The following is a 49,885-nucleotide window of genomic DNA, read 5'->3' as shown; positions in this document are numbered from 1 at the left end:
CGGTGTGGCGACCCCCGTCCACGCGCTGGCGCAGGGCGACCGAGGCTCAGCCCTGCTGGCCCTGTCCCTGCTGGCCCTGTCCGGGCTGTCCGCCGCCCGGGACGCCACAGCCTCCGCCGGGGCCGCCGGGGGGCATACCCGAGGGAGCACCGCTCGGCATGCCCGACGGCGGGGCGCCGGTCGGCATCCCGGAGGGCATGTCGGTGGGGGCGCCGCTGGGAACCGCGGTCGGCATCCCCGAAGGCATACCGGACGGCATCCCCGACGGCGGCTGACAGCTCTGGTTGCTCTGGTTGCCCGAGGCACCACTGCCCGGGGACGACGACGAGGTGCCGCTCTTCGTGGACGAGGAGTCGTCCGAGCCGCAGGCGGTCAGCACCAGCGGGGACAGCGCCAGCAGGGCGACGGCGGGTACGAGACGTGCACGCTTCATGAGACACAGCTCCACAAGTCGAAGAGGACCCTGACACGGGCACTCCACCAACCCCACTTAGGCCGTTCTTAGGCCTGCTCTGTGCGCGGCCTGTCAATGGGGTAAAGCACAGCCCAAGCGACCCCTCCGACCTGCGGTTTCCGCTGCCGCCCCCGACGGCGGCCTGGTACAGAGCCGTGACAGACGCGAGTGGCACACGTCGCCGCGTCGGTGCGGACGGATCACCACTGCTTGCGCTCCGCCGGATGCCGGTCGGCTTGTCCATGCTCCCCAACACGCGAACCACACCCGGCATGACACACCCAACACGTTCAAGGGCTGTCCCGTAGCCATGGCTGCGGCCAGCGTCAGCCTCGTCAGGTGCGCGGGTTCCTCCACAGATGCCGCTCGCCCAAGGTCCCGAACCGCAGCAGTTCGACACGCTGATCACCGCATGCGCGAGGGGGCCGACCGGGTCCCATGGGCAGGCCTGGCGGGCTCCTACTGGAGGACCGAGTCCCATTGGTCGCCGCCTGCTGGCGCACAAACCTGACCCTGCGGCATTTCACTCACTGCTCGACATCTCAAGGTGCGCGGCCGACCGCAATATCGACCATTTCAGGCGGATCTAGGCCTGGCCTGCACCAGCCACTGGAAGTCAATTGGCGCCGGCCGAGGCCTCGGACTCCTCTTCGTCATATTGCCCGCCGCCCGCTGGTACGAGATCCAGGCACTTCACCTCTGAGCTGCATCCTTTGCGGCCATACGTGATCGCGATCACTTGACGTATCGCGAGTGCCTGCTCATATTTGAGCGTTCGATGTAAAGCATTTGTAAGACCTGGGGTGGGTTTTTGTGAGGGGCGGGGGGTGGCGTCGTGTGCGCCACAGAACATGCGGGTTGATCGCCGTGGCGGTTGCCGCGGGACTGTTGCAGCCGTGACCGATCCGGCCGAGCAGATCGGGTACGCCTCGACGACTGAGCCACCCATCAACACCAAGGACTCTTTCACCGTCTCTGGCTGGGTACTTCTCAAGGACGGATCGAAGACCCGGGTGGTGGCCTCTGCGCCGGGCAGCGCTTCCTCGGCCGCGTTCAACCTGTTCTACTCGGCTTCGGCGAAGAAGTGGGTGTTCAACAAGGCTGTCGCTGACTCGACCGCCCCTGCCTACGTCAGCGCGCTCGCAGAGGCTTCCGCTCCGCCACTGAACGTGTGGACACACCTGACCGGTGTTTTCGACACCAAGAGCGACACTGACAAGAGCAACGACACCATCCAGCTCTTCGTCAACGGCCGACCGCAAGGCACACCGGTGACGCTGGCAGTGGCAAACCCCTCCTACACGCCGTGGACATCCTCGGCGGGCATGACCGTAGGCGCGTCCAAGGCGGGCGAGTACTTTCTCGGCGGTATCGATGAGCTCGCGGTGTGGCAGCGAGCACTGACCCGGGACGACATCCGCACCGAGCACCAGCTTCAGGACGACGCCGGAAACCCGGCAACCGAACTGGTCGCCTACTGGGACGCCGCAGCTGCCGCGGGAGGCAAGATCGCCGATCCCACCCCGTATGCGCCTGACATGACACTTTCGGGCAGCGGCACGGTGTCGGACACGCAGCTGGGAGAGCTGCGGTTCGACGGGGAGACCGGCTACGCGTCGGCCACCGGACCGGTCATCGACGAGACGGGCTCCTTCACGGTGACGGCCAGCGTCAGACTGGACGGCGCGAAGTTCTCGGCCTTGCCGATCGGTGCCAAGGCGCACGTCTTCGGGCAGGCCACACCGGATGGCAAGGAATCGTCGTGGGCCCTGTGGGCGGAGAAAGTCTCCGCGGACGGCTACCTCTGGCGCTTCGGCCGCACCGCAACGGACTCCACCGGCGCGGTGCTCGCCACCAGTTCGGTTCCCTCGAAAGAGCCAGCCAGCACCGACACGTGGGTGCAGGTCACCGGCGTCTTTGACGCCACCGCAGAAACGGATTCGGGCTTCGGCAGGACCAGTCTGTTCGTTGGCGCGGTCAAGCAACCTCCTGGGACCGATGCGGCCTTCACCACGGCGCAGCAAGGCAAGGGGGAGATCGCCGCTGGTCGTGGCCCGGCCGGTGGGCGTCAGGGCAACCACCTACCGGGCGCCGTTCAGGAGATGCGGGTGTGGGCCGGAGCGATGACCTGGGACCAGGTCAGCTCCAAGGTCAACGGCGAGCCCGGACCCGAATAGCACGTACGCCCGGCGGCCAGCGCCGCCGGGCGGCACTCCCTTTCACAAACGTCCGATCAAGGTGCCGGCGTCGGCGCCTCAGCGTATGGCGCCCCATGGGCGGCTCAGCGAAAGCGAAAGAGACAATGAACCGGTTCCGACCGGCGGCCGGCGCGCACCGCCGCCGCAGATGGCCCGCGGCCTCAATCAGCACGGTCGCTGCCCTGTCCATGATCCCCGGTCTACTGGCTCCTGTGGCGTTCGCCGCCACGGTCGATCCGCTCGGCAAGCCGGAGATCACCAAGCCGCAGTCCGCCGATGTGTCCCCTTTCACCGCCGAGGTGAACAAGAAGGCCAAGGCAGTCAGGGCCGAGACGGCAGCCGCCCGTCGTGCGGATACCGCACGTGCCGAGACCGACCAGAACCGCAAGGTCACCTGGCCCACCACGGGTACCGCGACCCTCACACTCCCCGCCGCCGGTACGACGCAGGCAGCCCCGGGAGCACTTCCGATCACCATCACCGGGCCCAAGCCCGACAAGGGCAAGAAGACGCCCCAGCGGGCCGATTCGGTCACGGTGAACGTCCTCGATCAGAAACGTGCGGCCGAGCTCGGGGTCAAGGGCGTCGTTCTGACCGTCACCGGCCCTCGTGCCGGCGGACAGGCGGACCTGGGAATCGACTACGGTGCCTTCGCCTCCGCCTACGGCGGCGACTGGGCAGGCCGCCTGCAGGTGCTGCGCCTGCCCGACTGCGCCCTGACCTCTGCCGCCTCAGCGAAATGCCGCACCCGCAGCCCTCTCGAGCACACCAACAACCGCAAGAAGCAGAGCCTCAACACCAAGCTGACATTCACCACCTCCGCAGGCGCCACGGCACGCTTCGCCGCGCCCCGGCCCAGCGGACAGACCATGGTCCTGGCACTCGCTGCCGGCACCAAGTCGGGCGGCGGTGACTACAAGGCAACCCCGCTCGCCTCGTCCTCCACCTGGGAGGCCGGCGGATCGTCCGGCACCTTCACCTGGTCCTACCCGCTGCGCGTACCCCCGTCCGCCGCAGGGCCGAAACCTGACCTGAAGATCGCCTACGACTCCGGGAGCGTGGACGGCCGCACCGCGTCCACGAACAACCAGACGACGGTGATCGGCGAAGGCTTCGACATCACCTCCTCCTACGTCGAGCGCAAGTACGGCTCGTGCGACGACGACGGCCAAGCCGACAAGCACGACCTGTGCTGGAAGTACGACAACGCCTCCCTCGTCCTCAACGGCAAAGCCTCCGAGCTCGTCAAGGACGACAGCACGGGCAAATGGCGTCTGGCGAACGACGACGCATCCACCGTGACCGTCGCGACCGGAGCCGACAACGGGGACGACAACGGCGAGCACTGGACCGTCACCACCGGCGACGGCACCAAGTACGTCTTCGGACTGAACAAGCTCGAAGGAGCCAGCGCATCACAACGCACCAACTCCGTGTGGACCACACCGGTCTACGGCGATGATGCCGGCGAGCCCGGTTACGCGGACGGCTCCACCCTCGCCGGCCGGAACAAGAAGCAGGCATGGCGCTGGAACCTCGACTACGTCGAGGACACCCACGCCAATGCCATGTCGTACTGGTACACCGCCGAGACCAACCACTACGACATGCTCGGCGACGACAACAACGGCACCGCCTACACCCGCGGCGGCTACCTCAACGAAATCCGCTACGGCCAGCGGGCCGGCGCTCTCTTCTCCGCCACCCCCGCCGCATCGAACAAGGTCGTCTTCGGTTACGCCGAACGATGCATCACCGGCGACTGTGGCTCCCTCACCGACACCACCCGCGACAACTGGCCCGACGTCCCCTTCGACGCCGAATGCAAGGCGGACCAGAAGTGCACCGGCAACGTCGGCCCCACCTTCTACACCCGCAAGCGCATGACCGGCATCTCCACCCAGGCCTGGAACGCCGCCGCGGCACCCCCCGGCTACGAGTCCGTCGACTCCTGGGCCCTCAAGCAGGTCTATCTCGACCCCGGCGACACCGGTGACTCCACCGACCAGTCCCTGTGGCTCTCCGAAATACTCCACACGGGCAAGCGCGGCACCGACCTCACCCTTGACCCCGTCAAGTTCAGCCACGAGTTCCGGCCCAACAGGGTCGACGGCGCCACCGACGACATCCTCTCCCTCGAGAGGCCACGCCTGCGCACCATCACATCGGAAACCGGCGCGGAGACCATCGTCACCTACATGGCAGCCGACTGTCTCGCCGGTCAGACCATGCCCAAGCCCGACACCAACACCCGTCGCTGCTACCCGGTGTACTGGTCCCCGAACGGTGAAAAGGACCCGAGCCTCGACTGGTTCCACAAGTACCCCGTCATGAAGGTGGCCACCCACGACCCTGAGGGTGGATCCGAGGCGGTCGAGCACACCTACACCTACGCGGGCCCGGCGTGGCACTACAACGACGATCCGCTGGTCAAGGAGAAGGAGCGCACCTGGTCCGGCTGGCGCGGCTTCGGCAAGGTCACCCACCTCACCGGATTCGCCGACAGGACGCAGTCCAAGACCGTCACCGTCTACATGCAGGGCATGAACGGCGACCGCGTCCTGGGCAGCGACGGCAAGACCCCGGACAAGGACGCGCGCAAGGCGGAAACGGTCACGGGTATCAAGGCTCCCGCGATCACGGACGCCGACCAGTACGCCGGCTTCACCCGCGAGACCGTGACCTACAACGGCTCCCAGGAAGTCGGGGGCACCGTCAACGACCCCTGGTCCAAGCGCACCGCCACCCAGCACAAGTCGTACGCCGACACCGAGTCCTACTACGTCCGCACCGGCGCCAGCCACACCCGCACCAACATCACCACCAGCGGCACCTCGGTCGACCGGGTCCGCTCCGCCGTCACCACCTACGACGAACGCGGCATGGCCGCCACCGTCGAGGACACGGGCGACAACGCCGTCACTGGCGACGAGACCTGTACCCGAATCTGGTACGCCCGCAACGACGCACTCGGCATCAACAACCTCGTCTCCCGCACCCGGGTGACCGCAAAGCCCTGTGCCGTCAGCGATGACGCGCTCGATCTGCCCGCCGACTCCACACGCCCGGGCGACATCGTCTCCGACACCGCGACCGCCTTCGATTCCACGGTCTGGTCCTCAACGCAGACCCCGACCAAGGGCGAGGCGCAGTGGACGGGTCGAGTGAAGAGTTACACCTCCGCGAACAACCCGGTCTGGCAAAAGCTCGCCACCACCACCTATGACATCCTCGGTCGCCCGCTGACCGTCAAGGACACCAACGACACCCTCACATCGAAGACGACCTACGTCCCCGAAGCGAGCGGTCCGCTCACCGGCACCACCGTCGAGAACGCCAAGCAGCACATCACCACCACATCACTGGACTTCGCCACCGGCGCAGTGACCAAGGTGAAGGATCCCAACAACAAGATCAGCCAGAGCGAATACGACAGCCTCGGCCGCGTCACCAAGGTCTGGCTGCCCAACCGCTCCAAGGATCTGCGACAAGACCCGAACTACGTCTACGCCTACAGCGTCACCGCTGCCGCGCCCTCCTGGGTCTCCACCAGCTCCATCAAGGGTGACGCCAGCGGCTACAACACCACCTACGAGATCTACGACTCTCTGCTGCGCCCGCGACAGGTCCAGACACCCTCGCCGATCGGCGGGCGGCTGATCGGCGAAACCCTCTACGACGAGCGCGGACTCGCCGTTTCCGCCCAGTCCGATGTCTGGGACCAGCAGAGCGGCCCGACCGGCGCCCTCGTCGCGACCAACGGCGCTCAAGCCCCGATGCAGGTCGACACCACCTACGACGGCGCCGCCCGCGCCATCAAGGCGGAAACCAAGATCAAGGGCGTCCTCCAGTGGACCGTTGACACCACCTACACCGGCGACACGGTGACCACCACCGCACCGGCCGGCGGCCAGGCCACGGCCCAGGTCACCAACGCGCGCGGTCAGGTGACCCAGCGCCGCGAGTACGGCAGCACCGAACCGACCGGCAGCTACACGGCCACCGACTACACATACACGCCGGCCGCCCAGCAGAAGTCCGTCGAAGGCCCGGACGAGGCCAAGTGGTCCTACACGTACGACCTGTTCGGTCGTGCGGTCAGCTCCGACGATCCCGACAAGGGCACGTCCACGACGACGTACAACGAGCTCGACCAGGTCATCAGCGGCACGGATGCCCGCGGCAAGACACTCCTCTCCGAGTACGACGTCCTCGGCCGCAAGACGGGTTTGTGGGACGGCACCAAGACCGATGCCACCAAGCTCGCAGGGTGGACCTTCGACGCCCTGGCCAAGGGGCAGCAGGACACCGCCGTCCGCTATGAGAACGGCGTCGGCCAGACAACCAGCAAGGCCTATACCCAGAAGGTCACGAGCTACGACGCGCTTTACCAGCCAACCGGAAGCCAGCTGATCCTGCCCGCGAGCGACACCCTCGTCGCCGCCGGGGTCCCGCAGACGCTCTCCTTCTCCACTGACTACAACCTCAACGGCACCATCGGTCAGACGAGCAACCCAGCCGTGGCCGGGCTGCCTGCCGAGACCGTCGGAAACACCTACAACGCGACCGGCCAGCAGCTCAAGTCGCAGGGCAAGGCCCTCTACCTCCAGGGGGCTGTCTACTCCGAGCTCGGTGATCTGCGCCAGCTCACTACCGGCCAGGGCTCCAACAACCAGGCGTTCCTCAGCTTCGACTACGAACAGGGAACCCGGCGGCTCACCCGCTCCTACGTCACCGACAGCCTCCACAGCTACACGCTGCAAGATCTCAAGATCAACCAGGACGATGCCGGCAACGTCACCTCGATCTTCGACACCGCCACCCTGGGCGACACCACGAAGCCCGACTACCAGTGCTTCCGGTACGACGGCCACCGCCGCCTGACCGAGGCTTGGACCCCCAAGCTCCGCAACTGCGGTGCGGACGGCCGCACCACGGCCAACCTCTCCGGGGCGGCGCCCTACTGGAGCAGCTACACGTACACGGACTCGGGGCAGCGCAAGACCGAGACGGTGCACGCGTCATCGGGCGACAAGACCACCACGTACACCTACGGCACCACCGACGGCCAGCCCCACCCGCTGGCCTCGACCTCGGGCGCGAGGGCGGCGGCCTACTCCTACGACAGTTCCGGCAACACCACCAAGCGCCCCGGCGCCCAGGCGACGCAGACACTGACCTGGAACAGCGAGGGCGACCTCACCTCCACTAAGGAACCCGCAGCGGGCAGCAAGCCGGCCACCGGCACCAGCTACCTCTACGACGCGAGTGGCGAGCTCCTCATCCGCCGCAACACGACGGGCGACGGCGACACGGTCCTCTACCTCCCCGGAGGCAACGAGGTCCGCCTCACCACGAAGGGCACGACCAAGACCCTCACCGGTACCCGCTACTACACGGCGGCGGGCCAGACCATAGCCCTGCGCACCGGCACCAAGGGCAACACCGACACCCAATTGACCCTCCTCGCCGGCGACCACCACGGCACCTCCAGCCTCGCTATCGATGCCACCACCTTCGCGGTGACCAAGCGCTACACCACCCCGTTCGGCTCCCCCCGGGGCACCACCCCGAAGTCCTGGCCGGACGACAAGGCCTTCCTCGGCAAACCGGCCGACGCGACCACGGGCCTCACCCACATCGGCGCCCGCGAATACGACCCGTCCATCGGCCAGTTCATCAGCGTCGACCCGGTCCTGGCCCTCGACCAGCACCAGTCCCTGAACGGCTACGCCTACGCAAACAACACCCCTGTCACGTCCAGCGACCCCACTGGTACGTGGTGCGACGACTGCAATCCCGGATTCAGGTACGTAGACGGCGGCCGCCCACCGCAGCCCAAGCCCGACGGCGGCGATAGCGCGAGAGGCACCCACAACGGCGACGATGAGCCGACCCCTTCACCCAGCCCCGGGGCGCCTCCCTCGCCGGGTCCCTTCAATACTCAAATAGACGATCCTGCCCTGAACTTCCTGCGCTTCCTGCGCGGTCTGCTGCCACCCAAGCCCGACGGTCCGCTCGTCTCCGCTCTGAGTGGGGATTGGGACGAGACGTGGGCCAAACTGCGAAATGGCTGTCATCCAAGCCCGTCGAGTTCGTGCACGTTGACAGGTGCGGTCAGTGTCGGACCTGGTGGCGCACTAGGGTGGGCTGGAAAGGGGAAGTTTGCTAAGACACCCCCCCTTGCGGGCGCTCAAGCGATCAGAGGGAAGGTGGCCTATGGCTCCACTGACCTGAGCATGTCGGTTCAACTCCAGAGATTGATCGACAAGAAGCGTGGGGGCAACTATGGAGCCGCGCTCCTCGACGATGGGGAGATCGTCATAGGAAGATCTAGCGCCGCAATGCACGCCGAGGAGGAGCTCATACAGAAGGCTGGTAATAGAAAAATTACCCGCCTGTATACCGAACGTGAACCTTGCGCCAATAAGTGCATGGGGCTCACCGAGGATATGAATGTCACATGGAGCTACAAGTGGAACGGAGCAGACCGTGCATCGACGGACGCCATCCGAGCCAAAAGCAACAAGGATCTGGCAGCAGCGATACGCGACCTATTCAACTCTCCCTGACCCCTTGACTCGTTCCTTTAACCTATATGGCGCACCAGCTCTCGGCAGGGCGTAAGATGTCTAATACTCTACCCCTGACATCACTATGGGACTACCGATGAACGATTCCACAACCGACAATCAACCTCATTTTCATCTCACGCACTTGAGCTTCGAAGATGACGCATCAGGGATATCGCTCGAAGTTCCAGTACAAACGGTTGGGGGGGGCTATCGCGCCAGCAACTACTTGCAGCGCGTCACGATCGCGGGGCACGGGGAATGCATTCGTTTTGGATCGGTAGGGGCGTTCGGTAGTATACTTCTTGACCCCGTCGATGGTCGCATTGTGGAATCCGGAAGCGGATTGAGCGAAGTGACGCTAGTGAACTCTTCCCTGGATTGCTTTACGACTTCAGTCAAGGCGCTTATCAACCGCTTCCCGTTCTACTCAGTGGATTCTGACCCCGACGACTGGGAACGGGCGGCCCGCGATATCGAAGATTCCCTGAGGCGTATCGATTCAGATGCATATACCGAGGGGAGCTTTTGGTATGAGCTGAGGTGGTCTATCTCAATTGGGGACTTTGCGACTGAGGACTTGACGCACTGAGCTCATCGCCCACAGATCGTCCCCGACAACGATTTCGACCTCAACGTCGGTTGGGGCCTGGGCACAGGCCAAGTGCGGGTACTCGCCATGCAGAAGCGGGTCGTGACTCAACACGCAAACAAATCAGGCGGTTGGCGTCGGCGGCGTACCTGTCAGAATTGACAGGAACCCAGACCTTGAGGAACGGGCATCTCGACGGCCCACCAGCACCTGCGTGCCCGAACAGCAAATACCCTTAGCGGGTTCACGAAGGTGGAATAGATTAATCGACCACCTCTAGACGGGTGGCCTGGCTCTGCCCAGGTTCGGTCGCACTGGGCATAGCCCGGAACGGTGTAATACTCAGCCACCAGGCGCACAGTCTGGCTGACTAATTCTTCCAGAGGCCCCACGAGCCTCCTCAAGGCTCGTGGGGCCTGCCCCGGCCCGTATGCCACGGGGCAAGTACGGTGCAGGAAATGCCGTGTGCCTCATGACGAGGTGTGGCACCACCAACGCCCGCTGTTACCCCCACTTTTCAACGTCAGCGGACGAGGGCGGCGCGGAGTGGCGGTTCGCCGCCGTTGGCCGTCTCAGTGATCGCCGGACCGTTCAGCGCGGTGCCGAGGGCGTCGATGGCGTCTCGCTGAAGGCGGTGACGGATGTGAGCGTAGACGGTGGCGGTGACGCCGACGTGGGCGTGGTCCAGGAGTTCCTTGATCACGACAAGGTCGACGCCCTGCTCCAGGAACAGGTCAGCCGTCGAATGGCGCAGGTCGTGAAGCCAGATGCGGCGGAGCGTGGCGCGGATGAGGAGGTCGCGGAAGCGACTGGTGAGATTGGTGGGGTCGACAAGCGGTCCCGCCAGTTGGCGTGCTGAAGACGAGGCCGTTGCCCATCCAGCCCACTCCGGCGACCTGCTGCCCCGGCGGCATCTCGATCGCGCCTCTACCTGTGGTTTTCGGGAGGTACCTTCACGGTGGTACGCGTGCGTCGGACGGGAGATGCCACGGCGGTAGCCACATACGAGCTCCGCATGCTGCACGAGCCGGTACGTGGCGGCAGAGGCACTTCCCAGGTGAAGACAGCTGCGGGTCGTGTGCGCGTTGGTGGCGGTCGTGGGGCGGTCATCAACTGCTCGGCAGTGTGGCGTTGTTCGGCCGGAAGCTACGGACGGGCTTCCCGGTGTGATCGGTCAAGACAGGATCTCGACGTACCCCTCGGTTCCGTGCACGCGGATCCGCTGCCCGTCCCGGATCAACCGGGTGGCCCGCTCCACGCCCACAACGGCAGGCAGGCCGTACTCCCGGGCGATCACTGCGCCATGGGTCATCAGGCCGCCCACCTCCGTGACCAGGCCCGCGATTCCGACGAACAGCGGCGACCAGCTGGGGTCCGTGAAGGGCGTGACCAGGATGTCGCCCGCTTCGAGGTCGGCATCCGCCATGTCCAGGATGACGCGGGCCCTTCCCTCGACGGTCCCGGCGGATACCGCCAGCCCGGTCAGGGCGCCGGCCGGTACGTCGTCGCGCCGGTACGCCCCGGTGACGGCCTCACCGTCCGAGGTGAGCACCCGGGGCGGTGTGAGCGCGTGGTACGACCGGAACGCGTCCTTGCGCTGCTGGATGAGCTGGCCATCCACCTGGGTCGAGCGCACGACGTCGTGGAGTTCCTGGAACGTGAGGTAGAAGGCGTCCTCCTTCTCAGAAAGCACGCCGGCCTGCACGAGGCGCTCGGCCTCCTCCAGCAGGGCCTGCTTGTAGACGAAGTAGCGGCTGACGATGCCGTACTTGGGGTACTCCCGGTACCCGATGAAGGTTCTGACCCGGTCGATCATCCGCTTGGCCTCGTCGGCCTTCTGGTCCCCGTCCGGCAGGGCCCGCAGGCGTGACAGCACGTCCTGTTCCTTCTTCTGCGCCTTCCGCCGGCCTTGCTCGAAACGCCGTCCGGCGGCGCCCGGCTCGAAGTTCCTGACGTTGTCGAGGATCACCGGAACAAGCGTGGTGGGACGCTCGCGCCAACGTGGCCTCGTGATGTCGATCTCGCCGACGCAGCGCATGCCGTACCGGTCGAGATAGGCCTCTATGGCATCGCGCGCTTCGGTCCCGCCCGCGAGCTTCGCCAGCTCGTCCAGGAAGCCGTCGTCCTCGACACCCTGGAGGAACGCCACCACCTCCGGCTGCGCGCGGATCACGTCCGCGACGTCGAGCAGCGCCAGCCCCATCTCCGAGGTGACGTTGTCGGGGGCGGACAGCGTCAGCGTGTCAGCCGCGTTCTTCTCGCCCAGCCACTCCTGGAGCTTGTCGTTGAGCCACCACGTGGCCTCCATCCCCGCCATGATCGCCTGAAGGCTCAGCGGATCGCCGAGGACGCGCTTGTGTTCCTCGAAGGCCTCCAGCAGGAAGTCGAAGAGCGCCGGTCCGGTCTTCGTCCGGATGTCGCGCTCCAGGGCGGCGATGGACACCTGGCTGCGCCCGATCAGCTCGGTGACGAGGGCCGGATCGGTCTCGATCGGGGCGGGCGCACCACCGGCCGACAGCCCGCCGGTACCTGCGTCCGGGAGCGACGGGACGAATTCGTCGCGGTCGAGGACGGTCTCCAGAGCGTCCCTGATCAGCGGATCGCCTCTCCCTATGGCGTCCAGGAGGCCGGCGCGGCTCGCGGGCGAGGCCAGGCGGCGGGTGACGTCGACGAACAGCCTCCCCCCGGCCTCGTGCATCGGCACCATGGCCGTCAGCTGCCACATGGAAAGCCCCAGGGGCTTCATGGGGTCGGTCATCATCTGCCCGTGGCCGACGGAGACGTAGACGTGATTCTCCTGGTCGCCGGTCTCGGGGACGGGGAACAGTGTTGTGATCGGCCGGCTCTGAACGATCTGGAAGCCATCGTCGACCAGGCACCATTCGATGTCCTGCGGGCGGCCGAAGTGCGTTTCGATCCGCCGCCCGAGCTGCACGAGCCGCACGGCCTGCCTATCCGTCAGCGCCGGCTGCTCCTGCTGCTGCGAGTCGAGCGCCACTTCCTGCGTACCGCCGGCCGGCAGGGCGTGAACGGCACGCTGTTTGGCGGCGACCGCCTTCGCGACGACTTCGCCGTGCCGCACCTTGAAGACGTCCGGGTTCACCAGGCCGGAGACCAGGGCCTCACCGAGGCCGAAGCCGGCGTCCACGGTGGCGACCTTCCGGTTGCCCGTGACGGGGTCGGCCGTGAACAGGATGCCGGCCGCATCCGGGAAGACCATCTGCTGCACGACCACGGCCATGTGGACCGTACGGTGGTCGATGCCGTTCCGCTGGCGGTAGGTCACGGCCCGCTCGGTGAACAGCGAGGCCCAGCACCGGCTGACGTGCCGGAGGATCGCCGTCGGCCCCACGACGTTCAGGTACGTGTCCTGCTGGCCGGCGAAGGAGGCCGTCGGCAGGTCCTCCGCCGTCGCGCTGGAGCGGACGGCGTAGGCGGCCTGCTCGCCGTGCCGGGCGAGCGCGCGCGTGATCGCCGCCGCCAGATCGCCCGGGACGGCAATCCCTTCGACGGTCCGGCGGATCTCCGCGCTGAGCGTGCGGATCGCCTCGCGGTCGTCCGGGTTCACACGCGACAACTGATCGAGCCGATCGTCGATCGACGGCGCTTGCGCCAGGATCCGCCGGAAGGCGTCCGTCGTCACGCAGAAGCCACCCGGCACGCGGATGCCTTCGATCCGCGACAGCCCGCCCAGGTGCGCGCCCTTGCCGCCGACGACCGCGACCTGCGTCTCGTCGGCTTCTTGAAGATCCCACACGTACTGCTCGCTCACTGCGACACCTCCGAGGCGGCCGTGTTCCCTCGCACTGCGGTGGCCGATCGGATCACCGGCGCCTCCCACTCTGTACAGCCTCCTGTCGCACACATCCTCATCGCTGGTCGCCGCCCTCTGACGAGTCGACCCGCCGCGCCGCCCGGTCGGTCGGCGCGCACCCCCCGCACCTCCGCGCCGAGCACCCGCAACGGCAACCCCCACCCCTGACACGACGTCACCGCGCCCCCGTACATCGACAACAACACCCTCACGCCGTGCCCCCATCTCCGCTGCTTGCGGCATCGGCCGACGATTCTGCGCCGTGACCCGGGCCTTGCGGCAAGCCCCCCAGCGCGCTATAAGTTGAGAGTGGCAAGGAGAGAGCTCTCCTTGCCTTTGCCTTTTGCCGCCCAATGGAACGGACATCCCGCGAAGCGGTGGCGCGCCGCATACGGGTAGGCGGCGTCGGCCAGGCGGATCTCCCACCGGCCTACGGATGCAACCGCGGCACCAGAAGTTCTTCTCTTGTCGGCCGCCCCGACCACGGCCACGATCAACGGTCACCGCCGCGGCCCCAAGCAGCAAGAACCGCTCTGCCACACCCACGCCTCCACGAGGCGGTGTGTCCAAAGCCCGCCCGCCAGGAGACGGCGCGGTCGGTGCCCCATCCGCGATGTACGCCGCCCCATGGCCGGCCCGGCGAGCCACCGCCCTGTAGGACACGGCCGGGTCCAAAGGTCCGCACCTGAGCCCTCGGCAGCCGACACACCCACTTTAGGCCTATTTTCCTATTTATCCCCTTCTTCGTGGTTCGATGCCCACACTTTCGCCCCCCCTGCCAGGGGGCGTGACGGCTTGTCACACAGAAGGAGAGCACCGTCGATGTCTGGACTCCAGGGCACGAGCACGGACTGCGGGTCCCGTGCGAAGACCGCGGCGCTGAGCCGTCACTGGAAGGTCGCCGTTCTCGCCGCGGCCGGTTTCGCCACGATGGTGGGCGGTGGTGGTACGGCCGTAGCCGCGTACACGGACTCCGCGGAGGCGAAACCGGCCGCCGCGGCCAAGGACGACGAGCAGTCGGATTCCCGGAGCACCGGGTCGCTCGGAGGCAAGGGGCGGGGCTCCGGGGCCAAGGGTGACGAGGACAAGGGCAGGGACTCCGACGGCCATGACCGGGCGAAGTGGGACGGCCACGACGACGACCACGGCCATGGTTCGCGCGAGGGGAATCACGAGAAGACCAGGTCCGTGGAGTGCGACCCGGACGATCTGATCCTGGCGATCACGGAGGCGGACGACGCCACGGGCCCCGGTCGTCTGGAGTTGGCGAAGAAGTGCACCTATACGCTCACCGCCCATCTGGACGGCAACGGCCTGCCCGCGATCACTCAGCCGATCACGATCATCGGCAACGGCGCGACCATCACGCGCGCCGCGAATGCCGACGATTTCCGGATCTTCGAGGTCGAAGCCGGCGGCGACCTTCGACTCCGCAACCTCACAGTCACTCGCGGCAAGGCCGACGAGGACGACGGTGGTGCAGTCAACGTAAGACCCGCGGGACGGCTCGACCTCGAGAACGTCACACTGGAGAACAACACCGTCAGCGATGTCAGCAGCTACGAGGGCGGCGGTGTCTACAACGAGGGCATCACCGCCATCCGCGACAGCACTCTCGACACGAACTTCGGCACCGAGGGTGCGGCCGTCTCCAGCTACTACGGCAAGGCTGACATCAGCAGAACCAAGATCACCGGCAACGTCTCCGACGGTTATGCGGCCATCGTCAACGAGTACGGCACGACGAGGATCAGTGAGAGCTACCTCTCCTACAACTACGGTTTCTACGGCGGCGCCTTGGACAACTACGGCGGTGTGACCGAGGTGGAGAAGAGCGCCCTCACCTACAACGTCGGCTACTACGGCGGCGGCATCTACAACCAGTACGGCTCGCTCTACCTGCGCCAGAGCACCGTCAAGGCCAACACCGCCACCGACGGGGGCGGTGGTGGCCTCAACCTCACAACATCGGCTGTGATCGAGGACAGCAAGATCGTCGACAACACGGCCACCAACAGCAACGGCGGCGGTCTCTCCATCGAATTGGACGACGACGAGCTGGGGGTGGCAATCCGCGACTCGAAGATCACCGGCAACCAGGCTCCCGGCAACGACGCCAACGGCGGCGGCATCTTCGTCGACGTCAACAGCCTCGTCACCCTCACCGACTCGAAGGTGACGGGCAACATCTCCGACGAACCCGCGGGCGGCGTCCACAACGACGGCACGGTCGTCGCGAACGGCAAGGTCAAGATCATCGACAACGTACCCACCAACTGCGACGGCAGCACCAACCCCGTCCCGAACTGCTTCGGCTGACCCAGGCAACCCCAGCGCCCGCCCCCGCCACCTGCTCGGGGGCGGGCGCCTATGCACACAGGGGACCCGAACTCCGCAGGCGGGCCCGACATCGACACCCCGCGCCTACATGTGGCGAAGACGTATCCCCACGGTGCCGACGAAGCATCCCGCCGAACTCCGGAGGCCCTCAGCGAAGTTACGGCCGTCTACCGCTCGGAGGTCCGTAGTTGGCGGTCAGGGCTGCGGCGTACGTGTCCGGAACAGGCCGCCCGCCGAAAGCCATCGGAAGATACGACTCCAACGCGCCTGGCACGTCCAGGAAGGGCCCAAACCGAGCACGCCATTCACTGCGCGCGGCCGCGTCGGGGAACCCCTGGAATACCGCCACCTCGGGAATGCTGTAATCAGCTTATGATCCCGAACGACAACTCTAATGTTGTACTGCGGGTCACCAGCCGCGGTCGTACCAATCGCAGACGGGAATCGGTCTCGCCATCAGGCAGACGCGTCCGACGAGGACCAGGTGATCGCGATGGTCGCGCGGATGGTGGAGGAGTTCGGCACCATCGACATCATGGTGGCCAACGCCGGCTTCAGCGGGAGGCGTCCGTGCCGGAGATGACGCTCACCCAATGGCAGAAGGTCATCGACGTCAACCTGACCGGCCAGTTCCTCTGCGCGCGAGGCCGCCAAGGAGTTCGTGCGGCGCGGTGTGGTGGCGCCCGGCAGCCGATACGCCTCCTGACGAGTGAGCAACGGAGCTCCGCTCCGGAAGTCGTCCAGATCAGGCGCCGACAGGACGTCCATACGGGTCTCGGCAGCCGTGCGACTGCTCGTCCGGGGTGTGCGGGTGCTGGTTGTCAGACGAGGACGTTGACGGCTCGCGCGATCACTAGTCCGAGGATGAGCAGGGAGACGAGGGACTGTATTGCCATGGCGATCTTCGCCCAGGGAGCCAGCGGCATGACGTCGGTGGGGCTGAAGGCGGTGGAGTTGGTGAGCCCGAGATAGAGGTAGTCGACATAGCGGGGGCGCCAGTGCGCGGCGTTCAGGTCACGGTTGAGCTGCTGGGGAAAGGCGAGTTCGGGGGTGCCGGGCATGCGGTGTGCCCGGGCGGCCGCTCCGCCGCCGTCGAGTTCGAAGTACAGCAGGGAGAAGGCGAGGACGGTGGAGGCCCAGACACTGCCGCCCGCCTGCAGTAGGCCGGCGGCGGAGTTGGTCTCGGTCCCACCGTGGATGAGGTCGTCGATCAACCGGACGGTCGACCACATGGCGCTGACGGCCAGCACCCCGACCAGGGCGATCGACACGGCGCGAAGGACGACCGAGCGGCGGTTGATCCGGCCCGGGTCGCCCGCGATCAGCGTCACCAGGAGTAGTCCTTCGACAAATGGAAGCAGCCAGCGCGGCCCCAGACGCAGGTCGTCGGGTAGCAGCAAGGTCAGCAGCATGGCGGCGACGACAGCTCCCGCCATCGGCCAGCGGGCCTCACCGAACGCCGCCTCCTGCGGCTCCGGCTCCTGCGGACCGCTCGGACCGTTGGTATCGATGGAGCGGTGTCCGGTCATGTCCGGCTGCTGTGCGGGATCGGGGCGCGGGTGCTCGCCTGTGGCTCGGGCCACAGGCCGTAAAGCGCCGTCGCTGCGGAGGCGGCGTACCGGTCCGCCGGGACCACACGCCCCGCGCCGGGCCCCGTGGCGGGAGCGACGAATGCCGCGACCGCCCACCCGGTGTCGCCGTCAGCTCTGCGGGTCAGGGCCTCGCGCGGCATGCCATCACCCCAGTCTCCTCAGGGGGCCGGGCGGCATCGCCGCCTTCTTCGTCACCGAACGTACCTCGAAGCCGCGCGAGGACACCTCCTGCAGGAAGCGCGTGTCCGTGTTCGGAGCTGCGCGAAGCCGGGGCCTCCGAATCCGATGGACCGGTTCGACGGACGCATTGCTGAACAGGCTGATCTGGGCCCCGGACGTCGTCGGATGCGTGCAGTTCCTGATCTCCGGTCACCTTGCACTCGTCAAGGTCTGCCATGGCCGGCCGCCACGCGTCCTCGCCGTCAACCTGCCTTACGCCTCCGGCATCCCCGACTACTGCGGGCCGAACGGCTTGTGGCGGCACGACCCGGAAGCCGAGAAACCGGTCACGCACGGCTACTGCACGGCCGACACGGAGATCCGCCGCCGGTCTTGGCGCATGAGGCGCGACATTGCAGCCTGGCGTGCCGAGCCCAATGCCACGCACCGAGCGGTCGCCGAGCTCGACCAACAGTCGGCGTCGCGGTCCGAGCCGTCGTGGTGGCGCAGCTCGGCGCTGCGCTCGGTCCGTGCTCGGGTCAGGGCGGGGTGGTGTCGTGGACGGCGTTGGCGTAGCGGGTGGCGAGGTCCGTTCCAGGTCACATGCCCGGCGATCACCGCCGGCCCCTGGGAGCCGGGCGTGGGGCCGGGTTCGTACCAGCCCACCACACCGGACTGGAGCCGGCCCCATTTGCCGCTGTCCGGAGTCAGAGGAATCCACCGGTCGCCCGGCAGCACCTTCCTTGGCGTGCCGTCCAAGCGCACCTGTGCCCTGTAGAAGGTGATCGGAGGAAGTCCGTAGTTGCCGCGAACGGTGTTGACCTGACCCGTGGTTGTACACGTCGCGGTCGCAGCCACCCCGAGACGCAGCAGCAGCGCCGAAAACCCCGCAGCCCTCGCGCCCTGCCCGGCGCCTACTGCCCGGCGCCGAAGAAGCCGGATCCCAGGTCCTGAGCGACGGCGTCGAGTGGATACCCGCTCACGATGAACGCTCCGCGCCAGGGGGCACTGAGTGCGAAGAGCAACGCAAGACTCAGTCCGACCACACTGGCAACGCCCACGACCAGCAGAGACGCTCGCAGGCTGCTGCGGAAGATCAGCGCGCCGGCATTCACGATCAGAGCCAGTCCGCTGGCCACGAGCGTGACGACGTAGAGCCCGGGAACGGCGCGCGATGCCGCCGCGATGCGGAAGCGGCGACTGCTGGTGACACTGTCCAGGGAAACCAGCAGCTCCGTGCCCGCCGGTGACCCCAGCTCGGGCCTGGTCGCCTCGGCTCGCACGGTCCTCTCCAGCCGTGCGATCGCGCGAGCGGTGGCCGGGTCGCCACCGGACGCCGCTGCCGCGCCCTTCCATTCCTTGACACGCGTGGTCCGCAGATAGTCCAGCAGTGCCGCATGGATCGGCTCGGACTGGACCCGCGGACTCGTCGCCGCCCATGCCAGCCGGGAGGTCGCGGCCGCCTCGTCGCTCACCAGCCCTTCCGCTGCGCGCAGATAGCCAGCCTCGCTGGCCAGGGTGAGTGCCGCGAAGATCGCGAAGGCAGCGCCAAGCGTGGGCATCAGGGGCATGGCGATCTGCGGCACCCGATCCCGTTCCCCGACCGGTACGAGCGCCCGGACGCCGACCCGCGCCAAGGCCGCGACCAGGAGGGCAACGAAGAGCCAGCCCACCACCAGCACCACCGCCGGCAGTGAGGTCAACCAGTTCACCGAATCACCTACCGCACGTTCCCGTGAGCGCCGTGCGGCGGGGGCGAGCCAACGGCCCCGCGACATGGAGCTCCTCGTCGATCACCTTCAACGAACGCTCCATGATCACAGGCCCGACGGGGTTCCGGTGCCCGCGACGCCCGGCACGACATCTGCTGCGCGACGTCGAGTACCTGCTGCGCCGACGACTGGCTACGGCGGTGGCAGAGGATCGGACCATCCACGTCACCGCGACCGACGAGCCACTCACCGCCTCTGGCCGCACTCCCCCATGGTCGGAGCCTCCGGGTTTGGACGGCTGGACGCTGCCGACCGGGCTGTTCGCCCGCAGCGCCCTGGCAGTTCCGCCGGGCTTGGAACGGGCGCCGGAAGGCGGCATGAGAGCCCCTCCGTCCACCAGATCGTCCGCGCGTCCACTACGCGTCCACTGGGGCTTGGTCTGAACGAATGAACGGGGGTCACCACCTGGAGTGGCGACCCCCGTTCACGCGCTCCCGCAGGTAGAAACGATCCTGCGGCACCACTCTGCGGTGGGGCGGGTGGGACTCGAACCCACGGCCGACGGATTATGAGTCCGCTGCTCTAACCGGCTGAGCTACCGCCCCTTACGGCGCGTCGCGCACATATGTGCGCGCCGTCTGCCGCAGCATAGCCGCTCATACGATCTCCTGCTTCGGATGATCGGATTCGCTGTGACCATGAAGACCGCGCCGCCGCCTGCGCGGTTCCCGGGGCCGGGGAGTGCCCGGGAGCACGGGAGGGCGCGCATGGCGGCGGGCACAGAAAAAGGACCCCGAGGGGTCCTCTTTCGGTACCGCTCCCCCGACTGGACTCGAACCAGTAACCCTCCGGTTAACAGCCGAATGCTCTGCCAATTGAGCTACAGGGGATCGCGCTCCCCCGACTGGACTCGAACCAGTAACCTGCCGGTTAACAGCCGGCTGCTCTGCCAATTGAGCTACAGGGGATTGCTGCGTGTGCACCGAACGTACCTACCCAGGGCTCTCCGGGCGGCGCTCGCTCGCTGCGACACATACATTAGCGCAAGCAGGGGGGTGCTCCGCCAATCGGTTCCCCCCGTGACCTCGTGACCTCAGATCCCGGCGTCGGGGACGGCGTCGGCGAAGGGTGGCAGCGATGCGATACCGGCTTACGTTCGTCGCCGGACTGGCCCTCGGTTACGTGCTCGGCACCCGTGCCGGGCGCGAGCGTTACGAGCAGCTGAAGAAGTCCGCGCGGGAGTTCGCGCAGAACCCCGCGGTGCGCAATGCCGCCGAGTCCGCCGCGCACACGGGGCGTGAGGCGGCGGGCAAGGCGTACCACGCCGTGAGCGACAAGGTGCAGGACCGGGTGCCCGAGTCGGTGGCCGCGCGGGTGCGGTCGCTGCGGGAGCGGAGTCAGAGCAATGGGGAGGACGACTGGGGAACGAGCAACACCTAGAGAAGGGGACTGACCGCTCGGCCGGGGCCGCAGCAGACCCCGGAGTGCGGCAGAATCTGACGGCATGGGGATAGTCGCCGGGCTGGACAGTTCGTCCGCCTTCACTCGCATCGTCGTCTGCGACACGGACACGGGTGCCGTGCTGCGCCAGGGGTACGCTCCGCACCCGATCGAGGCGAAAGCGAGCGATGTCGATCCGCAGGCGTGGCTGCTGTCGCTGGGCGAGGCGGCGGCGGGCGGACTGCTCGAAGGTGTGCAGGCCATCGGCGTGTCGGCGCAGCAGCACGGGCTGATCCCGATCGACGCCTCGGGCGGCCCGGTGCGGCCCGCGCTGGTCGGGAACGACAAGCGGGCGCAGGTCGCCGCTGCGGATCTGGTGGAGGCGTTCGGCGGCCGTCAGGCCTGGGCCGAGGCCGTCGGATGCGTACCGCAGTCGGGGATGCCGGTGGCCAAGCTGCGGTGGCTGGCGGCGGCGGAGCCCGACGCGGCCAAGCGCACCGCCCTGGTGATGCAGCCGCACGACTGGCTGGTGTGGCAGCTGCTGGGCCGGCCGGCGCGCCGTACGACGGACCGGGGCGCTGCCTCGTCGACCGGGTACTGGTCGGCGGGCACCGGGACCTACCGGCCCGATCTGGTGGAGCTGGCGCTCGGGCACCGGGCCGCGTTGCCCGAGGTGCTGGGCCCGTCCGACGCCGCCGGGACGACCCCGGAAGGGCTGCTGATCTCCGCGGGCACCGGCGAGACGATGGCGGCGGCCTTCGGCCTCGGCCTCGCGCCCGGTGACGCGGTGGTGTCGCTGGGGGCGTCCGGTTCGGTGATGGCCGTGCACCATGAGGCCCTCGCGGACCCCAGCGGGATGATCACCTCCTTCGCGGACGCCACCGGGATGCATCTGCCGGTGGTGCACACACTCAACGCGGTCCGCGCGCTGCGCGGCACCGCCGAGATGCTGGGCATCGAGGACCTCTCCGAGCTGTCCGCGCTCGCGATGAAGTCGACGCCGGGCGCCTCCGGTCTGGTGCTGCTCCCCTATCTGGAAGGCGAGCGCACCCCGCACCTCCCGCACACCGCCGGCACGATCACGGGGCTGCGGCGCGAGTCGATGAAGCGTGAGCATCTGGCGCGTGCGGCCTTCGAGGGCATGCTGTGCGGGCTCGCCGACGCGCTGGACGTGCTGCGCGGCCGGGGCGTGGAGGTGCGGCGGGTGTTCCTGCTGGGCCAGGCCGCCGATCTGCCCGCGGTGCAGGCTGCGGCGCCGTCGATCTTCGGCGCGCAGGTCGTCGTGCCCCAGCCGGCCGACTACGCGGCCATCGGCGCCGCCCGTCAGGCGGCCTGGGCGCTGGGCGTCGCCCAGGGGGCGCTGGCCCCGCACACCCCGCCGGCCTGGCAGGGTGCGTCTGCACAGGTGTTCGAGCCGGGCGAGGAGCTGGCCGTGGGACAGGCGGTGCGTCAGCAGTACGTGGCGACCAGGAACCAGGTGCATCCGGGGGCGTTCGGCCCGGGATCGTGAGCCGTGCCGTGCCACGAGCACGGGTGACTCGTTCTTGACCCGTGCTTGGGGAAATCCCTTGGTGCTCGGGCAGCCGGGTGACGGAGTATGGGGGCGACCTCCGCCCCCATGACCCGACACCCGAGAGACCCCGCGTGCTCATAAGACTGCTTCGGACGTTCCTGCGTCCCTACACCAAGCCCCTCGCCCTGCTGGTGGCTCTCCAGCTGCTCCAGACCAGCGCCACCCTCTATCTGCCGACCCTGAACGCGGACATCATTGACAACGGTGTCATCAAGGGTGATACGGGATACATCCTGACATTCGGCGCACTCATGGTCGGCGTCAGCGTCGTCCAGGTGCTGGGCAACATCGGGGCCGTCTACTTCGGCGCCAGGACCGCGTCCGCGCTCGGCCGGGACGTACGGGCGGCCGTCTTCGCGCGTGTGCAGGCGTTCTCGGCCCGCGAGGTGGGCCATTTCGGGGCTCCGTCGCTCATCACCCGGACGACCAACGACGTCCAGCAGGTGCAGATGCTGGTGCTGATGTCGTTCACGCTGATGGTGTCCGCGCCGATCATGTGCGTCGGCGGTATCGCGCTGGCCCTCGCCCTCGATGTGCCGCTGTCAGCGGTGCTGCTGGCGGTCGTGCCGGTGCTCGGTATCTCCGTCATGCTGATCGTGAAGCGGATGCGCCCGCTGTTCCGCACCATGCAGGAGCGCCTGGACACGGTGAACCGGGTGCTGCGGGAGCAGATCACGGGCAACAGGGTGATCCGGGCGTTCGTGCGGGACCCCTACGAACAGGAGCGGTTCCGCGGCGCCAATACCGAGCTGACCGATGTCGCCCTGTCGACCGGCCGGCTGATGGCACTGATGTTCCCGACCGTGATGACGGTCGTGAACGTGTCCAGCATCGCTGTGGTCTGGTTCGGTGCGCAGCGGATCGACAGCGGCGGGATGGAGATCGGCGCGCTCACCGCGTTTCTCGCCTATCTGATGCAGATAGTGATGGCCGTGATGATGGCCACCTTCATGTTCATGATGGTGCCGCGGGCCGAGGTGTGTGCCGAGCGGATCCAGGAGGTCCTGGACACGGAGTCGAGCGTGGTCCCCCCGGCGGATCCGGTACAGGAGCTGGAGGGTCGCGGGCATCTGGAGGTGCGGGGCGCGCAGTTCCGCTATCCGGGTGCGGAGGAGCCGGTACTGGTGGATGTGGGGCTGGTGGCCCGGCCGGGAGAGACGACCGCGATCATCGGTTCGACGGGCAGCGGCAAGTCGACGCTGCTCGGGCTCGTCCCCCGGCTGTTCGACGTCACCGGCGGCGAGGTGCTGGTCGACGGGGTCGACGTACGGCAGCTGGATCCGGCGCTGATGGCGCGGACCGTGGGGCTCGTCCCCCAGAAGCCGTACCTCTTCTCCGGCACGGTGGCCACGAACCTGCGGTACGGGAATCCCGGGGCGACCGACGAGGAGCTGTGGCAGGCGCTGGAGGTGGCCCAGGCGGCCGAGTTCGTACGTGCGCTCGACGGCGGGCTGAACGCGCCGATCGCCCAGGGCGGCACCAATGTGTCGGGCGGTCAGCGGCAGCGGCTGGCGATCGCGCGGACCCTGGTGCAGCGTCCGGAGATCTATCTGTTCGACGACTCGTTCTCGGCGCTGGACTACGCGACCGACGCGGCGCTGCGCGGGGCGCTGGCCCTGGAGACGGCCGACGCGACCGTGGTGATCGTCGCCCAGCGGGTGTCGACCATCCGTGGGGCGGACCGGATCGTGGTCCTGGACGAAGGCAGGGTTGTCGGTGCCGGACGCCATCATGAGCTGATGGAGAGCAACGAGACATACCGGGAGATCGTGCTCTCCCAGCTGACCGAGGCGGAGGCAGCCTGATGGCCGGTCCTGGCGGACGCATGATGATGCCCGGTTCGGGCGAACGGTCCATGGACTTCAAGGGTTCGGGCAAGCGGCTGCTGGCGCAGCTCGCCCCGGAGCGGGGCACCCTGTGGACGATGCTCGCGGCCGGAGTGCTGAGCGTCGCGGCGGCGGTGGTCGGGCCGAAGATCCTCGGGCAGGCCACGGACCTGGTGTTCGCCGGTGTCGTCGGGCGGGAGATACCCGGTGGCACGAGCAAGGAGCAGGCGCTCGACGCCCTGCGTGCCCGGGGTGACGGCGGCCTCGCCGACATGCTCTCCGGGGTGGACTTCACCCCGGGCGAGGGCATCGACTTCTCCGCGGTCGGGCACGTGCTGCTGGTCGCGCTCACGGTCTATGTGGGCGCGGGGCTGCTGATGCTGGTGTCGACCAGGCTGTCGATCCGGGTGATCAACCGCACCGTGTTCCGGATGCGCGAGGACGTGCAGACGAAGCTGTCGCGGCTGCCGCTGTCGTATTTCGACAAGGCCAGGCGCGGTGAGGTGCTGAGCCGGGCGACCAACGACCTGGACAACATCGCCCAGACCATGCAGCAGTCGATGGGGCAGCTGATCAACTCACTGCTGACCATCGTGGGCGTGCTGGCGATGATGTTCTGGATCTCGCCGCTGCTGGCCCTGGTGGCGCTGGTGACCGTGCCGCTGTCGGTGTTCGTCGCGGCGAAGGTGGGCAAGCGCTCGCAGCCGCAGTTCGTGCAGCAGTGGAAGTCCACGGGCAAGCTCAACGCACATGTCGAGGAGATGTACTCCGGCCATGCCCTGGTGAAGGTGTTCGGGCGCCAGGAGGAGTCGGCGAAGGACTTCGCCGAGCAGAACGAGGCGCTGTACGAGGCCGGGTTCCGGGCACAGTTCAACAGCGGCGTCATGCAGCCCCTGATGTTCTTCATCTCGAACATCAACTACGTGCTGGTGGCCGTGGTCGGCGGACTGCGGGTCGCCTCGGGCACGCTGTCGATCGGCGACGTGCAGGCCTTCATACAGTATTCGCGGCAGTTCTCGATGCCACTGACGCAGGTCGCGTCGATGGCGAACCTGGTGCAGTCCGGGGTGGCTTCGGCCGAGCGGGTCTTCGAGCTGCTGGACGCGGAGGAGCAGCAGCCGGACCCGGTGCGCGGCGCCCGCCCCGAGGAGCTGCGCGGGGAGGTCTCGCTGGAGCGGGTGTCCTTCCGCTACGACCCGGAGAAGCCGCTCATCGAGGATTTGTCGCTGTCCGTGGAGCCGGGCCAGACGGTTGCGATCGTCGGACCGACGGGCGCGGGCAAGACCACGCTGGTCAATCTGCTGATGCGGTTCTACGAGGTGACGGGGGGCCGGATCGCGCTCGACGGTGTCGACATCGCCACGATGTCCCGGGACGACCTGCGGGCCGCAATCGGCATGGTGCTCCAGGACACCTGGCTGTTCGGGGGCACGATCGCCGAGAACATCGCCTATGGCGCGTCCCGCGAGGTCACCCGGGAGGAGATCGAGGAGGCCGCGCGGGCCGCGCACGCCGACCGCTTCATCCGCACGCTGCCGGACGGCTACGACACGGTCATCGACGACGAGGGCTCGGGCGTCAGCGCCGGTGAGAAGCAGCTCATCACCATCGCGCGGGCGTTCCTGTCCGATCCGGTGATCCTGGTGCTGGACGAGGCGACCAGCTCGGTCGACACCCGTACCGAGGTGCTGATCCAGAAGGCGATGGCGGGCCTGGCCCACGGGCGCACCTCGTTCGTGATCGCCCACCGGCTCTCCACCATCCGGGACGCGGATGTGATCCTGGTGATGGAGGACGGCTCCATCGTCGAGCAGGGCACACATGAGGAGCTGCTGCTGGCGCGTGGGGCGTACGCCCGGCTCTACGCGGCGCAGTTCGCCCAGGCGGTGGCCGAAGTCGACTGAGGTGCACGGCACGTGGCCGACCGGGCCACCAACGGGGGAAGGAACGGAACATGGAGAAGAAGGCGAACGGCGGAGGTCGCGCGCCCGCGGGCTCGGCGACGGCACTGGGGCTGTCGCTCGGCCTGTCGCTCGGGGCCGTCATCGCGCTGGCGCTCGACAGTCTGCCGCTGGGCCTCGGCCTGGGCATGGCCCTCGGCACCGCCGTCGGCGCTCTGATCGACGCACGGCGGACGCGGCGGGGCGGCACGACGCCTGAGGGCGACGGCGCTCAGTCCAGGTAGCCGCGCAGCTGGTCCGCGAAGGTGTGGTCCCGCAGCTTGTTGAGGGTCTTGGACTCGATCTGGCGGATGCGTTCCCGTGTCACGCCGAAGATCCGGCCGATCTCCTCCAGGGTGCGGGGCCGCCCGTCGTCCAGCCCGTAGCGGAGCTGGACCACCTTCCGTTCGCGTTCGCCGAGCGTGGACAGCACGGCCTCCAGGTGCTGGCGCAGCAGCAGGAAGGCCGCGGATTCGACGGGTGAGGTCGCGTCGCCGTCCTCGATGAGGTCACCGAGGGCCACGTCGTCCTCCTCGCCCACGGGCGCGTGCAGCGACACCGGTTCCTGGGCGAGCCGCAGCACCTCGCCGACCCGCTCGGGCGCGAGGTCGAGCTGGGCGGCGACCTCCTCTGCGGTGGGCTCGTAGCCGCGCTCCTGGAGCAGCCGGCGCTGGACCCGGATGACCCGGTTGATCAGTTCGACGACATGGACGGGGACACGGATGGTCCGGGCCTGGTCGGCGAGGGCCCGGGACATGGCCTGGCGGATCCACCAGGTGGCGTAGGTGGAGAACTTGTAGCCGCGCGCGTAGTCGAACTTCTCCACGGCACGGATCAGGCCCAGGTTCCCCTCCTGGACGAGATCGAGCATCGTCAGCCCGCGCCCGACATACCGCTTGGCCACGGACACGACGAGGCGGAGGTTGGCCTCGATGAGGCGGCGCTTGGCCATACGGCCCATCACGACGAGTCTGTCGAGGTCATGGGCGAGCCGCGTATCGAGGTCCGGGGTGCTGGCGAGCTTCTCCTCGGCGAAGAGGCCCGCCTCCACCCGGCGGGCGAGCTCGACCTCCTCGGCGGCGGTGAGCAGCGGGATCCGGCCGATCTCCCTGAGGTACTGCCGGAAGAGGTCGGACGTGGGGGCGCTGCCCGGTGACTCGGTACGGACCGGGGGCGGCTCGGGCGGTTCCTCTCTCACGCCCTGTACGTCCTCGTCCCCGGCCTGCGGCGGGTCGTTCTCGGGGACGTTTTCAGGGTGGTGCGCGGAATGGCTCTGTGCGGGCACGACCGCGGCCGGATCGGCGGCCGTCAGGGTGGTCAGGGACTGTGTCTGCGGCTGGGTCTGGGTCTGCACGGGGGCGACCTCCAGGTACACGAGCGGATCCGCGGGGGGTGAGAGGCCCACCCTGTGTGGACCGGCCGCGCTCCGAGGACTCAGGCACCGCGTCCAGTGTGGGGTACGACACATCTCTGCCACGAGGGGCGTGCGGTGACTTTTTGCGTCCCTTCCGTGACCGCGCGGTTACCGCACCACGGGATCAGAGAGCGTCGGCGCCCCGGTTGCGCAGCGACTGGGCGTACTGCTGGAGCACCCACAGTTCGTTCTGCACCGCGGCGAGCTGCTCGGGGTCCGCGTGGGCGCCGAGACGGGCGAGAGTGCCCTGGACCTCGGCGATACGGCGGTCGACGGCACGCAGCCGGACCTGGACGAGCTGGAAGCCCGCGTAGCTCTCGTCCACCGTCCGGGAGTGGATGGCCTCCACGGCGAGTTCGGTGATCATCGAGCGCACGGTGTCGTTGGGCGCGGCGTCCCGGACCCGGGCCAGATAGCCGGGCGGGTCCGGGATGCCGAGCTCCGCGCCACCCGCGTCGACGACGGCCTGGCGCGCGGCGGCGTAGGGCGGGGCGGTGAACTCGTCGGCCCCGTAGGCGTCGAAGGCCGGGGAGACCAGCTCGGGGCGCTGGAGGGCGAGCTTGAGCAGCTCGCGCTCGGTGCGGTGGGCGGGGCTGCGGAGGTTGAGGGCGGGGCCGCTGGGTCGTGGCGTGGTGGGCTGCCCGGTGTCGTGCGCCTGGCCGGGACGCGACGAGCCCTGCCCTTGGCCGCGCCCGTCACGGCTGTCGCCGCCCCCTTGCCTGGCCCAGCGCGCCAGCTGGGCGACCCGTCTGACCACGAACTGGGTGTCGAGGATGCCGAGCAGACCCGCGAGCTGGACGGCCACCTCGTGCTGGGAGGCGCTGTTCTTGATCCGGGCGACGATCGGCGCGGCCTCGTCGAGCGCGGCGGCCCGGCCGACCGGGGTCTCCAGGTCGTAGTTGCGCACGATGTGCCGGATGGCGAACTCGAAGAGCTGGTTGCGCGGTTCGGCCAGCTCCCGTACGGCCTCGTCGCCCTTGGCGAGCCGCAGCTCGCAGGGGTCCATGTTGTCGGGGGCGATCGCGATGAAGGTCTCGGCGGCGAACTTCTGGTCGTCCTCGAAGGCCCGGAGCGCGGCCTTCTGGCCGGCCGCGTCACCGTCGAAGGTGAAGATCACCTTGGCGCTGCCGTTGTCCATCAGCAGCCGCCGGAGGATCTTGATGTGCTCGCCGCCGAAGGCCGTACCGCAGGTCGCGATGGCCGTCGTCACCCCGGCGAGATGGCACGCCATCACGTCCGTGTAGCCCTCGACCACCACGGCCCGGCTGGACTTGGCGATCTCCTTCTTCGCCAGGTCGATCCCGTAGAGCACCTGGGACTTCTTGTAGATCGCCGTGTCCGGGGTGTTCAGGTATTTCGGACCGTTGTCGTCGTCGCGGAGCTTGCGCGCACCGAAACCGACGACATCACCGGAAATGTCGCGAATGGGCCACATCAGTCGGCCGCGGAAGCGGTCTATGGGACCGCGGCGACCCTCCTGGGAGAGCCCCGACAGCAGCAGCTCCTTGTCCGAGAAGCCCTTCCCGCGCAGGAAGCGGGTGAGGTGGTCCCAGCCCGCCGGGCTGTAGCCGACGCCGAAGTGCTGGGCGGCGCTCTGGTCGAAACCCCGATCGGCGAGGAACTTCCGGCCGATCTCGGCCTCCGCGCCGTCGAGCTGCTCCGCGTAGAACCGGGCCGCGACCTGGTGGGCCTCGACCAGGCGGATGCGCTCGCCGCGCTGATGGGCGGGGTTGTACCCGCCCTCCTCGTACCGCAGCGTGATCCCGGCCTTGGCCGCGAGCCGCTCCACCGCCTCCGAGAAGGACAGATGGTCGACCTTCATCACGAAGGTGAGGGTGTCCCCGCCCTCCTGGCAGCCGAAGCAGTGGAACAGGCCCTTGCTCGGGCTGACCTGGAAGGAGGGGGACTTCTCGTCGTGGAACGGACACAGGCCCTTGAGGTTGCCACCGCCCGCGTTGCGCAGCTGGAGGTACTCGGACACGACGGAGTCGATCGGGACCGCGTCCCGTACCGCCTTCACGTCGTCATCGTTGATCCTGCCTGCCACACGTGAATCTTAAGGTGCCGGGATGACACCGGTGAGCGGCGTCGCCGGGTTCGCCAGCGCCTCGGTGTCCACCTCGGCGCCCGAGCGGATCAGGTCCTGGATGTCCCCCGTGACATCCCACACGTTCACGTTCATCCCGGCCAGGACCTTGCGCTCCTTGAGCCAGAAGGCGATGAACTGCCGCTTTCCCGCATCCCCGCGCAGCACGACCTGGTCGTACGAGCCGGGCGGCGCCCAGCCGGAGTACTCCATGCCGAGGTCGTACTGGTCCGAGAAGAAATACGGGACCCTGTCGTACGAGACCTCCTGGCCGAGCATCGCCCGGGCCGCCGCCGGTCCGCCGTTGAGCGCGTTCGCCCAGTGCTCCACGCGCAGCCGGATGTCCAGCAGTGGATGGTGCACGGCGGCGACATCACCGGCCGCGTAGATCTCCGGGTCCGAAGTGCGCAGCGAGGCGTCGACCGCCACACCGCCCCCGTGGGCCCGGTCGACCAGGGCGAGCCCGGCCGCCTCCGCGAGTCCGGTGCGGGGGGCGGCGCCGATCGCGGCGAGAACGCTGTGGGCCGGGTGCTCCTCGCCGTCGTCCGTGCGGGCGGCGAGGACCATGCCGTCCTGGCCGACGATCTCGGTGAGGCGGACCCCGAAACGGAAGCGGACGCCGTGCTCCTGGTGGAGGTCGGCGAACAGCTGGCCGAGCTCGGGTCCGATGACCCCGTGCAGCGGGGTGGGCTCCGGCTCGACCACGGTGACCTCCGCGCCGTAGCCACGGGCCGCGGCCGCCACCTCCAGGCCGATCCAGCCGGCCCCGGCGATCACCAGATGGCCGTTGTCGCGGCCGAGGCCCGCGAGCACCTGCCGCAGCCGGTCCGCGTGCGCCAGGCGGCGCAGATGGTGGACGCCGGCCAGGTCGGTGCCCGGGATGTCCAGGCGCCGCGGTTCGGCGCCGGTGGCCAGGAGCAGCTTGTCGTAGTGGACGCTGGTCCCGTCGCCGAGCCGTACGGACTGCGCTTCGCGGTCGACGGCGGTGACCGGCTGGCCCAGGTGCAGTTCGATGTCGTGCTGGGCGTACCAGGCCGGTTCGTGGACGAACACGCTGTCGCGTTCGTCCTTGCCTGACAGATAGCCCTTGGACAGCGGCGGGCGCTCGTACGGGTGGTCGCGTTCGTCGCCGATCAGGATCACCCTGCCGGTGAATCCCTCGGCGCGCAGGGTCTCCGCGGCCTTGGCCCCGGCCAGTCCCCCGCCCACGATGACGAACGTCCGATGCGCGTCGACCACTTCGCTCCTCCTAGTTCACTGCCGGTTGTTCACGGCCGGGGCTCCGGGGGTTGGCCCCCCGGACAGCACAGCACGCTACGCCGCCTACTGTGAGCGTCCCGCACGGAGCGTGATGGGGGAAGAGGGGGTGTCGGGGTGTGCGGGCCGGTCCAGCGGCGGTTCGGGTCGGTGCGAGGCTGGTTCCGGCCATGTCGGCGTCCCTTACGCCCCTCGCGAAGTCAGCCGGTCGTGCAGGGCTCGCGCCGATGCGTCGGTGAGCGAGGCGATCTGGTCAATGATCACCCGCTTGCGTGACCGGTCGTCGGGCGCGGCGTCGAACAGCGCCCGGAACTGCGGGTCCAGTCCTTCGGGCGCCCTGGCCATCAGGGCTTCGGCGAGTTCGGCCACCACGATGCGCTGCTCGGCGCGCAGCGCCTCCTGCTCCGCCCGCTGCATGACATAGCGGTCGGCGACCGCCTTGAGCACCGCGCACTCCAGGCGGGTCTCGTCCGGGACGACGAGCTCCGCGGCGTAGCGGGTGAGCCTGCCGGTGCCGTACGCCTGACGTGTCGCGGACTCGGCGGCCAGGCAGAACCGGCCGATGAGCTGGCTGGTCGCGTCCTTGAGCCGAGCCTGCGCGACGGCCGATCCGTCGTAGCCGTGGGGCCACCACTCCTGGTCCACCAGCCGGTCGAGGGCCGCGGCGAGGGCCTGCGGATCGGTGCCGTCGGGTACGTAGCGGCCGATCGCCACCGCCCAGATCTCCCGGCCCTCGTGCTCGGACAGCAGGGCGTTCGGGTCGACATGCCCGGCGTGCAGCCCGTCCTCGAAGTCGTGCACCGAGTAGGCCACGTCGTCGGCCCAGTCCATGACCTGGGCCTCGAAGCACTTGCGGTGGCCCGGAGCGCCCTCGCGCGCCCAGGTGAAGACCGGCAGGTCGTCCTCGTACACGCCGAACTTCGGCGACCCGGGGTCGGTGGGATGGCCGCCGCGGGCCCAGGGGTACTTGGTGGCGGCGTCGAGTGCCGCCCGCGTGAGATTGAGCCCGACGCTCACGGGCTGGTCCGAGTGGGACGAGTGGACGAAGCGCTTGGGCTCGATACGGGTGAGCAGCCGCAGCGACTGGGCGTTGCCCTCGAAGCCGCCGCAGTCCTTGGCCACGTCGTTGAGCGCCTGCTCGCCGTTGTGCCCGAAGGGCGGATGGCCCATGTCGTGCGCGAGGCACGCGGCCTCCACCAGATCGGGGTCGCAGCCCAGTGCCTCGCCGAGCTCACGGCCGACCTGGGCGCACTCCAGGGAGTGGGTCAGCCGGGTGCGGGGGCTCGGGTCCCAGGCGGCGCTGCGTGAGCCCGGGGTCACCACCTGCGTCTTCCCGGCCAGGCGGCGCAGCGCGGCGGAGTGCAGCACCCGTGCGCGGTCGCGCTGGAAGGCGGTGCGACCGGGGCGTTTGTCGGGCTCGGGGGCCCAGCGCGCGGTGGCTGCGTCGTCGTAGTCGTGCTCGCCTGGCGTGCCCGTGGTGCCTTCCATGCCCCGACGGTAACCGCTCAGGGCCCGCGGTGCGGTACGGGCCCTGAGCGGCGGCGCGTGGTCGTCGGGCTCAGGCCGTCACCAGCTCGCGCCGGCCGGGCAGCGGCGAGGCGTCCAGCGCCGCGTCATAGCGCTGGAGCACCAGCCGGGCGAGTGCGGCGTGGGCGCCGACGGGTTCCGCCGCGATCCACGGGGCGGCGGCGGCCGCCGCCGACGCGAACCGGCCGGGGGCGGTGAAGTACGAGGCCACAGCGACACGGTGGCGGCCACGGGCAGCCAGGGCGCGTACCGCGTCCGGCACGCTCGGCGAGACCGCGGAGGCGTAGGCGGGCACGACCGGCACCCCGCCGATGCGCTCGCTGAGCAGGGCGGCGGTACGGCGGGCGTCGGCGGCCGAATCGGGGTCGCGCGACCCGGCCGCGGCCAGCACCACTCCGGCGCTGCGGCTGCCGTGGTCCTCGGCGCGCCAGCCGGCCTCGGTCAGCCGCGCGTACAGCGCCTCGACGAGCAGCGGATGCGGCCCGAGGGGCGGCGCGAACCTGGCTCGCAGCCCCGGGAACCCGGCGACGGCATCGGGGATGTCCCGCTTGACGTGGTAGCCCCGGCCCAGCAGCAGCGGCACGAGCACGGCGTCGCGGCGGCCCTCCGCGACAAGGCCGGCGAGGGTGTCCGGCAGCAGGGGCGCGTCGAGCTCGATGTGCCCGAGGCGGATGTCCAGCCCCGGACGCAGTTCCCGGGCCCGGTCGAGCAGACGGCGGACGGTGCGGACGGCACGGGGGTCGCGGCTGCCGTGGGCGACGGCGAGGAGGGAGGGGGCGTGGAGGTGGGAAGGGGCGGCGGGGGATGCGGGAGAACTCATGGGTCTGCGCACTCCGTTGAGCTGGACGTGACTGAGCTGAGTCCCCAACTGCGCGGTGATCCGCGTGAGCAGCTGCGCGGTGCTGTCGAAAGTGGTGTCGAGAGTGCCGTCGAAGCTGCTGTCAGGGGGCAGCATGCCGGGGGCCGTGAACGCGCGAGGGTGTACCGACTCCGTCATGAGCCGATCGTGACGGGCGCAGGTTGCGTCCCCGTTGCGGCGCCGTGAAAGGTGTTTTCCGGGACCTCACGGCCCCGCACCGGGCTCAGGTCAGGTGATGCCGCAGTACGTCTTGATCCCGCCCATCATGAGCTGGACCTCGATCGTCGTGACGAGCAGTCCGCCGAACCGGGTCATGATGGCCGTGCCGCCGGCCGACAGACCGCGGTTCCCCGGCCGCTCCCTCCCGGCAGGCCCGGACGGGGTGTCAGCTCGCCAGCCAGACGCGCAGCTCCTGGCCCGGCAAGCACCCTTGTCCCATCGCCGCGTCCAGCGACTCCCCCGCCTCCCAGCCGACGACCGGCATGCCCGGCCACAGCCGGGCGACCGCGGCGAGGCAGCCCGCCCAGGCGCGGTCGAGGTCGCCGTCGACGGCGAAGAGGTTGGAGACACCGAGGACGGACGCGCTGCGGCTGACCACCGCCCCCGCGACGGTCCGACGTCCGCCCTCCGCGGCCTCCGTGGTGCCCGCGAGCACGGTCGTGGCGCGGTCGGTGAGGAGCTCGGGGCGGAAGATGCCCGCCATGTCCCCGTCCCCGCCGGCCCACGCAGCCGCCCACTGGGCCAGACCGCTGGTCGTGCGGACCGGCCGCCAGACCACGCCGGCGGGGGCGACCGGGGTGGCCAGGGTGGCCGGGCGGTGGATCCAGCGGGCTTCGATGATCACCTCGAAGCCGTCCGACGAGAGGTCGAGCCGACCGAAACTGTCCTTGACCGAACAGCCGGGCGCCGCACGGTCGATGCCGTCGAGTACGTCCTGGGCCGCGGCCCCCGGTGAGAGCGTCACCGCGTCCGGATACAGCGGCGGGGTACGGAACTCGCTGGTCCAGGCCCGCTCGCCGAACACTCCGGAGATCCCGTGCGCACGGCACATGGCGTCGCACCATTCGGCGTTGTTGCGGGCAGCGTCAGCGATCATCCCGTCATCATGCCGGACCGGCGGCGCTCGACTCGCCGGGTTTTCGCCTGTCGGACACTGAACCGCCGCGCCCGGGATGACGTCGGAAGAGATGAGTCGTACGACAGAACGACCGGCGGCGAATCCAGGGGGTCTCCACCGTATGCGCAAGTTCTCGATCCGGGGGCTCTCGCTCCGCCTGCCCAGAACCCGTCGCGGGCAGCGGCGCGCCGTGCAGGGCGTCATGCTGGGCTGCGTCCTCGCGCTGGCCCCGGCGACCTGGATGCACACCGTCGCCGGCAGCCGGGTCCGTACGGTGGCCGACGTCCCCGCCCGCGACGTCGCCGTGGTGTTCGGGGCGGGGCTGTGGAAGGGGCGCCCGACGCCGTATCTCGCGCACCGGCTCGACACCGCCGCCGAGCTGTACCGGACGGGCAAGGTCAAGGTCGTGCTCGTCACCGGGGACAACAGCCGGACCGAGTACGACGAACCGGACGCGATGCGCGCGTACCTCACCGACCGCGGGGTGCCCGACGGCCGGATCGTCAGCGACTACGCGGGCTTCGACACCTGGGACTCGTGCGTCAGGGCCAAGCAGATCTTCGGGGTGGACCGGGCGGTGCTGGTGACCCAGGGCTTCCATATAGAACGGGCCGTCGCGCTGTGCGGTGCGGCGGGGGTGGAGTCGTACGGTGTCGGGGTCGCGGAGCCGCTCGACACGACCTGGTACTACGGGGAGACGCGGGAGCTGTTCGCGGCGGGCAAGGCGGCGCTGGACGCAGCGTTCAAGCCGGAACCGACCTTCCTCGGGCGCAAGGAGTCGGGTGTCGCGGAAGCGCTGGCATCGGACACCTCACCTTTGCCCGGGCAACGGGCTGAGTACCCCGCACCGGCTTCGTAACACGAGGAGCCCGTCGGCGTAACACCGGCGACGCACGCTGAGGGACATGTCCCTCGCTCCCGCCGCCCCCGCACTGGTCCCCACCCACTGCCCGTACTGCTCCTTGCAGTGCGGGATGAACCTGCGCGATGCCGGCGTGGACGCGGACGCGGGCGCGGTCGAGGTCGTGGAGCGCCCCGACTTCCCCGTGAACCGAGGTGCGCTGTGCGGCAAGGGACGCACCGCGCCCGCCGTGCTCTCCTCTCGGGTGCGGCTGACCACGCCCCTGGTGCGAAGCCCCGCCACGGGCGCGCTGGAACCAGCCACCTGGGACGAGGCCCTGCGCGTCACCGCCGAAGGGCTCCGGCGCACCCGCGAGGCACACGGCGCCGACGCGGTGGGGGTGTTCGGCGGCGGCGGGCTCACCAACGAGAAGGCGTACACGCTCGGCAAGTTCGCCCGGGTGGTGCTCGGCACCTCCCAGATCGACTACAACGGCCGTTTCTGCATGTCGTCCGCGGCGGCCGCGCACCAGAGGGCGTTCGGCCTGGACCGCGGGCTGCCCTTTCCGCTGGAGGACATTCCGCGCTCCGGATGCGTGGTCCTCGTCGGCTCCAATCTCGCGGAGACGATGCCGCCCGCGCTGCGCTACCTCACAGAGCTGAAGGAGAACGGCGGTTCGCTGATCGTCGTCGATCCGCGCCGTACGAGGACCGCCGAGCAGGCCGATCTGCATCTGGCCCCGCGTCCCGGCACGGACCTGGCCCTGGCGCTGGGGCTGCTGCACCTGGTGGTGGCGCAGGGGCGGACGGACGAGGACTTCATCCGGGAGCGGACCAGCGGCTGGGCGGAGACCAGGGCGGCGGCGATGGCGCACTGGCCCGAGCTGGTCGAGCGCATCACCGGTGTCGGGGTGCCGCAACTGCGCACGGCCGTTGACCTGTTCTGCGACGCGCCCACCGCCATGGTGCTCACGGCACGCGGCCCCGAGCAGCAGTCGAAGGGGACCGACACGGTCGGCGCCTGGATCAATCTGGCTCTGGCCACGGGGAACGCGGGCCGGCCGCTCACCGGATACGGCTGCCTCACCGGACAGGGCAACGGGCAGGGCGGCCGGGAGCACGGCCAGAAGGCGGACCAGCTGCCCGGCTACCGCAAGCTGGACGACCCCGCGGCACGGGCGCATGTCGCCGGGGTGTGGGGGATCGACCCCGGCTCCCTGCCCGGCCCCGGCCGCAGCGCGTACGAGCTGCTGGAGGCGCTCGGCGGGGAGGTGAAGGCCCTGCTGCTCATGGGGTCCAACCCGGTGGTGTCCGCCCCGCGTGCCGCGCATGTCGAGGAGCGGATCCGGGCGCTGGACTTCCTCGCGGTCGCCGATGTGGTGCTGTCGGAGACGGCCGCGCTGGCGGATGTGGTGTTCCCGGTGACCCAGTGGGCGGAGGAGACGGGGACCACGACCAACCTGGAGGGCAGGGTGCTGCTGCGGCGGCGTGCCATCACGGCGCCGGACGGGGTACGCAGCGACCTGGAGGTGCTGCACGGTCTTGCCGGGCTGCTGGGCCACGAGAAGGGCTTCCCGACGGACCCCGAGGAGGTCTTCGGGGAGCTGCGGCGGGCATCGGCGGGTGGGGCGGCGGACTATTCGGGCATCGACTACCGGCGGCTGGAGGAGGAGAACGGCGTGTTCTGGCCGTGCCCTGAGGCGCCGGAGAAGATCGCGGGCGGCCCTGAGGAGGTCCACCCCGGGACGCCGCGGCTGTTCCTGGACCGGTTCGCCACGGCGGACGGACGGGCCAGGTTCGTACCGGTCGTCCACCGGGAGGCCGCCGAGGACACCGACGCGGAGTATCCGGTACTGCTGACGACCGGCCGGGTGCTCGCCCAGTACCAGTCAGGGGCACAGACCCGCCGGGTCGCCGAGCTGAACGCCGCGGCCCCGGGGCCGTTCGTGGAGCTTCACCCGCGGCTCGCCGCGCGGATCGGGGTGGCGGAAGGAGAGCCGGTCGCGGTGCTGTCCCGGCGGGGACGGGCGGTGGCACCGGCCCGGCTGACCGAGTCGATCCGGCCGGACACGGTCTTCATGCCGTTCCACTGGGCGGGCGAAGGGCGGGCCAACACACTGACCAACCCGGCACTCGACCCGGTCTCGCGGATGCCGGAGTTCAAGGTGTGCGCGGTGCGGCTGGAGCCTGCGGACGGGTAGGTGCCTTCCGGGCCGTCCAGTCGCCGCCCGGGATCACGGTGCCGCGCGCCCGCAGCTCCCGTGCCATCACATCAGCGGCGACATACACCCAGGCCGTGACGCTCCCCCGGGCCGTCTCGACGTCCCTGGCGACCCTTACGTACACATTGCGCGGGTCGTCGGGGCCGAAGTACTCCTCCAGCTCGTCCAGCACCGCTGACAGCGCGTGATACCCGTCCGGGAACGCGGTGACCAGCTCGCCGAGCACCGTGCCGTCGCCGTCGTTCTCGATGACGTACGGGTAGCCGGGCCCGTCGTACAGCACCGCTCCCGGGAGGCGGGCCGGTTCCTCGGCGGAGGTGCGACCGCGCAGGAAGCGGTCGTGGTTGTGCTCGCCGGGGCGCAGGGTGCCGTAGACGAAGAACGGCAGCGGGCCGTTCACGGCGCGGGCTCCTGAGCGGAACCCGCCGGGGGGACGTCCGGCGTGGCCGTCTCGGCGGCGACCCACTCCAGGTAATCCGCACTGCCACGCACCACAGGCGTGGCGATGATCTCCGGGGTCGCGTAGTCGTGCCGCTCCTTCAGATGCGTCTCAAGGGCGTCGTAGCGGTCCTCCGTGGTCTTCAAGAGGATCTGCCACTCCTGGCTCGTCTCGACGGCGCCCTGCCAGTGGTAGACGGAGGTGACGGGTCCGGAGGTCTGCGCACACGCGGCCAGTCGCGCCTCCACCGCACCCCGCGCCAGCGCCTCGGCCTGCGCGGCGCTGCCGGTGGTGGTGAGCACGGTCAGCACCTTCACGGCGGCCAGGGGCCTGTTCGTCGCGGTCATCCGCACGTTCCTCTCCTCGCCCGGTCCTCGCCTCGGCTCCTGTGCCCAACCTCGCACACGCCAGCCGACGCGCCGTACAGCGTCCTCGAATCACCCATTCGGCGCGACCGACCCCACGGTGCACCCAATGGCCCATTCCACCACTGTGACCTGCGAAAACGAAGCCCCGGTACGGCGATGAGCCCCGCACACCCCCATATCTGATCGCCCATCAGCAGGCGTGCCCGGCGCACTGGCTCTTACCTCAGAGATGAGAAGGGCGTCGGCGGCAGCGTCGGGGCCCGGACACCACCCAGATCGCGGCGAGCACGGCCGTTCCGGCCGTGCCCGCCGTCGGCGGGGCGTGGCCCTTGCTGCGCTGGGCGAGCGGCGCGCAGGGCAACCAACGGGCTCGGCCTCCACCGTCCTCGTAACCGCCCCGTCCTCGCCCCCGTCATGCGTCCGGCTGACGGGGGCGGGGAGCCACGTTCGGCACGCAGACCTCGATGACGGTGACGTTCCCCGTCGGCCGCACAGCGCCGTGAGGTCCTCGCTCGTCCTCCGGGGCCGGATGCCGGGTCATCGCTCGGCCTCCCGGCCCGGATGCCGGGTCCCACCCTCGCAGCCGACCGCGGGCGAAGGAGCCTCGCAGCCGGCCCCGGGGGAAGGGGAGCCTCGCAGTCGGCCCCGGATGAAGAGGCCCTCGCGGCGGGCCCTACGCGAAGGGGCCCTCGCTGACGAAGCGCTGAAGGTTCCGCGCGAAGGCCGCCGCCTCACCGGCCGGCCAGGTGGCGAGGCCGGCCTCGATGTGGGCGGACAGACGGTGGCGCAGGGTCCCCACGGTCCGTTCGCCCGCAGCCGTGAGGGCGAGCAGGGTCGCCCGTCTGTCCTCGGGGTCGGGTTCGCGCCGGACGAGCCCCGCCTCCTCCAGCCTGGAGGCACGGCGGGTGACGCCGGAGCGGTCGAGGCCCACGTCCCCGGCCAGCGCGGCGGCGCTGCGCGGACCGCTGCGCGCCAGTGCGCTGAGGATGGGATAGGTCAGCTCGTCCACGGCTTCGCCCAGGCCGTCCGTCAGCCTCCGGTACAGCTCCAGGCGGTTGCTGCGCTTGAGCAGTACGCCCAGGGCATCAGCGATCTCGTGTCCCACACCGCTCTCCATGCACCCAGATTAGCGTGCGCGGCGCACGCATGTGCGCTACAGTTCAGGAGAAGCGTGCGCGACGCACGCATCATCCAGCAGTGACCGGCCTGGAAGGACCACACCATGACCACGAACCGGACCAGCATCGCCGCCGCGCTGAACGACCTGATCCTCACCCCCGTACCCGACCTCCAGGAAGCCGCCGACCGGCACTTCGCCCCCGACTACCGCCAGCGCACGGACGGCGAGTGGGCCGACCGCGAAGGCTTCCTGGAGCACATCGCCCATCTCCGCACCGTCGTCACCGACGGGTCCATCGAGGTCCACGACGAGCTGTACGACGACACACGCTACGCCGACCGCCACACGGTCCACGTCACGAAGAAGGACGGATCCACGGTGCGCACGGAGGTGTACCTGTTCGGGGAGTTCGCCCCCGACGGCCGCTTCCGCCGTATCGAGGAGGTCACCCTCATGCTCGAAGGCGCCGAAGCCGACCGGAATCTGGGCAGCGCCCGCTGAGGCGGCCACGCCCGAGGGCCCCGCGCGCCCTCACACCGCTCCCGCACCCGCGCTGAGATCAGCGTTCCCCACGGGAAACAACGGAGATGCGGGCAGGTAACAGCGGCGCTCCATGCTGCCTGCATGGATACGAGGACCGTGGTGATCGGCGCCGGGATGGCGGGGGCGCGCCTGGCGCGCCTGCTCTCGCCGGTGTGCGATGTCACCCTGCTCGGCGACGAGCCGCACACCCCCTACAACCGGGTGCTGCTCGCCGAGGTCCTCGCCGGGCGGTACGCACCGGAGGTGATCGCCCTGCCGCCCGTGCCGGGCGGGCCGGCGACGGTGCGGCACGGGGTGCGGGCGGTGCGCATCGACCGCGAGGCGCGGACCGTGCACTGCGCGGACGGCTCGGCGGTGGAGTACGACCGGCTCGTGCTGGCGACCGGCTCCAACCCGGTGCTGCCGCCGCTGCGCGGCACCTCGGGCGGGCTGCCCGAAGGCGTGCATCCCTTCCGCACCCTGGACGACTGCCTGGCCCTGGCCGCCCTGGCCCGTACGGGCACGCGCGCCGTGGTCATCGGGGGCGGGCTGCTCGGGGTCTCGGCGGCGCGTGCGCTTGCGGAGCGCGGGGCGGACGTGGTGCTGGCCCATCACGGGCCCACCCTGATGGACCGCCATCTCGACCCGGCGGCCGGGGACCTGGTCCGGGCCCATCTGGAGGATCTCGGCGTCGAGGTCCACACGGAGTGCCATGTCCGCGGCCTGCGCAGCGGCCCCGAACAGGCGGTCTCCGGCGTCGAACTCGCCGACGGCTTCGTCCTCGACGCGGAGTGCGTGGTCCTCGCCTGCGGGGTCCGGCCGCGTACGGCGCTTGCCGCCGATGCGGGCCTCGCGGTCCGCCAGGGCATCGTCGTGGACGACGAGCTGCGTACGTCGGATCCGCGCATCCACGCCATCGGCGACTGCGCCGAGCACGCGGACACCGTCTACGGCCTCGCGACGGCGGCGGTGGAACAGGCCGACGCCCTCGCCGCCCTGCTGACCGGCACCGGCCCGGCAGCCGCCTACACCGGCACCCGCGCCCTCACCCGGCTCACCCTCGGTGGCGCCGGAAGTCTCGATGTCGCCGCCTTCGGGGACCCCGCCCCGCGCCCCGGGGACGACGTCGTGCAGCTCGCCGACGCCACCCGCGGGGCCTACCGGAAGGTCGTCGTCCGCGGGGACCGCCTCGTCGGGGGCGTCCTGCTCGGGGATCTCGCCACCGTCGGCGCGCTGGCCCGCGCCTGGGAGGGCGACGACCCCCTGCCCGACGCCCCGCTGCTCCACCTGCTCACCACCGACGGAGGTTTCTGAAATGACCGCCACCACGCCCACCACCCCCACGATCGTGCTGGTCGGCCACGGCATGGTCGGCCAGCGTTTCCTGGAGGCCCTCGCCGAGCGCGGCGCCACGGAGCGGACGCGGGTCGTCGTGCTGTGCGAGGAGCCCCGCCCCGCGTACGACCGGGTGCAGCTCACCTCCTACTTCGCGGGCCGCACCCCCGACGACCTGTCCCTCGTCGAGGACGGCTTCATGGACCGGCACGGCATCGAGCTGCACCTCGACGATCCCGCCGTCAGCGTCGACCGTGCCGCCCGCACGGTGACCGCGCGCTCCGGGCGGACGTTCACCTACGACTCCCTCGTGCTGGCGACCGGCTCGTACCCCTTCGTGCCGCCGGTGCCGGGCAAGGACGCCGAAGGCTGCTTCGTCTACCGCACGATCGAGGATCTGCTCGCGATCGAGGAGTACGCGAAGACCTCCCGCACCGGTGTGGTCGTCGGCGGCGGGCTGCTCGGCCTCGAGGCGGCGGGCGCGCTCAAGGGCCTCGGCCTGGACACACACATCGTGGAGTTCGCGCCCCGGCTGATGCCGGTGCAGGTGGACGAGGGCGGTGGCGCGGCGCTGCTGCGGACCATCGAGGGCATGGGGCTGAGCGTGCACACGGGGGTCGGCACCCAGGCGATCACCGCCGACGGCGGCACGGTCACCGGGATGAGCCTCTCCGACGGCTCCGCGCTCGCCACCGACCTCGTGGTCTTCTCGGCCGGTGTGCGGCCGCGCGACCAACTGGCCCGTGACATGGGCCTGGAGGTGGGCGAGCGCGGCGGAATCGTGGTGGACGAGCAGTGCCGTACGTCGGACCCGGGCGTCTTCGCGATCGGCGAGTGCGCCCTGGCCTCCGACGGCCGGGTGTACGGACTGGTCGCCCCCGGCTACGAGATGGCGAAGACCGTCGCCGATGTGCTGGTGGGCGAGGAGGGCGCCTTCACGGGCGCCGATCTGTCCACGAAGCTGAAGCTGCTCGGGGTGGACGTGGCGTCGTTCGGCGACGCGCACGGCACGGCCGACGGCTGTCTGGACGTCGTGTACGCGGACTCGCGCTCCGGGGTCTACAAGAAGCTGGTCATCGGCCGGGGCGGCGAGCTGCTCGGCGGTGTCCTCGTCGGCGACGCCGATTCGTACGGGATGCTGCGCCCCCTCACCGGCAGCGTGCCGCCCGTGCCGCCCGAGCAGCTGGTGCTGCCGGCCGGTGCGGGGGCGCCGGTCGTGCTCGGTCCGTCGGCGCTCCCGGACGACGCCGTCATCTGCTCCTGCCACAACGTCACCAAGGGCGAGATCTGCGCCCACACCTCCCTGCCGGAGGTGAAGAAGTGCACCAAGGCTGGCACGGGCTGCGGCAGTTGCGTGAAGGTCATCGGCCAGTTGCTGCCGCAGGCGGCCGACCAGGGCCTGTGCGGCTGCTTCTCGTACACCCGCAGCGAGCTGTACGAGATCGTCCGCACACTGCGACTGAGCTCGTACGCGCAGCTCCTCGACTCGCACGGACGCGAGGAGGCGCGCGGCGGCGAGGGCTGCGAGGTCTGCAAGCCCACGGTGGGCTCGATCCTCGCCAGCCTCGGCAACGGCTACATCCTCGACGGCGAACAGGGCGCGTTGCAGGACACCAACGACCACTTCCTCGCCAACCTCCAGCGCAACGGCTCGTATTCGGTCGTACCCCGCATCCCCGGCGGTGAGATCACCCCGGACAAGCTGATCGTCATCGGCGAGGTCGCCCGCGACTTCGGCCTCTACACGAAGATCACGGGTGGCCAGCGGATCGACCTGTTCGGCGCCCGGGTCGACCAGCTCCCCGCGATCTGGACCCGGCTGGTCGACGCGGGATTCGAGTCGGGGCACGCGTACGGGAAGGCGCTGCGCACGGTCAAGTCCTGCGTGGGGCAGACCTGGTGTCGCTACGGCGTACAGGACAGCGTGAAGATGGCGATCGACCTGGAGCTGCGCTACCGGGGGCTACGCGCCCCGCACAAGCTCAAGTCGGCCGTGTCGGGCTGCGCCCGTGAGTGCGCGGAGGCGCAGTCGAAGGACTTCGGCGTGATCGCCACCGCCAACGGCTGGAACTTGTACGTCGGCGGAAACGGCGGCGCCACACCGCGCCACGCCGATCTGCTCGCCCAGGACCTGTCCGACGCCGAACTCATACGACTCATCGACCGGTTCCTGATGTTCTACGTCCGCACGGCGGACCGGCTGGAGCGCACCTCCACCTGGCTGGAGCGGCTGGAGGGCGGACTCGACCACCTCCGGGACGTGGTCGTGCACGATTCGCTGGGCCTGTGCGACGAGTTGGAGGCCCTGATGGCGGAGCATGTCGCCGGCTACCACGACGAGTGGGCCGCGACGCTGGACGACCCGGACCGGCTGCGCCGCTTCGTGTCGTTCGTGAACGCGCCGGAAGCACCGGACCCGTCCGTGAGGTTCATCCCGGAACGGGACCAGATCAAGCCGGACCTGACCATTCTGACCCTGGGGCCGACCATGGGCCCGACGCTGGAAGGGACCCTGACCCGATGATGACACCGACGCTCCAACTCCATCTGGACGACACCTGGTTCCAGGTCTGCGAGCTGTCCCGGCTCACCCCGGGGCGCGGCGTGGCGGCACTGCTCCCCGACGGACGCCAGGCGGCCGTGTTCGTGGACCGCTCGGGACGGGCGTACGCGATCGACAACCGCGACCCGTTCACGGGCGCGCAGGTGCTCTCGCGCGGCCTGCTGGGCACCGCGGGGGGCCGGCCCTTCGTGGCCTCACCACTGCTGAAGCAGCGCTTCGACCTGGAGACCGGGCGCTGCCTGGACGACGAGGCGGTGACGGTGCGCGCGTATCCGGTGCGCACCGGGGCGTGAACGGGACCTGAGCGGGACGGGAACGGGACCGGAGCGGGGGCTAATTCGCGTGCGGCGCGGGACGGGACGGGGGTACGGTCCGCGCCATGACGATGCCTCCCCGCATACGCCCGCCCTTCGACGCCGACGAACGCACCCAGCTCGTGGGATGGCTCGATACACAGCGCGCGATCGTCCACTACAAGTGCGAGGGCCTGTCCGATGAGGACGCCCACCGGAAGGTGCTGCCCACCTCGCCGCTGATGACCATGGCGGCCCTCGTCTCCCATCTGCGCTGGGTCGAACACGCCTGGTTCGAGGTCCTCTTCCTCGGCGGTGCGGCGGCCGCCAACCCGTCGTTCCTCGACGAGCCCGAGGATGCCGACATGCGGGTCGAGGGAGTCCCGCTGGCCAGGCTGCTGGAGGAGTACGAGCAGCAGTGCGCGAGGTCCAACGAGATCATCGCCGCGCATCCGCTGGACGAGACGGGCAGGCACCCGGACTTCCGTTCCGCGGCGGCCTCCCTGCGGTGGATGCTGATCCACATGGTGGAGGAGACCGCCCGGCACGCGGGTCACATGGACACGATCCGGGAGCTGCTCGACGGCGCGAAGGGCTACTACTGACGGGCTACTGCTGACCCTCCGCCACGACCTTCGGGTCCATCCAGACGACCTCCCAGATGTGGTGGTCCGGGTCCTGGAAGGAACGGCCGTACATGAAGCCGTGGTCCTGGGCCGGCATGGCCTCCGAGCCACCGGCGGCGAGCGCAGCGTCCGCCAGCTCGTCCACCCGGTCCCGGCTCTCGGCGCTGAGGGCGAGGAGCACCTCGGTGGTGGTGGCGGCGTCGGCGATCTCCTTCTTCGTGAACTCCTTGAACCGGGGCTCGGTCATGAGCATCGCGAAGATCGTGTCGCCGAGCACCAGGCAGGCGGTGTTCTCGTCGGAGAACTGGGGGTTGAAGGAGTAGCCGCATGCCTTCCAGAAGGCCTTGGTCCTCTCCAGGTCCTTCACCGGCAGGTTCACGAAGATCATCTGGGTCATGGCCGTTCGTTCCTCTGTTTCGGGTTCGTGTGCGGTTTCCCGTGCGGTGTGCTGATTCACGAGGGGTAGACCGGCGGACCCGGCAGAACTCATCGCCCGCCGGAGCCGGCCCAGGCACCCAGTGTGAACCCGCTGCCGTCCCGGCCGACCTCCACCGCGCCGGTGCCCCCGAAGTGGGCGGGGACGACGAGCTCCCGTTCGTCGGCGGCCCGCTCGAGGATGCGCCGGCGGCTGGCCGCCGCGCCCGCCGGGTCAAGGCAGAAGCAGCTGTTGCAGGCGGGCCGGAGGATCTGCACGGGGCTGTGCAGCACATCGCCGACGAAGACCGCACGGTCGGAGCCCGACGCGACGCGCAGCACGGACGAGCCGGGGGTGTGGCCGGGCGCGGGTTCCAGGGTGAGGTTCTCGTCGATGCGGTGGGCACCGTCCCACAGCACCGCCTGCCCGGCCCGGTGGATCGGGGCGATGCTGTCCTCGTAGATCAGCCGGTCGTCCTGACGACGGCCGTTCCCGTACCCACCCGCCGGGCCGAAGTAGGCGTCGTCGGCGGCCGGGATGAGGTACTGGGCGCGGGGGAAGGCGGGCACCCACGCGCCGTCGGCGCGGGTGGTGTTCCAGCCGACATGATCGCCGTGGATATGGGTGTTGACGACCACGTCGACATCCTCCGGGCGGATCCCGGCCCGGGCCAGGCGGGCGAGGAAGTCGCCCTCCCGCTGGTGGAACTGCGGAGTGCCGGGCCGCTCCCGTCCGCTGCCCACACCCGTGTCGACCAGCACCGTACGGCCGCCGCTGCGCAGCACCCAGGTCTGGAGGGCGACCACGGCGTTGTCGCTGTCCGGGTCCCAGTGGTCGGGCGCCAGCCAGGCCTCGTTCTCCTTCCACACCTCGGCCTCCACGCCGGGCACGATGCCCCGGGCCGGCGTGAACGGGCCCCGCCACTCGATGACACGGGTGACGTCGACATCGCCCAGGACGATGCTCTGTGCGTGCTGGTGCTCTTCGTTGTCCATGCCCTCGAATCTATGGCAGGCAGGTGAGCACTCCAATGCATCATCGGCTCTCCGCGATACGCATGCGTCTCACGCGCGGAGTACGCTGCCGTGATGGATGTGCTGAGCGATGCCATCGCGGCCGTACGCCTCGGGCAGCCGTCGTCGAACCGGGTCAGGGTGGAGGGCAGTTGGTGCGCCCGCCTGGCCCCGTACGAGGGCGCGGGCTTCCACGTCGTGCTGGAGGGAAGCTGCTGGCTGCTGGCCGACGGCGGCACCGCCGTCACGCTCGGCGCGGGTGACGCCGTGCTGCTGCCCCATGGCACCGGCCACGTGATCGCCGACTCCCCCGCCGACCCGCGGACCGTGCGCCGGGCCGTGCCGTTCGAGAGCTGGCGCGGGGCGGCGGAGACGGGGGCGGAGACGGCGGCGGGGCCCGGAAGCGTGCGGATGCTGTGCGGCAAGTACCGGTTCGGCCGCAGCCACCGGCACCCGCTCCTGGCGGAGCTCCCTGAGGTGGTCCATCTGCCGGGCCGGGCCGGCGGCCACCACGAGCTGCGGGCGGCCATCGAGCTGCTCGGCCGTGAGCTGGACAACCGCGGCCCCGGTTTCTGCACGGCCGTACCCGGTCTCCTCGACCTGCTGCTCGTGTACATGATCCGGTCCTGGATGGCCGAAGGGACGACCGGGGCCTGGCCCGCCGTGCTGAGCGACCCGGTGACCGCCACCGCCCTCCGGGTGCTGCACTCGGACCCGGCCGCGCCGTGGACCAACGACCGGCTGGCCGCCGAGGCGGGTGTGTCCCGCCCCACCCTGGCCCGGCGTTTCAGCACGCTGGTCGGCAGGTCCCCGATGGCATACCTCACCTGGTGGCGGCTGACCGTCGCCGCCGGGCTGCTCCGTGACACTCAGGACTCGCTGACCGCCATCGCGCACCGCGTCGGATACGGCACTCCGTACGCTCTCTCCCACGCCTTCAAGCGGGAGTTCGGCACGACACCGGGGCGCTATCGCGCGGACTCCGCCGATTCCGCGGGAGCACCGCTCCCCGCGGGGTGATCGCCGCTTCGCCCCCTGCCCCGCCGCCCGACGCCTCCCCTTCACCGGTCGTTGAAGCCGTGTCAACTCCGCGCTTCTATGGTCCCTAGGCGCGCGACCCCGCACGCCGACCGGCGTCGCGGGGCAGTCACGGAAACCCATCATGGAGTGAGTGACAGTGGAACGACGCAGCTTCCTGCGCGGGGCCGTCATCGGCACGTCCGCCGCCGCCTTCGGCGGCACACTGTGGCAGGGCGCCGCCGCCGCGGCACCCGCGCAGCCCGGTTCCGGGCCCTACGGTGCGCTCGGCGCCGCCGACGCGAACGGTGTCCAACTGCCCACCGGGTTCACCAGCAGGGTGATCGCACGGTCCGGGCAGCAGGTCGGCACCACCTCGTACACCTGGCACAGCGCACCGGACGGGGGTGCCTGCTTCGCCGACGGCTCCGGGTGGATCTACGTGTCCAACTCGGAGATCAACCCCTCGGGCGGGGCGAGCGCGGTGCGGTTCTCCTCGACCGGCGCGATCACCGGGGCGTACCGCATCCTCTCCGGCACCCGGCAGAACTGCGCGGGCGGCAGGACCCCGTGGAACACCTGGCTGTCCTGCGAGGAGGTCAGCCTCGGCTACGTCTACGAGACCGACCCGTGGGGTGTGACCCCTGCCGTGCGCCGGTCCGCCATGGGCCGGTTCAAGCACGAGGCCGCCGCCGCCGACCCGGTCCGCAAGGTCGTGTATCTGACCGAGGACGAGACCAACGGCTGCCTCTACCGCTTCGTCCCCACCACCTGGGGCGATCTCTCCTCCGGCACCCTCCAGGTGCTCGTGGCCGGCAGCGGCACCTCCCGCTCGTACAGCTGGGCCAACGTCCCGGACCCGGACGGCTCGCCGACCGCGACCCGCAGCCAGGTGTCCGGGGCGAAGAAGTTCAACGGTGGCGAGGGCTGCCACTACGCCAACGACACGGTCTGGTTCACGACCAAGGGCGACAACCGCCTCTGGCAGCTCAACCTCACCAGCGGCACCTACGAACTGGCCTACGACGACTCGCTGGTCGTCGGCGGCTCCGCACCGCTGACCGGAGTCGACAATGTCACCGGGTCGTCCTCGGGCGATCTGTTCATCGCCGAGGACGGCGGGAACATGGAGATCTGCCTGATCACCCCGGACGATGTCGTCGCGCCGTTCCTGCGGATCAACGGCCAGTCCGGTTCCGAGATCACCGGACCGGCCTTCTCGCCGGACGGGAGACGGCTGTACTTCTCCAGCCAGCGCGGTTCGAGCGGGAGTTCGTCGGGCGGTATCACCTACGAGGTGACCGGGCCCTTCCGCGCATAGCCGCCGCGGCCGACGGCCCACTCGCCGCGGCCGGCTGTGCGCCCGGCGCACCGGGTGCGCCGGGTGCCACCGCGGCGGGAGCCACCGGATCCCGCTGGGCCCCGCCCCTCAGGAGCGCGGTGCCCAGCGGGGTCATCGAGTGCAGCACCGCATTGCCGTTGCGCAAGGTGACCACCAGGCCCGCCTCTCTGAGGACGCAGGCGTGCTGACTGGCCGACGCCAGCGACACCCCTGCCCTGCGGGCCAGTTCGCTGGTCGTACAGCCGTTGCCTATGGAGTGCAGCACGGCCGAGCGGGTGTGGCCCACGAGGCGGCCGAGCGTGACCAGGTCCCGCTCGGAATCGGCGGCGGTCGGCGGAGCCGTGTGCGTGACGGGGTAGACCAGCACGGGCGGCAGGTTCCCGTCGCGTCGTACCACCGGGGCCCCGCGGCAGAAGTACGAGGGCTGGAGCAGCAGGCCCCGCCCCTCCAGATGGATCTCCCGGTCGACGGGGTAGTCAGCCTCGAGCACCGGAGCGCTCCAGCGCAGCATCGGCGGCAGCGAGGCGAGCATTTCATCCGCGCCGCCGTCGAGCAGCGCCCGGCCGCGCGCGGCCCGGTCGGCCTCCACGGCGGCCTGTATCTGGGACCAGTAGGGCTCGACCGCCGCCCGGTGGTAGCTGCGCAGCGCCCCGATGAGCCGGGCCATGGGCTCCCCCTCGCCGTCTGCGAGCCCGGCCAGCCGGGCCGGGAGCCCCGGCTGGGGGCGGTCGGCGGCCAGCAGCGCGAGCTCGGCGCGCAGCCGCGGCGCCGGAGTCGCCCGTACCGCTTCGAGGCCCTCGTCGAGCCCTTCGAGCGCCTCGGGCGGGGTCAGGAAGTCCGGGAAATATCCACGCGGCGGCACCAGTGCGGCCAGCAGTCGTGTTTCACCATTCAACCGGGCACGGGTTTCCGCGCGCCATTCCCCGTACACCGCCGTGCCCCGGCGGTCCCGCAGCCGGTGAAAGCTCAGAATCGTCTCCCACAAAACGTCCGGCCTGGCCGCCATCCTCACCCTAGCTAGGTCTTCACCCGTGAAATGGATACGCAGCACGGAACCCCCACTGTTGCATCCGCAATCGTCCCAGCCACTGAGTATGCATGCAATCACAGGCCGTCACCACGGAGTTTCAGCCACAGTTGAAACGCAGTGCGCAGAACCGCACAACCCGAAAAGCTGTACGACGTCGGACGCGAAACCTTCGAGTACCGAGGGGCGAGGGAAAGACCGTGGGGGGCTTTCCCCGCCCGGCGGCGGTCGGCGGAGGTTGCGGCTCCGTGTCCGACATTGGTAATGGGGC

At 69.7% G+C, this 49,885-nt stretch carries 34 protein-coding genes, 3 tRNA genes and 5 pseudogenes; 21 read left to right on the top strand and 21 right to left on the bottom strand.

Annotation, left to right across the window (positions count from 1 at the left end; all coding sequences use genetic code 11):
- Positions 1-46 precede the first annotated feature (46 nt).
- A complete protein-coding gene (locus tag ACFV6V_RS26205; protein ID WP_385569488.1) occupies positions 47-433 on the bottom strand; it encodes a hypothetical protein in 387 nt (128 codons plus the stop codon).
- Between the two features lie 462 nt (positions 434-895).
- Here ACFV6V_RS26205 and ACFV6V_RS26200 point away from each other — a divergent pair.
- The 4 genes and pseudogenes from ACFV6V_RS26200 to ACFV6V_RS26185 all read left to right on the top strand — a co-directional run.
- A pseudogene (locus ACFV6V_RS26200) lies at positions 896-1,029 on the top strand (IS5/IS1182 family transposase); the annotation flags it as partial.
- A 321-nt stretch (positions 1,030-1,350) separates the two neighbouring features.
- Positions 1,351-2,631: a LamG domain-containing protein gene (locus tag ACFV6V_RS26195; protein ID WP_385569486.1), complete on the top strand. Its 1,281-nt coding sequence runs from the start codon at positions 1,351-1,353 to the stop codon at positions 2,629-2,631.
- 125 nt (positions 2,632-2,756) lie between these two features.
- Positions 2,757-9,224, top strand: a complete 6,468-nt coding sequence (locus tag ACFV6V_RS26190) for an RHS repeat-associated core domain-containing protein (RefSeq protein ID WP_385569483.1) — start codon at positions 2,757-2,759, stop codon at positions 9,222-9,224.
- Positions 9,225-9,321: 97 nt separating this feature from the next.
- The gene (locus ACFV6V_RS26185; RefSeq protein WP_385569481.1) at positions 9,322-9,816 is read left to right on the top strand and encodes an SUKH-4 family immunity protein; all 495 of its coding nucleotides are present in this window, start codon (positions 9,322-9,324) and stop codon (positions 9,814-9,816) included.
- Positions 9,817-10,339: 523 nt separating this feature from the next.
- Here ACFV6V_RS26185 and ACFV6V_RS26180 read toward each other — a convergent pair.
- Together ACFV6V_RS26180 and rph are read right to left on the bottom strand one after the other, a co-directional pair.
- Positions 10,340-10,715: pseudogene (locus ACFV6V_RS26180) on the bottom strand (tyrosine-type recombinase/integrase); the annotation flags it as partial.
- Positions 10,716-10,990: 275 nt separating this feature from the next.
- Positions 10,991-13,588, bottom strand: coding sequence for a rifamycin-inactivating phosphotransferase (rph, locus tag ACFV6V_RS26175; RefSeq protein WP_385569478.1), 2,598 nt, complete (start codon positions 13,586-13,588; stop codon positions 10,991-10,993).
- A gap of 864 nt (positions 13,589-14,452) precedes the next feature.
- On the opposite strand from rph, the gene ACFV6V_RS26170 reads away from it, so the two are divergent.
- Entirely contained in the window at positions 14,453-15,949 is a 1,497-nt protein-coding gene (locus ACFV6V_RS26170) for a hypothetical protein (protein ID WP_385569476.1), read from the top strand.
- A gap of 475 nt (positions 15,950-16,424) precedes the next feature.
- Positions 16,425-16,670: pseudogene (locus tag ACFV6V_RS26165) on the top strand (SDR family NAD(P)-dependent oxidoreductase); the annotation flags it as partial.
- A gap of 121 nt (positions 16,671-16,791) precedes the next feature.
- Here ACFV6V_RS26165 and ACFV6V_RS26160 read toward each other — a convergent pair.
- Complete coding sequence (locus ACFV6V_RS26160; RefSeq protein WP_385569473.1) at positions 16,792-17,499, bottom strand: hypothetical protein; 708 nt, start codon at positions 17,497-17,499, stop codon at positions 16,792-16,794.
- Positions 17,496-17,702 carry a hypothetical protein gene (locus ACFV6V_RS26155; RefSeq protein ID WP_385569470.1) on the bottom strand — a complete coding sequence of 69 codons (207 nt, stop codon included), beginning with the start codon at positions 17,700-17,702 and terminating at the stop codon, positions 17,496-17,498. The genes ACFV6V_RS26160 and ACFV6V_RS26155 overlap by 4 nt, the downstream gene beginning before the upstream one ends.
- 287 nt (positions 17,703-17,989) lie before the next feature.
- On the opposite strand from ACFV6V_RS26155, the pseudogene ACFV6V_RS26150 reads away from it, so the two are divergent.
- A pseudogene (locus ACFV6V_RS26150) lies at positions 17,990-18,193 on the top strand (NAD-dependent deacetylase); the annotation flags it as partial.
- Between the two features lie 442 nt (positions 18,194-18,635).
- Here the strand turns inward: ACFV6V_RS26150 and ACFV6V_RS26145 are convergent.
- From ACFV6V_RS26145 to ACFV6V_RS26130, 4 genes are all read right to left on the bottom strand, one after another.
- Positions 18,636-19,433: a hypothetical protein gene (locus tag ACFV6V_RS26145; RefSeq protein WP_385569468.1), complete on the bottom strand. Its 798-nt coding sequence runs from the start codon at positions 19,431-19,433 to the stop codon at positions 18,636-18,638.
- A 531-nt stretch (positions 19,434-19,964) separates the two neighbouring features.
- A tRNA-Ile gene (locus ACFV6V_RS26140) sits at positions 19,965-20,038 on the bottom strand.
- Between the two features lie 212 nt (positions 20,039-20,250).
- A tRNA-Asn gene (locus ACFV6V_RS26135) sits at positions 20,251-20,323 on the bottom strand.
- A 5-nt stretch (positions 20,324-20,328) separates the two neighbouring features.
- A tRNA-Asn gene (locus tag ACFV6V_RS26130) sits at positions 20,329-20,401 on the bottom strand.
- A 169-nt stretch (positions 20,402-20,570) separates the two neighbouring features.
- Between ACFV6V_RS26130 and ACFV6V_RS26125 the strand changes: the two genes are divergently transcribed.
- The 5 genes from ACFV6V_RS26125 to ACFV6V_RS26105 all read left to right on the top strand — a co-directional run bounded on the left by ACFV6V_RS26125 (position 20,571) and on the right by ACFV6V_RS26105 (position 26,457).
- Positions 20,571-20,873: a YtxH domain-containing protein gene (locus tag ACFV6V_RS26125; protein WP_385569465.1), complete on the top strand. Its 303-nt coding sequence runs from the start codon at positions 20,571-20,573 to the stop codon at positions 20,871-20,873.
- A gap of 64 nt (positions 20,874-20,937) precedes the next feature.
- The gene (locus ACFV6V_RS26120) at positions 20,938-22,383 is read left to right on the top strand and encodes an FGGY family carbohydrate kinase (protein ID WP_385569463.1); all 1,446 of its coding nucleotides are present in this window, start codon (positions 20,938-20,940) and stop codon (positions 22,381-22,383) included.
- A 134-nt stretch (positions 22,384-22,517) separates the two neighbouring features.
- Positions 22,518-24,251, top strand: a complete 1,734-nt coding sequence (locus ACFV6V_RS26115) for an ABC transporter ATP-binding protein (protein WP_385569461.1) — start codon at positions 22,518-22,520, stop codon at positions 24,249-24,251.
- Complete coding sequence (locus ACFV6V_RS26110) at positions 24,251-26,176, top strand: ABC transporter ATP-binding protein (protein WP_385569458.1); 1,926 nt, start codon at positions 24,251-24,253, stop codon at positions 26,174-26,176. Before ACFV6V_RS26115 ends, ACFV6V_RS26110 begins: the two co-directional genes overlap by 1 nt.
- A gap of 50 nt (positions 26,177-26,226) precedes the next feature.
- On the top strand, positions 26,227-26,457 hold the full coding sequence (locus tag ACFV6V_RS26105; RefSeq protein ID WP_385569456.1) for a hypothetical protein: 231 nt from the start codon (positions 26,227-26,229) through the stop codon (positions 26,455-26,457).
- Here the strand turns inward: ACFV6V_RS26105 and ACFV6V_RS26100 are convergent.
- The 6 genes and pseudogenes from ACFV6V_RS26100 to ACFV6V_RS26075 all read right to left on the bottom strand — a co-directional run bounded on the left by ACFV6V_RS26100 (position 26,445) and on the right by ACFV6V_RS26075 (position 34,451).
- Positions 26,445-27,654: pseudogene (locus ACFV6V_RS26100) on the bottom strand (RNA polymerase sigma factor). The gene ACFV6V_RS26105 and the pseudogene ACFV6V_RS26100 overlap by 13 nt on opposite strands.
- A gap of 96 nt (positions 27,655-27,750) precedes the next feature.
- Complete coding sequence (gene dnaG, locus ACFV6V_RS26095) at positions 27,751-29,673, bottom strand: DNA primase (protein WP_385569453.1); 1,923 nt, start codon at positions 29,671-29,673, stop codon at positions 27,751-27,753.
- Between the two features lie 9 nt (positions 29,674-29,682).
- Complete coding sequence (locus ACFV6V_RS26090) at positions 29,683-30,951, bottom strand: NAD(P)/FAD-dependent oxidoreductase (protein WP_385569450.1); 1,269 nt, start codon at positions 30,949-30,951, stop codon at positions 29,683-29,685.
- Positions 30,952-31,152: 201 nt separating this feature from the next.
- Entirely contained in the window at positions 31,153-32,457 is a 1,305-nt protein-coding gene (locus tag ACFV6V_RS26085) for a deoxyguanosinetriphosphate triphosphohydrolase (protein WP_385569448.1), read from the bottom strand.
- A gap of 70 nt (positions 32,458-32,527) precedes the next feature.
- Positions 32,528-33,451, bottom strand: a complete 924-nt coding sequence (locus ACFV6V_RS26080) for a sirohydrochlorin chelatase (protein WP_385569494.1) — start codon at positions 33,449-33,451, stop codon at positions 32,528-32,530.
- Positions 33,452-33,740: 289 nt separating this feature from the next.
- Positions 33,741-34,451, bottom strand: a complete 711-nt coding sequence (locus ACFV6V_RS26075) for a hypothetical protein (RefSeq protein ID WP_385569445.1) — start codon at positions 34,449-34,451, stop codon at positions 33,741-33,743.
- A gap of 142 nt (positions 34,452-34,593) precedes the next feature.
- Here ACFV6V_RS26075 and ACFV6V_RS26070 point away from each other — a divergent pair, with 142 nt between their 5' ends.
- Positions 34,594-35,331 carry a vancomycin high temperature exclusion protein gene (locus ACFV6V_RS26070; protein WP_385569442.1) on the top strand — a complete coding sequence of 246 codons (738 nt, stop codon included), beginning with the start codon at positions 34,594-34,596 and terminating at the stop codon, positions 35,329-35,331.
- A gap of 46 nt (positions 35,332-35,377) precedes the next feature.
- Positions 35,378-37,513 carry a molybdopterin oxidoreductase family protein gene (locus ACFV6V_RS26065; protein ID WP_385569439.1) on the top strand — a complete coding sequence of 712 codons (2,136 nt, stop codon included), beginning with the start codon at positions 35,378-35,380 and terminating at the stop codon, positions 37,511-37,513.
- Here the strand turns inward: ACFV6V_RS26065 and ACFV6V_RS26060 are convergent.
- The 3 genes from ACFV6V_RS26060 to ACFV6V_RS26050 all read right to left on the bottom strand — a co-directional run bounded on the left by ACFV6V_RS26060 (position 37,473) and on the right by ACFV6V_RS26050 (position 39,458).
- Entirely contained in the window at positions 37,473-37,934 is a 462-nt protein-coding gene (locus tag ACFV6V_RS26060) for a gamma-glutamylcyclotransferase family protein (protein WP_385569436.1), read from the bottom strand. The genes ACFV6V_RS26065 and ACFV6V_RS26060 overlap by 41 nt on opposite strands.
- Positions 37,931-38,320 (bottom strand): divalent-cation tolerance protein CutA, encoded by a 390-nt coding sequence (gene cutA, locus ACFV6V_RS26055; protein ID WP_385569434.1) that lies wholly within the window; start codon positions 38,318-38,320, stop codon positions 37,931-37,933. The genes ACFV6V_RS26060 and cutA overlap by 4 nt, the downstream gene beginning before the upstream one ends.
- Before the next feature lie 694 nt (positions 38,321-39,014).
- Positions 39,015-39,458 carry a MarR family winged helix-turn-helix transcriptional regulator gene (locus ACFV6V_RS26050; RefSeq protein WP_385569431.1) on the bottom strand — a complete coding sequence of 148 codons (444 nt, stop codon included), beginning with the start codon at positions 39,456-39,458 and terminating at the stop codon, positions 39,015-39,017.
- A gap of 105 nt (positions 39,459-39,563) precedes the next feature.
- Between ACFV6V_RS26050 and ACFV6V_RS26045 the strand changes: the two genes are divergently transcribed.
- The 5 genes from ACFV6V_RS26045 to ACFV6V_RS26025 all read left to right on the top strand — a co-directional run bounded on the left by ACFV6V_RS26045 (position 39,564) and on the right by ACFV6V_RS26025 (position 44,779).
- Positions 39,564-39,962 carry a nuclear transport factor 2 family protein gene (locus ACFV6V_RS26045; protein WP_385569428.1) on the top strand — a complete coding sequence of 133 codons (399 nt, stop codon included), beginning with the start codon at positions 39,564-39,566 and terminating at the stop codon, positions 39,960-39,962.
- 123 nt (positions 39,963-40,085) lie between these two features.
- Positions 40,086-41,297 carry an NAD(P)/FAD-dependent oxidoreductase gene (locus tag ACFV6V_RS26040; RefSeq protein WP_385569426.1) on the top strand — a complete coding sequence of 404 codons (1,212 nt, stop codon included), beginning with the start codon at positions 40,086-40,088 and terminating at the stop codon, positions 41,295-41,297.
- Position 41,298: 1 nt separating this feature from the next.
- The gene (gene nirB, locus ACFV6V_RS26035; RefSeq protein WP_385569424.1) at positions 41,299-43,842 is read left to right on the top strand and encodes a nitrite reductase large subunit NirB; all 2,544 of its coding nucleotides are present in this window, start codon (positions 41,299-41,301) and stop codon (positions 43,840-43,842) included.
- Complete coding sequence (gene nirD / locus ACFV6V_RS26030; protein ID WP_385569421.1) at positions 43,839-44,174, top strand: nitrite reductase small subunit NirD; 336 nt, start codon at positions 43,839-43,841, stop codon at positions 44,172-44,174. The genes nirB and nirD overlap by 4 nt, the downstream gene beginning before the upstream one ends.
- Positions 44,175-44,266: 92 nt before the next feature.
- On the top strand, positions 44,267-44,779 hold the full coding sequence (locus tag ACFV6V_RS26025; RefSeq protein WP_385569492.1) for a DinB family protein: 513 nt from the start codon (positions 44,267-44,269) through the stop codon (positions 44,777-44,779).
- A 4-nt stretch (positions 44,780-44,783) separates the two neighbouring features.
- On the opposite strand, the gene ACFV6V_RS26020 is transcribed toward ACFV6V_RS26025, so the two are convergent.
- Together ACFV6V_RS26020 and ACFV6V_RS26015 are read right to left on the bottom strand one after the other, a co-directional pair.
- A complete protein-coding gene (locus tag ACFV6V_RS26020; protein ID WP_385569418.1) occupies positions 44,784-45,197 on the bottom strand; it encodes a VOC family protein in 414 nt (137 codons plus the stop codon).
- Between the two features lie 89 nt (positions 45,198-45,286).
- Positions 45,287-46,210 carry an MBL fold metallo-hydrolase gene (locus ACFV6V_RS26015; RefSeq protein ID WP_385569416.1) on the bottom strand — a complete coding sequence of 308 codons (924 nt, stop codon included), beginning with the start codon at positions 46,208-46,210 and terminating at the stop codon, positions 45,287-45,289.
- Positions 46,211-46,303: 93 nt separating this feature from the next.
- On the opposite strand from ACFV6V_RS26015, the gene ACFV6V_RS26010 reads away from it, so the two are divergent.
- Positions 46,304-47,248 carry an AraC family transcriptional regulator gene (locus tag ACFV6V_RS26010; protein WP_385569413.1) on the top strand — a complete coding sequence of 315 codons (945 nt, stop codon included), beginning with the start codon at positions 46,304-46,306 and terminating at the stop codon, positions 47,246-47,248.
- Between the two features lie 157 nt (positions 47,249-47,405).
- The gene (locus ACFV6V_RS26005) at positions 47,406-48,566 is read left to right on the top strand and encodes a PhoX family protein (RefSeq protein WP_385569490.1); all 1,161 of its coding nucleotides are present in this window, start codon (positions 47,406-47,408) and stop codon (positions 48,564-48,566) included.
- Here ACFV6V_RS26005 and ACFV6V_RS26000 read toward each other — a convergent pair.
- Positions 48,532-49,638, bottom strand: coding sequence for an ArsR/SmtB family transcription factor (locus ACFV6V_RS26000; RefSeq protein WP_385569410.1), 1,107 nt, complete (start codon positions 49,636-49,638; stop codon positions 48,532-48,534). The two genes, ACFV6V_RS26005 and ACFV6V_RS26000, sit on opposite strands and share 35 nt — an antisense overlap.
- Positions 49,639-49,885 lie beyond the last annotated feature (247 nt).

Source organism: Streptomyces sp. NPDC059828, assembly GCF_042731955.1.
Lineage (GTDB): Bacteria > Actinomycetota > Actinomycetes > Streptomycetales > Streptomycetaceae > Streptomyces.
Note: the sequence above shows the minus strand (reverse complement) of the source record. Positions and strands in the feature narration are given on the sequence as shown.

Excerpts from the sequence above, each read along its gene's own strand:
- ACFV6V_RS26205 (WP_385569488.1), bottom strand. The coding sequence starts at position 433 with ATGAAGCGTGCACGTCTCGTACCCGCCGTCGCCCTGCTGGCGCTGTCC.
- ACFV6V_RS26190 (WP_385569483.1), top strand. The coding sequence starts at position 2,757 with ATGAACCGGTTCCGACCGGCGGCCGGCGCGCACCGCCGCCGCAGATGG.
- ACFV6V_RS26185 (WP_385569481.1), top strand. The coding sequence starts at position 9,322 with ATGAACGATTCCACAACCGACAATCAACCTCATTTTCATCTCACGCAC.
- ACFV6V_RS26170 (WP_385569476.1), top strand. The coding sequence starts at position 14,453 with ATGTCTGGACTCCAGGGCACGAGCACGGACTGCGGGTCCCGTGCGAAG.
- ACFV6V_RS26160 (WP_385569473.1), bottom strand. The coding sequence starts at position 17,499 with ATGACCGGACACCGCTCCATCGATACCAACGGTCCGAGCGGTCCGCAG.
- ACFV6V_RS26155 (WP_385569470.1), bottom strand. The coding sequence starts at position 17,702 with ATGCCGCGCGAGGCCCTGACCCGCAGAGCTGACGGCGACACCGGGTGG.
- ACFV6V_RS26125 (WP_385569465.1), top strand. The coding sequence starts at position 20,571 with ATGCGATACCGGCTTACGTTCGTCGCCGGACTGGCCCTCGGTTACGTG.
- ACFV6V_RS26120 (WP_385569463.1), top strand. The coding sequence starts at position 20,938 with ATGGGGATAGTCGCCGGGCTGGACAGTTCGTCCGCCTTCACTCGCATC.
- ACFV6V_RS26110 (WP_385569458.1), top strand. The coding sequence starts at position 24,251 with ATGGCCGGTCCTGGCGGACGCATGATGATGCCCGGTTCGGGCGAACGG.
- ACFV6V_RS26105 (WP_385569456.1), top strand. The coding sequence starts at position 26,227 with ATGGAGAAGAAGGCGAACGGCGGAGGTCGCGCGCCCGCGGGCTCGGCG.
- ACFV6V_RS26085 (WP_385569448.1), bottom strand. The coding sequence starts at position 32,457 with ATGGAAGGCACCACGGGCACGCCAGGCGAGCACGACTACGACGACGCA.
- ACFV6V_RS26080 (WP_385569494.1), bottom strand. The coding sequence starts at position 33,451 with ATGCTGCCCCCTGACAGCAGCTTCGACGGCACTCTCGACACCACTTTC.
- ACFV6V_RS26075 (WP_385569445.1), bottom strand. The coding sequence starts at position 34,451 with ATGATCGCTGACGCTGCCCGCAACAACGCCGAATGGTGCGACGCCATG.
- ACFV6V_RS26070 (WP_385569442.1), top strand. The coding sequence starts at position 34,594 with ATGCGCAAGTTCTCGATCCGGGGGCTCTCGCTCCGCCTGCCCAGAACC.
- ACFV6V_RS26065 (WP_385569439.1), top strand. The coding sequence starts at position 35,378 with ATGTCCCTCGCTCCCGCCGCCCCCGCACTGGTCCCCACCCACTGCCCG.
- cutA (WP_385569434.1), bottom strand. The coding sequence starts at position 38,320 with ATGACCGCGACGAACAGGCCCCTGGCCGCCGTGAAGGTGCTGACCGTG.
- ACFV6V_RS26050 (WP_385569431.1), bottom strand. The coding sequence starts at position 39,458 with ATGGAGAGCGGTGTGGGACACGAGATCGCTGATGCCCTGGGCGTACTG.
- ACFV6V_RS26045 (WP_385569428.1), top strand. The coding sequence starts at position 39,564 with ATGACCACGAACCGGACCAGCATCGCCGCCGCGCTGAACGACCTGATC.
- ACFV6V_RS26040 (WP_385569426.1), top strand. The coding sequence starts at position 40,086 with ATGGATACGAGGACCGTGGTGATCGGCGCCGGGATGGCGGGGGCGCGC.
- nirB (WP_385569424.1), top strand. The coding sequence starts at position 41,299 with ATGACCGCCACCACGCCCACCACCCCCACGATCGTGCTGGTCGGCCAC.
- nirD (WP_385569421.1), top strand. The coding sequence starts at position 43,839 with ATGATGACACCGACGCTCCAACTCCATCTGGACGACACCTGGTTCCAG.
- ACFV6V_RS26025 (WP_385569492.1), top strand. The coding sequence starts at position 44,267 with ATGCCTCCCCGCATACGCCCGCCCTTCGACGCCGACGAACGCACCCAG.
- ACFV6V_RS26020 (WP_385569418.1), bottom strand. The coding sequence starts at position 45,197 with ATGACCCAGATGATCTTCGTGAACCTGCCGGTGAAGGACCTGGAGAGG.
- ACFV6V_RS26015 (WP_385569416.1), bottom strand. The coding sequence starts at position 46,210 with ATGGACAACGAAGAGCACCAGCACGCACAGAGCATCGTCCTGGGCGAT.
- ACFV6V_RS26010 (WP_385569413.1), top strand. The coding sequence starts at position 46,304 with ATGGATGTGCTGAGCGATGCCATCGCGGCCGTACGCCTCGGGCAGCCG.